The sequence below is a fragment of the Halorussus litoreus genome (assembly GCF_003382685.1).
Lineage (GTDB): Archaea > Halobacteriota > Halobacteria > Halobacteriales > Haladaptataceae > Halorussus > Halorussus litoreus.
The window spans coordinates 1-56,020 of the sequence record NZ_KZ859509.1; the positions used below are offsets into that span (position 1 = coordinate 1).

The 56,020-nt window shown below is 65.8% G+C and carries 55 protein-coding genes (1 of these 55 cut by a window edge); 29 read left to right on the forward strand and 26 right to left on the reverse strand.

Annotated elements, in window-relative coordinates; all coding sequences use genetic code 11:
* From mutL to DPQ64_RS04105, 3 genes are all read right to left on the reverse strand, one after another.
* Positions 1-1,154: DNA mismatch repair endonuclease MutL (gene mutL / locus DPQ64_RS04095; RefSeq protein WP_115863091.1), on the reverse strand; the 1,154-nt coding region annotated here is incomplete at its 3' end.
* Positions 1,155-1,274: 120 nt separating this feature from the next.
* Positions 1,275-2,285 carry an aldo/keto reductase gene (locus DPQ64_RS04100; RefSeq protein WP_115863092.1) on the reverse strand — a complete coding sequence of 337 codons (1,011 nt, stop codon included), beginning with the start codon at positions 2,283-2,285 and terminating at the stop codon, positions 1,275-1,277.
* Between the two features lie 179 nt (positions 2,286-2,464).
* Positions 2,465-2,701: a DUF7542 family protein gene (locus DPQ64_RS04105; protein WP_115863093.1), complete on the reverse strand. Its 237-nt coding sequence runs from the start codon at positions 2,699-2,701 to the stop codon at positions 2,465-2,467.
* Between the two features lie 180 nt (positions 2,702-2,881).
* Here DPQ64_RS04105 and DPQ64_RS04110 point away from each other — a divergent pair, with 180 nt between their 5' ends.
* Both DPQ64_RS04110 and DPQ64_RS18555 read left to right on the forward strand, forming a co-directional pair.
* On the forward strand, positions 2,882-3,502 hold the full coding sequence (locus DPQ64_RS04110; protein WP_115863094.1) for a pyridoxamine 5'-phosphate oxidase family protein: 621 nt from the start codon (positions 2,882-2,884) through the stop codon (positions 3,500-3,502).
* A gap of 70 nt (positions 3,503-3,572) precedes the next feature.
* Positions 3,573-3,782 carry a hypothetical protein gene (locus DPQ64_RS18555; protein WP_157971578.1) on the forward strand — a complete coding sequence of 70 codons (210 nt, stop codon included), beginning with the start codon at positions 3,573-3,575 and terminating at the stop codon, positions 3,780-3,782.
* 6 nt (positions 3,783-3,788) lie between these two features.
* Here the strand turns inward: DPQ64_RS18555 and mutS are convergent, their stop codons facing one another.
* The 3 genes from mutS to DPQ64_RS04125 form a co-directional block, all read right to left on the reverse strand.
* Complete coding sequence (mutS, locus tag DPQ64_RS04115; protein WP_115863095.1) at positions 3,789-6,611, reverse strand: DNA mismatch repair protein MutS; 2,823 nt, start codon at positions 6,609-6,611, stop codon at positions 3,789-3,791.
* 621 nt (positions 6,612-7,232) lie between these two features.
* Positions 7,233-8,000, reverse strand: a complete 768-nt coding sequence (locus DPQ64_RS04120) for a creatininase family protein (protein ID WP_115863096.1) — start codon at positions 7,998-8,000, stop codon at positions 7,233-7,235.
* Between the two features lie 85 nt (positions 8,001-8,085).
* Positions 8,086-8,430 carry a DUF7473 family protein gene (locus DPQ64_RS04125; protein ID WP_115863097.1) on the reverse strand — a complete coding sequence of 115 codons (345 nt, stop codon included), beginning with the start codon at positions 8,428-8,430 and terminating at the stop codon, positions 8,086-8,088.
* Positions 8,431-8,543: 113 nt separating this feature from the next.
* Here DPQ64_RS04125 and DPQ64_RS04130 point away from each other — a divergent pair, with 113 nt between their 5' ends.
* Entirely contained in the window at positions 8,544-9,428 is an 885-nt protein-coding gene (locus DPQ64_RS04130; protein ID WP_115863098.1) for a hypothetical protein, read from the forward strand.
* A 201-nt stretch (positions 9,429-9,629) separates the two neighbouring features.
* On the opposite strand, the gene DPQ64_RS04135 is transcribed toward DPQ64_RS04130, so the two are convergent.
* Positions 9,630-10,190 carry a TATA-box-binding protein gene (locus DPQ64_RS04135; protein ID WP_115797963.1) on the reverse strand — a complete coding sequence of 187 codons (561 nt, stop codon included), beginning with the start codon at positions 10,188-10,190 and terminating at the stop codon, positions 9,630-9,632.
* A 167-nt stretch (positions 10,191-10,357) separates the two neighbouring features.
* Here DPQ64_RS04135 and DPQ64_RS04140 point away from each other — a divergent pair, with 167 nt between their 5' ends.
* Both DPQ64_RS04140 and DPQ64_RS04145 read left to right on the forward strand, forming a co-directional pair.
* Positions 10,358-11,383, forward strand: a complete 1,026-nt coding sequence (locus tag DPQ64_RS04140; RefSeq protein WP_115863190.1) for a methyltransferase domain-containing protein — start codon at positions 10,358-10,360, stop codon at positions 11,381-11,383.
* Positions 11,384-11,468: 85 nt separating this feature from the next.
* Positions 11,469-12,035, forward strand: coding sequence for a hypothetical protein (locus DPQ64_RS04145; protein ID WP_115863099.1), 567 nt, complete (start codon positions 11,469-11,471; stop codon positions 12,033-12,035).
* 70 nt (positions 12,036-12,105) lie between these two features.
* Here the strand turns inward: DPQ64_RS04145 and DPQ64_RS04150 are convergent, their stop codons facing one another.
* Both DPQ64_RS04150 and DPQ64_RS04155 read right to left on the reverse strand, forming a co-directional pair.
* Entirely contained in the window at positions 12,106-13,125 is a 1,020-nt protein-coding gene (locus tag DPQ64_RS04150; RefSeq protein ID WP_115863100.1) for an AAA family ATPase, read from the reverse strand.
* Between the two features lie 253 nt (positions 13,126-13,378).
* Positions 13,379-15,370, reverse strand: a complete 1,992-nt coding sequence (locus tag DPQ64_RS04155; protein WP_157971579.1) for a DUF7282 domain-containing protein — start codon at positions 15,368-15,370, stop codon at positions 13,379-13,381.
* Positions 15,371-15,713: 343 nt separating this feature from the next.
* Here DPQ64_RS04155 and rnz point away from each other — a divergent pair, with 343 nt between their 5' ends.
* From rnz to DPQ64_RS04175, 4 genes are all read left to right on the forward strand, one after another.
* Positions 15,714-16,640: a ribonuclease Z gene (gene rnz, locus DPQ64_RS04160; protein ID WP_115863102.1), complete on the forward strand. Its 927-nt coding sequence runs from the start codon at positions 15,714-15,716 to the stop codon at positions 16,638-16,640.
* A gap of 501 nt (positions 16,641-17,141) precedes the next feature.
* The gene (locus DPQ64_RS04165; RefSeq protein ID WP_115863103.1) at positions 17,142-19,151 is read left to right on the forward strand and encodes a DUF460 domain-containing protein; all 2,010 of its coding nucleotides are present in this window, start codon (positions 17,142-17,144) and stop codon (positions 19,149-19,151) included.
* Between the two features lie 375 nt (positions 19,152-19,526).
* On the forward strand, positions 19,527-20,999 hold the full coding sequence (arcD, locus tag DPQ64_RS04170; protein WP_115863104.1) for an arginine/ornithine antiporter ArcD: 1,473 nt from the start codon (positions 19,527-19,529) through the stop codon (positions 20,997-20,999).
* 192 nt (positions 21,000-21,191) lie between these two features.
* Positions 21,192-22,187 carry a tyrosine--tRNA ligase gene (locus DPQ64_RS04175; RefSeq protein ID WP_115863105.1) on the forward strand — a complete coding sequence of 332 codons (996 nt, stop codon included), beginning with the start codon at positions 21,192-21,194 and terminating at the stop codon, positions 22,185-22,187.
* Between the two features lie 11 nt (positions 22,188-22,198).
* On the opposite strand, the gene DPQ64_RS04180 is transcribed toward DPQ64_RS04175, so the two are convergent.
* Positions 22,199-22,408 (reverse strand): DUF7470 family protein, encoded by a 210-nt coding sequence (locus DPQ64_RS04180; protein ID WP_115863106.1) that lies wholly within the window; start codon positions 22,406-22,408, stop codon positions 22,199-22,201.
* 171 nt (positions 22,409-22,579) lie between these two features.
* Here DPQ64_RS04180 and eif1A point away from each other — a divergent pair, with 171 nt between their 5' ends.
* The 4 genes from eif1A to thsA all read left to right on the forward strand — a co-directional run bounded on the left by eif1A (position 22,580) and on the right by thsA (position 27,291).
* Positions 22,580-22,870: a translation initiation factor eIF-1A gene (eif1A, locus tag DPQ64_RS04185; RefSeq protein ID WP_115863107.1), complete on the forward strand. Its 291-nt coding sequence runs from the start codon at positions 22,580-22,582 to the stop codon at positions 22,868-22,870.
* A gap of 491 nt (positions 22,871-23,361) precedes the next feature.
* Positions 23,362-24,258: a serine/threonine-protein kinase Rio1 gene (gene rio1, locus DPQ64_RS04190; RefSeq protein ID WP_115863108.1), complete on the forward strand. Its 897-nt coding sequence runs from the start codon at positions 23,362-23,364 to the stop codon at positions 24,256-24,258.
* Between the two features lie 68 nt (positions 24,259-24,326).
* A complete protein-coding gene (locus tag DPQ64_RS04195; RefSeq protein ID WP_115863109.1) occupies positions 24,327-24,875 on the forward strand; it encodes a KH domain-containing protein in 549 nt (182 codons plus the stop codon).
* A gap of 730 nt (positions 24,876-25,605) precedes the next feature.
* Complete coding sequence (thsA, locus tag DPQ64_RS04200) at positions 25,606-27,291, forward strand: thermosome subunit alpha (protein ID WP_115863110.1); 1,686 nt, start codon at positions 25,606-25,608, stop codon at positions 27,289-27,291.
* 373 nt (positions 27,292-27,664) lie between these two features.
* Here the strand turns inward: thsA and DPQ64_RS04205 are convergent, their stop codons facing one another.
* Both DPQ64_RS04205 and lrp read right to left on the reverse strand, forming a co-directional pair.
* On the reverse strand, positions 27,665-28,318 hold the full coding sequence (locus DPQ64_RS04205; RefSeq protein ID WP_115863111.1) for a helix-turn-helix domain-containing protein: 654 nt from the start codon (positions 28,316-28,318) through the stop codon (positions 27,665-27,667).
* A gap of 126 nt (positions 28,319-28,444) precedes the next feature.
* A complete protein-coding gene (lrp, locus tag DPQ64_RS04210) occupies positions 28,445-28,903 on the reverse strand; it encodes an HTH-type transcriptional regulator Lrp (RefSeq protein WP_115863112.1) in 459 nt (152 codons plus the stop codon).
* Between the two features lie 126 nt (positions 28,904-29,029).
* Here lrp and glnA point away from each other — a divergent pair, with 126 nt between their 5' ends.
* Entirely contained in the window at positions 29,030-30,400 is a 1,371-nt protein-coding gene (gene glnA, locus DPQ64_RS04215; RefSeq protein WP_115863113.1) for a type I glutamate--ammonia ligase, read from the forward strand.
* Positions 30,401-30,418: 18 nt separating this feature from the next.
* Here glnA and DPQ64_RS04220 read toward each other — a convergent pair whose 3' ends face one another.
* The 3 genes from DPQ64_RS04220 to DPQ64_RS04230 form a co-directional block, all read right to left on the reverse strand.
* The gene (locus DPQ64_RS04220) at positions 30,419-31,339 is read right to left on the reverse strand and encodes a phosphatase PAP2 family protein (RefSeq protein WP_115863114.1); all 921 of its coding nucleotides are present in this window, start codon (positions 31,337-31,339) and stop codon (positions 30,419-30,421) included.
* A gap of 78 nt (positions 31,340-31,417) precedes the next feature.
* Positions 31,418-32,656, reverse strand: a complete 1,239-nt coding sequence (locus DPQ64_RS04225; protein WP_232820481.1) for a YhjD/YihY/BrkB family envelope integrity protein — start codon at positions 32,654-32,656, stop codon at positions 31,418-31,420.
* A gap of 102 nt (positions 32,657-32,758) precedes the next feature.
* A complete protein-coding gene (locus tag DPQ64_RS04230; protein WP_115863116.1) occupies positions 32,759-33,874 on the reverse strand; it encodes a tRNA (guanine(26)-N(2))-dimethyltransferase in 1,116 nt (371 codons plus the stop codon).
* Positions 33,875-34,088: 214 nt separating this feature from the next.
* Here DPQ64_RS04230 and DPQ64_RS04235 point away from each other — a divergent pair, with 214 nt between their 5' ends.
* Complete coding sequence (locus tag DPQ64_RS04235; RefSeq protein WP_115863191.1) at positions 34,089-34,436, forward strand: hypothetical protein; 348 nt, start codon at positions 34,089-34,091, stop codon at positions 34,434-34,436.
* Between the two features lie 136 nt (positions 34,437-34,572).
* Here the strand turns inward: DPQ64_RS04235 and DPQ64_RS04240 are convergent, their stop codons facing one another.
* Positions 34,573-34,881: a hypothetical protein gene (locus DPQ64_RS04240; RefSeq protein ID WP_115863117.1), complete on the reverse strand. Its 309-nt coding sequence runs from the start codon at positions 34,879-34,881 to the stop codon at positions 34,573-34,575.
* A gap of 342 nt (positions 34,882-35,223) precedes the next feature.
* Positions 35,224-35,889, reverse strand: a complete 666-nt coding sequence (gene hisH / locus DPQ64_RS04245) for an imidazole glycerol phosphate synthase subunit HisH (protein WP_115863118.1) — start codon at positions 35,887-35,889, stop codon at positions 35,224-35,226.
* 287 nt (positions 35,890-36,176) lie between these two features.
* On the opposite strand from hisH, the gene phnD reads away from it, so the two are divergent.
* From phnD to DPQ64_RS04265, 4 genes are all read left to right on the forward strand, one after another.
* On the forward strand, positions 36,177-37,130 hold the full coding sequence (phnD, locus tag DPQ64_RS04250) for a phosphate/phosphite/phosphonate ABC transporter substrate-binding protein (protein ID WP_115863119.1): 954 nt from the start codon (positions 36,177-36,179) through the stop codon (positions 37,128-37,130).
* Positions 37,131-37,208: 78 nt separating this feature from the next.
* Positions 37,209-37,982: a phosphonate ABC transporter ATP-binding protein gene (phnC, locus tag DPQ64_RS04255; protein WP_115863120.1), complete on the forward strand. Its 774-nt coding sequence runs from the start codon at positions 37,209-37,211 to the stop codon at positions 37,980-37,982.
* Positions 37,983-38,972, forward strand: a complete 990-nt coding sequence (phnE, locus tag DPQ64_RS04260; RefSeq protein WP_115863121.1) for a phosphonate ABC transporter, permease protein PhnE — start codon at positions 37,983-37,985, stop codon at positions 38,970-38,972.
* A gap of 93 nt (positions 38,973-39,065) precedes the next feature.
* Entirely contained in the window at positions 39,066-39,383 is a 318-nt protein-coding gene (locus DPQ64_RS04265) for a DUF5789 family protein (protein WP_115863122.1), read from the forward strand.
* Between the two features lie 169 nt (positions 39,384-39,552).
* Here the strand turns inward: DPQ64_RS04265 and ddh are convergent, their stop codons facing one another.
* A complete protein-coding gene (gene ddh / locus DPQ64_RS04270; protein ID WP_115863123.1) occupies positions 39,553-40,485 on the reverse strand; it encodes a D-2-hydroxyacid dehydrogenase in 933 nt (310 codons plus the stop codon).
* 210 nt (positions 40,486-40,695) lie between these two features.
* Positions 40,696-41,208 carry a hypothetical protein gene (locus DPQ64_RS04275; protein ID WP_115863124.1) on the reverse strand — a complete coding sequence of 171 codons (513 nt, stop codon included), beginning with the start codon at positions 41,206-41,208 and terminating at the stop codon, positions 40,696-40,698.
* A 58-nt stretch (positions 41,209-41,266) separates the two neighbouring features.
* Between DPQ64_RS04275 and DPQ64_RS04280 the strand changes: the two genes are divergently transcribed.
* The gene (locus DPQ64_RS04280) at positions 41,267-41,572 is read left to right on the forward strand and encodes a hypothetical protein (protein ID WP_198662001.1); all 306 of its coding nucleotides are present in this window, start codon (positions 41,267-41,269) and stop codon (positions 41,570-41,572) included.
* 36 nt (positions 41,573-41,608) lie between these two features.
* Here DPQ64_RS04280 and DPQ64_RS04285 read toward each other — a convergent pair whose 3' ends face one another.
* The gene (locus tag DPQ64_RS04285; protein ID WP_115863125.1) at positions 41,609-41,959 is read right to left on the reverse strand and encodes a four-helix bundle copper-binding protein; all 351 of its coding nucleotides are present in this window, start codon (positions 41,957-41,959) and stop codon (positions 41,609-41,611) included.
* Between the two features lie 118 nt (positions 41,960-42,077).
* Between DPQ64_RS04285 and DPQ64_RS04290 the strand changes: the two genes are divergently transcribed.
* Positions 42,078-42,275 (forward strand): heavy-metal-associated domain-containing protein, encoded by a 198-nt coding sequence (locus DPQ64_RS04290; RefSeq protein ID WP_115863126.1) that lies wholly within the window; start codon positions 42,078-42,080, stop codon positions 42,273-42,275.
* A 57-nt stretch (positions 42,276-42,332) separates the two neighbouring features.
* On the opposite strand, the gene DPQ64_RS04295 is transcribed toward DPQ64_RS04290, so the two are convergent.
* Entirely contained in the window at positions 42,333-42,803 is a 471-nt protein-coding gene (locus DPQ64_RS04295; RefSeq protein WP_115863127.1) for a DUF5790 family protein, read from the reverse strand.
* A gap of 226 nt (positions 42,804-43,029) precedes the next feature.
* Here DPQ64_RS04295 and DPQ64_RS04300 point away from each other — a divergent pair, with 226 nt between their 5' ends.
* On the forward strand, positions 43,030-43,434 hold the full coding sequence (locus DPQ64_RS04300; RefSeq protein ID WP_115863128.1) for a CBS domain-containing protein: 405 nt from the start codon (positions 43,030-43,032) through the stop codon (positions 43,432-43,434).
* Between the two features lie 265 nt (positions 43,435-43,699).
* On the opposite strand, the gene DPQ64_RS04305 is transcribed toward DPQ64_RS04300, so the two are convergent.
* Complete coding sequence (locus DPQ64_RS04305; protein WP_115863129.1) at positions 43,700-44,152, reverse strand: dihydroneopterin aldolase family protein; 453 nt, start codon at positions 44,150-44,152, stop codon at positions 43,700-43,702.
* A gap of 105 nt (positions 44,153-44,257) precedes the next feature.
* On the opposite strand from DPQ64_RS04305, the gene DPQ64_RS04310 reads away from it, so the two are divergent.
* Complete coding sequence (locus DPQ64_RS04310) at positions 44,258-44,866, forward strand: translation initiation factor IF-2 subunit beta (RefSeq protein ID WP_115863130.1); 609 nt, start codon at positions 44,258-44,260, stop codon at positions 44,864-44,866.
* A gap of 69 nt (positions 44,867-44,935) precedes the next feature.
* On the opposite strand, the gene hisG is transcribed toward DPQ64_RS04310, so the two are convergent.
* Positions 44,936-45,802: an ATP phosphoribosyltransferase gene (gene hisG, locus DPQ64_RS04315; RefSeq protein ID WP_115863131.1), complete on the reverse strand. Its 867-nt coding sequence runs from the start codon at positions 45,800-45,802 to the stop codon at positions 44,936-44,938.
* 643 nt (positions 45,803-46,445) lie between these two features.
* Here hisG and DPQ64_RS04320 point away from each other — a divergent pair.
* From DPQ64_RS04320 to DPQ64_RS04335, 4 genes are all read left to right on the forward strand, one after another.
* Positions 46,446-47,606, forward strand: a complete 1,161-nt coding sequence (locus tag DPQ64_RS04320) for a M48 family metalloprotease (RefSeq protein ID WP_115863132.1) — start codon at positions 46,446-46,448, stop codon at positions 47,604-47,606.
* A gap of 85 nt (positions 47,607-47,691) precedes the next feature.
* Positions 47,692-48,990 carry an amidohydrolase gene (locus DPQ64_RS04325; RefSeq protein WP_115863133.1) on the forward strand — a complete coding sequence of 433 codons (1,299 nt, stop codon included), beginning with the start codon at positions 47,692-47,694 and terminating at the stop codon, positions 48,988-48,990.
* A gap of 190 nt (positions 48,991-49,180) precedes the next feature.
* On the forward strand, positions 49,181-50,059 hold the full coding sequence (locus DPQ64_RS04330; RefSeq protein WP_115863134.1) for a hypothetical protein: 879 nt from the start codon (positions 49,181-49,183) through the stop codon (positions 50,057-50,059).
* 618 nt (positions 50,060-50,677) lie between these two features.
* Positions 50,678-51,961, forward strand: a complete 1,284-nt coding sequence (locus tag DPQ64_RS04335; protein WP_115863135.1) for an adenosylhomocysteinase — start codon at positions 50,678-50,680, stop codon at positions 51,959-51,961.
* Positions 51,962-52,185: 224 nt separating this feature from the next.
* Here the strand turns inward: DPQ64_RS04335 and DPQ64_RS18560 are convergent, their stop codons facing one another.
* Positions 52,186-52,872, reverse strand: coding sequence for a DUF3800 domain-containing protein (locus tag DPQ64_RS18560; protein WP_157971580.1), 687 nt, complete (start codon positions 52,870-52,872; stop codon positions 52,186-52,188).
* Between the two features lie 138 nt (positions 52,873-53,010).
* Here DPQ64_RS18560 and DPQ64_RS04340 point away from each other — a divergent pair, with 138 nt between their 5' ends.
* Positions 53,011-53,964 carry an alpha/beta fold hydrolase gene (locus tag DPQ64_RS04340; RefSeq protein WP_115863136.1) on the forward strand — a complete coding sequence of 318 codons (954 nt, stop codon included), beginning with the start codon at positions 53,011-53,013 and terminating at the stop codon, positions 53,962-53,964.
* Here DPQ64_RS04340 and DPQ64_RS04345 read toward each other — a convergent pair whose 3' ends face one another.
* Positions 53,965-54,798: a formate/nitrite transporter family protein gene (locus DPQ64_RS04345; RefSeq protein ID WP_232820482.1), complete on the reverse strand. Its 834-nt coding sequence runs from the start codon at positions 54,796-54,798 to the stop codon at positions 53,965-53,967.
* Between the two features lie 147 nt (positions 54,799-54,945).
* Here DPQ64_RS04345 and hjc point away from each other — a divergent pair, with 147 nt between their 5' ends.
* The gene (hjc, locus tag DPQ64_RS04350) at positions 54,946-55,437 is read left to right on the forward strand and encodes a Holliday junction resolvase Hjc (protein ID WP_115863137.1); all 492 of its coding nucleotides are present in this window, start codon (positions 54,946-54,948) and stop codon (positions 55,435-55,437) included.
* 395 nt (positions 55,438-55,832) lie between these two features.
* Here the strand turns inward: hjc and DPQ64_RS04355 are convergent, their stop codons facing one another.
* A protein-coding gene (locus DPQ64_RS04355; RefSeq protein ID WP_115863138.1) for an SWIM zinc finger family protein crosses the window boundary here: on the reverse strand, positions 55,833-56,020 show its end. It continues 502 nt past the right edge of the window; only the last 188 of its 690 coding nucleotides appear in the window; its start codon lies beyond the right edge, outside the window — the gene reads right to left on this strand; the stop codon is at positions 55,833-55,835.

A 56,020-nucleotide genomic window follows, 5' to 3' on the forward strand; every position in this document is an offset into this window, starting at 1 on the left:
CCGCCGCCGAGCCCGCCGCTCGAAGCGTCCTGCTCCGAATCGTCCCGCTCGGGTTCGACCGTTGCCTCGTCGGGCGTGCTCTTTCCGCGGGGGGCCGACGACCGGACGAGGCCGTGGTCGAGCAACGCCGACGTCACCGCGCGCTCGACCGCGTCGCCGACCGCCGCCTCGTCGTCCCACCTGCATTCGAGCTTTCTGGGGTGGACGTTCACGTCGACCTCGCTCGGGGACACCTCCACGAACAGGACCGCGAACGGGTAGCGCTCGGTCGAGAGCTGGCCGCCGTACGCCGACAGCACCGCCTCGCGGACGACCGGCGAGCGCACGTACCGGCCGTTGACGTAGGTCGAGACGTACTCCCGGCTGCTCCGGGTCGTCTCGGGGTCGCTGACGTAACCCGAAACCGAGATGCTGCTGTCCGGCCCCTCTACCCCGTCCGTCCCCTCCACCTCGATCATCGAGGTGGCGACCTCGCGGCCGTACACCGACAGGAGCGCCGACCGGAGGTCGCCCCGTCCCGAGGTGGCGAACACCTCGCGGTCGTCGTGGGTCAGCGACACCGCCACGTCGGGGTTGGCGAGCGCGTACCGGGTGACGACCGTGCTGACGTGGGAGAACTCCGTGGTCTCGGTCTTGAGGTACTTCCGACGCGCGGGGGTGTTGTAGAACAGGTCCGCGACCTCGACCGTGGTGCCCTCGGGTCGCCCGGCAGGGCCGACCGACTCGACGTCGCCGCCGGCCATCCGGAGTTCGGTGGCTCGCCGGCTCGGGTCGCCGTGTTCGTCGCCGTCATCGCTCGCTCGCGGCTTCGTGGTGATGGTCACCCGCGAGACCGCGCCGATGGTGTACAGCGCCTCACCGCGGAAGCCGAGGGTGGCGACCCCGGATTCGAGGTCGTCGAGGTCGCCGAGCTTGCTCGTGGTGTGCTCGCGCACCGCGGCGCGCACGTCGGCCTCGCTCATCCCGACGCCGTCGTCGCTGACCGCGATGCGCTCGGTGCCGCCCGCCTCGACTGTCACGTCGATGCGGTCGGCGTCGGCGTCGAGGCTGTTCTCGACCAGTTCCTTCACGACCGAGGCTGGCCGTTCGACGACCTCCCCGGCCGCGATCTTCCGGACGGTGTCGTCGTCGAGTCGCGTGATTCGGTCGCTCACTCACGTTACCTCCGAAAGCGACTGGCGTCGCGCGTACATCGTCACTGTTCGTCACTGTCACAGCCACGAGTGAAAAGTGCCTCGTCGCGGACCGTCCCGGAGTCCGGCGTAGGGACCGGCTCAGAGTCCGGCGTACGGGCCGCCCTTCGCCTCGGTGAGTCGGTCGACCTGCTCGTCGGAGAGGTCGATCTCGGCCGCGGCGAGGTTCTCCTCCAGCTGGTCGAGGGTGCGCGCGCCGACGATGGGCGCGGTCACGCCCTCGCGGTGGGAGAGCCACGCGAGCGCGGTCTGGGCGGGCGAGGCGTCGACCTCGTCGGCCACTGCGTCGAGTTCGTCGTGGAGGTCGAAGTTCTCCTCGGTCAGGTAGTTCTCCTCCCAGCGGCTGGACTCGCTCGCGCGCGACTCGCCGGTCAGCCCGTCCTCGCGGTCGTACTTGCCGGTCAGGAAGCCCTGTCCGAGCGGGCTCCACGGGCAGACCGCGAGGTCCTCGCTGCGGGCCATCTCGAGGTAGTCGCCCTCGATCTCGCGGTCGACGAGGTTGTAGCGGGGCTGGAGCAGGGTGAACGGCTCCCAGCCCTCCGCGCGGGCGATCTCGTTCGCTTTCGCGACCTTCCACGCGTTGGGTCGCAGGGTCGACGCGCCGAGGTAGTGGATCTTGCCCTCCTCGACGAGGCGGTTGAGCGTCTTCATCATCTCGCGCGCGGAGGTCTGGTCGTCCCAGCGGTGGATGTACAGCACGTCGACGTAGTCGGTGCCGAGCCGCTCCAGAATCTCGTCGACGCGATGGCGGATGTTCTTCCGGTTGGTGCCCCCGCTGTTGGGGTCGCCCTCCCGGATCTGCCAGTATATCTTCGAGGCGACGGTGTAGCGCTCGCGGTCGCGCTCCGAGAGCCAGTCGCCGATCCACTCCTCGGCCTTGCCGCCGCCGTACACGTCCGCGGCGTCGATGTATCGCCCGCCGGCCGCCGCGTAGCCGTCGAGGAGGTCGTGGGCGCGGTCCTCGCCGATCTCGACGTTGCCCTGTTCGGTCTCCTTGCCGAACCGCCACGTGCCGAACTGGAATTCGCTCGTCTGCAGGCCCGTGCCGCCGAGCTGGACGAAGTCGAGGTCGAGTGCTTCGAGGTCGGTCATGACGGTCGAGAGTACGGACGACGGGCGGAAAAGGATTCACCATTCGGCAGAGACGGGGGGCATCGCGGGAGGCGCGAGGGGCGTTTCCGGATACGGGGCGAGTCAGCTGCGGATGCACAGTGGGTCGTTCCCGGGTGCGCAGTGAATCGTCGTTCTCAGGAGCGGATTCGCCCAGTCGGTCACAGGTCGTCCCGGAGGAGCGGCGAGTCCGGGTCCGTACACGCTGGTCGACCGCAGACACCCGCCTCGTCACCCGCGCGTTCGACTCCCGAGTCGAGGCGGCCGAGTTCCCACGTCGGTTCGTGACCCGTCTCGACGCGGTGGCTCTCGATGCGCGATCGGGCGGCCGCGAGCTTCTCGAACGTCTCCTCGAGGTCGCAGTCCGGACAGGTGACCGTCGCGTGCGTGTCCACCATCGTTCGTCGGCAGGACCTCCGGAGCCATATTTCCGTCGGGCCGACGGGGAGTTCGACCCGACGACCCGTCCTGGTGGAGCCATCGTCGGACCGCTCGCGCCCGGCACCTCCCAACGGGCACCGCTTGCAAACGTCCCCCCTATCCGAACAGTTAACCTCGCGTTCGTGCTGATGGTTCGCATGGACGACGACGCGCCGGAGAACGCCTCGGACTCGATTCGGTATCAGGGAAAGGCGGTCGACGACGACGAGGAGATCGTCGCGTTCCTCGACGCTCAGCGGTCGGGCGTCCTCGGGTTGGCGGACGACGGGCAGCCCCACCTCGTCACGCAGCTGTTCGTCTACGACGACGAGGACGGCGCGATATACCTCCACGGCGCGCAGGCGGGCCGCGCGTACGGCATCGTCGCGGACGGTGGTAGTGTGGACGGCGAGAGCGCTGGCGGTGACAATGATGACAGGGCCACAGTAGAGGCCTGCTTCACCACAAGCGAGATGGGCCGATTCATCCCCGCGGACGAACCCGTCAACTTCACCGTCGAGTACACCAGCGTCGTCGCCTATGGCGAGATCGGGCTGGTCGAGGACGCGGCGGCCAAGCGAGGCGTCCTCGAACGGTTCATGGCGAAGTTCGCGCCCCATTTGAGCGCGGGCCAGGACTACGAAGAGATGGCCGAGGAGTCCATCGACCGGACCGCGGTGTACCGACTCGACGTGGAGCGGTGGTCGGGCAAGCACGGCGAGAAAGCACCCGAGTACCCCGGCGCGTACGACCTCGACGAGGTTGCCGAGTCGGAGTGACGTGTAGCGGCGAGTGGGTCGCTTTCCCGGTTCGGACGGCGTACCGGCGACAATAGCCGACGAACTCACTATGACACAGAGGCAAGAAGGACTGCTGGTGGACGTATGGATTGGCTTTCACGTGCTGTTCGTCGCAGTGGTGTTCTCGGTTCTGCTGATGTTGTTCGACGTCTTCGCACCGTCGGACAGCATCGTCGTGGCTGGGCCGATAGGCGTCGCGGCGTTCGCGGTACTCGGTCGCTCGTCCGCCCGAGCGGTCCGGAAACTCACGTCGGCGTAGAATCGCTCACCGCTCGCTGTTCCCGTCGTCGTCATCCAGCCGTTCCTGCCACTCCTGCGCGCGATTCAGTAACTCCACCGGCGCGGTTTCGCCGACCGAGAGCTCCGTGAGTTCTTCGAGCACCGCCTCCGCATCCTCGCCGAATCTGTCCCGGAGTTCTTCCGCGTCGGGTTCACCGGACTCCCCGTCGCGCTCCGCAGTATCCTCCCTGTCCGTCCGCAGTTCGCCGCTCCCAACGTCGAAGACCACCTGTTTCGTGCCGCCGGAACTCCCGCCCTTGGTCTCGATGGCCTCGTCGGCCCGGAGCTTCCCGAGCACGTCGCGCGAGCGCTCGACGACCGGGTCCGGGACGCCCGCGAGGTCCGCAACGTGGATGCCGTACGAGCGGTCGGTCGGCCCGTCCTCGACGGTCCGGAGGAAGGTCACGTCGTCCGAGCGGGACTGCTCGGGTCGATGGGACTCCCCGTCGCTGGCTTCCGGTGGTTCGCCGTCGACCGCCACGTGGACGTTCTCCACGCGGTCGAGGTGGTCCGCGAGCGTCGTGAGTTCGTGGTAGTGGGTGGCAAAGAGAGTCGTGGCCCGAACCTCGTTGTGGAGGTACTCCGTCGCGGCCCACGCGATGGAGATGCCGTCGTACGTCGCGGTGCCCCGGCCCACCTCGTCTAAGATCACCAGCGACTCGTCGGTCGCCGAGTGGAGGATGTTGCTGAGTTCCTGCATCTCGACCATGAAGGTCGAGCGGCCCTGCGCGAGTTCGTCGAGCGCGCCGACTCGGGTGTAGATGCCGTCCACGAGGCCGATCTCGGCCGCATCGGCCGGGACGAAGCTCCCGATCTGGCCGAGCAGAGTTATCAGCGCGGCCTGTCGCATATACGTCGACTTGCCCGACATGTTCGGTCCGGTGACCACGAGGAACCGCCGGTCCGGGCTCGTCCGGAGGTCGTTGGGCACGAACTCGGTGGTCTGCTCCACCACGGGGTGGCGACCGGCCTCGATGCGGAGGTCGCCCGACTCCCGGAGGTCAGGGCGGACCCAGTCGTTCTCGACCGCGTGGACCGCGAGGCTGGCGAGCGCATCGACCGTCGCGAGCGCGCGGCCCACCGACTGGAGGAGGTCGGCCCGCTCGGCGACTCGCTCGCGGAGGGCCGCGAACAGGTCGTACTCCAGTTCGCCGCGCCGTTCCTCCAAGCGCATGATCTCGCGCTCGCGCTCGTCCAACTCGTCGGTGGTGTATCGCTCGGAGTTCTTCAGGCTCTTGAGCCGGTCGTAGCGGTCGGGCACCTTCTCCGTCTCGCTCTGGCCGACCTGGATGTAGTAGCCGTCGGTGCGGTTGCGGTCGACCTGCAGGTGGGTGATCCCCGTCTCGCGCTTCTCGCGGTCGGGCAGCGCGTCGAGCCACGACCGCACCTCCTCGTGGCGGTCGATGACCTCGTCGAGGTCGGCGTCGTAGCCGCGGGCGAACAGCCCGCCCTCGGTGACGGTCCCCGGCGGGTCGTCCGCGAGGCCGCCGAGCGACTCGCGGAGTCGCTCGGCGGCCTCGCGGTCGGGTCGGTCGAGAACGTCAGCGAGCGGTGAACTCGCGAGGGTGGGGTCCGAGGCCACGGCATCGGCGACCTCGGGGAGCAGAGCTAAGGTCTCCCGGACCCGCAGGAGGTCGCGGGCGTCCGCACTGCCGTGAGCGGCCTTGCTCGCCAACCGTTCGAGGTCGTACGCGCCGTCGAGAACGTCCCGGACCGTCTCGCGGGCGAGCGCCGCGTCCGCGAACGCCGCGACCGAGTCCGCGCGCTCGCGGAGGGTCGATAGGTCGCGCCGGGGGCGCTGGATCCACTCGCGCAGGCGGCGCTTGCCGGGACTCGTCGCGGTGTGGTCGATGGTCGAGAACAGCGACCCATCGCTGTCGCCCTGCATCGTCTCGGTGAGTTCGAGGTTGCGCTGGGTCGTGGCGTCGAGCCGCACGTGGTCGTCGCCCGCGAAGGTCTGGAGGCGCGTCATCGACGACGTGACGCCGGTGCCGGTCTCCTCGACGTACGAGAGCAGCGCACCAGCGGCCTGCACCTCGGGGTTCTCCCCTCGCTCACCGTCGAGGCCGAGGCTGTCCAGCGTCTCCGCGCCGAACTGGGCCGTCGTCTCGTGGGTCGCCCGGCCGGGCGCGAACGCCTCCGCGCGGTGGAGCGTCAGCGTGGCGTCGGTGCGCTCGCGGACCGCTTCGAGGAAGGCGTCGTCGTTGCGGATCTCCGGACCGGGCAGCACCTCGACGGGGTCGAACCGGTAGAGTTCCGTGAGCGCGCGGTCGGTGGCGACGTCGGCGGGGTCGATGGCGGCGTCGTCCCGGTCGGTGGCAGCATCGGCGCGGTCGTCGGCTCCACCCGCGTCCTCGCCGGTGGCGTCCGTGACGAGAAAGCGCCCGGTCGTCACGTCGGCGAACGCGAGGCCGTAGCGGTCCGGCGCGGCCCGGACCACCGCGACGAGATAGCGAGCGTCGGCGTCGCTGGTTTCGAGCAGCGTGCCGGGCGACACGACCTGCGTGATCTCGCGGGCGTGGCCGTCGTCGGTCTCGTGCTGGTCGGCGACCGCGACGCGGTAGCCGCGCTCGACCAGCCCCTTGAGGTGCGGGGTGAGCTTGTCCACAGGGACGCCGGCCATCGGGTAGCTGGAGCCGTGCGAGGACTTCTCCGAGACCTTGAGGTCGAGCAGGTCAGCGACCGTCTCGGCGTCCTCGCCGAAGAACTCGTAGAAGTCCCCGACCTGCATCACGAGGAAGTCGGCGTCTGTCTCGGCCTTCAGGTCGAAGAACTCGCCGACGATACCGCCCACGTCAGACTCGGGCAAGCGGGTCACCCCGGAGCGAGTCGGAGAGAATCATACTCGGGTTCACGCGCAGGTCGAACTAAAACGATGCGGGTTCTTCTTTCTCGTCACTTCGAGACTCGTCTGTTCGAGCAGTCGGGGAAATCGACGCCCCAGTCTCGGTGCCATCATTTAGCACCACCAGTCTCGGTTCCAATATTCAGTCTCGGTTCCAATCATTTGTGGTTAGCGCGCGCGAGCAACGCGCGCGAGGGACGAGAAGCGCAACGACCGGAGGGAGTGAGCATCGCAGGAGGCTGGGGAGGTGTGAGGCTCGCGGTCGCGGTTGCGGTTCTCATATGTCGAGGCAGTAGCTAGCTTCATCGAAACCAAATCGAAGACCGGAAGCTCAGTGAAGCTAGCTACTTCCGAGGCATAGGAGAGACCGCACCTCGTCCCCCAACCGCTTGCGTTGCTCGGTCTCCGTTTCACTCCGACCTGCGCTACTCAGCCCTCGCGCGTTTTGGCGCGACACGGAGGTCGCGCCAGCACGCGCCGGGCGGTTAGTCAGTCAAGCGGAGTCGAAGAAGATCAGCTAATCCAACCCGAACGAGAGTCAGCAAAACGAAATCGGACAGAAAGAGCAAATCAGTTCACGTTGCGTTACTTGTGCGGTGGTCGCGAAACGTCCCGACGCTCCACCGCCGCGAGCAGGTCCGCCAGCGACTCGGCGGCCAACTCCAGCAGTTCCTCGCCGAGCGCCGCGTCCCCGTCCGTGGGGTCGCCAACCACGCCGTTCTCCGTGAACTCCGCCGAGTCGAACGCCAGATTCGCGTAGCTGACCCACTCGCCCCAGCCCTCGCTCGCCCCCTCCCGCGCTTCCTCCACGCGGTCCTCGCGGACGAGGTCGGGCGCGACGTGGCGCAGCAGCGCGGTTTCGAGCGGGCCGCCGTGGCCCATCTCGTCGCTGTACTCGCCAACGGCCTCGAACCACGTGAACGGGACCGCGTAGGCCGCGTCTTCGCGGGTGATGGTACCCGCAACCTCCCGGAGCGCGCTCACGTTCCCGCCGTGACCGTTCACCAGCACCACGCGATCCCAGCCGTGGTGCGCGAGGCTGGCGACCGTCTCGCGGACGTAATCCCGGAACGTGTCCTCGCTCACCCACAGCGTCCCCGTGAACTGGCGGTGCTCGGCGGCCACGCCGACGGGAATCGGCGGCGCGACGACTACCGCTTGGTCGTCCGTCTCGCTCCCGTCCGACTCGCGCTCGTAGACCTCGGCACCCGCCTCCGCGACCGCCTCGGCGGTGATCGCGTCGGTCCCCAACGGTGCGTGCGGCCCGTGCTGTTCGGTGCTGCCCACTGGCAGAATCGCGAGGTCGGTCGCGGCCGCGTCGGCGTCGGTCCACGTGGCGTCCGAGAGGTGCATGTCCGGGGGAAGGGCGAGCGCGGACTTGTAGCCGGGGGGTTCAGACCGGGGTGCACTGCTGCTGACCGGAACTGCAAGACCCGCATCACGTCGGCGCGGTCGAGAGCAGCCGAACTAGATTGAAGATCGTGATGCCCACGAGCGCGGCCACGGTGTAGTGGGCCAGCGTCACGACGGCCGCGGTCCGGTACCGGAGCCGGTACACAGCCCGGATGGCGAAGAAGTCCGCACTGGCGGTCACGGCGATGACGACCGCCGGGCCGTACGCCTGCAGCGCGAAGGAGATGACCGCCGGGACGAGCCCGACCGCGAACGCCCGCACGATTGGCACGTCGCCGAGGACGTACCGCGCGGCGATGTGCATGGTGACGCCGTAGAACAGCACCGCCAACAGGAACGTGCCGACGAGCGCGACGACGGGGACTGCCATGTTCTGTCCGTGATTCGGAAGGGAAGGGGCAAGGAAGTAGCGATTCGTCGCGCGAGCAGTATAGACTATTTTGGGAATAGTATTACGGGACGACGAACAAATTGGAGCGAGCGATGACCGGCAATCCCGTCTACTACTATCATCCCGACGACGACCAGTTCTCGTTGGACTTCGTGAATCCAGACAGGGAGAAAATCGACGACCGACTCGACTCCTACGAGAAGGCGACCGAGACGCGGGTTCGGTCGTACGACCTCGACGAAACGGTATACGGAATCTACGCGAAGACGAACGATGTAGACGACGCTGGCGAGATCGAGTACGGGTTCGACGCTGCGTTCGCCAAAATGACGCCGGACACACGAGTCATCGTCCGAAACTTCCTCGGCATATTTCGGACTATCAGGGACGGGCAGTCGGAGACTGAAGCGGATTCGCTCGATGCGTACAAGGAGATCGACATCGAGCGAGTGCCGGACGCGCTCGATAGAGTCCACTGGTCTGGAACAGCGTCGCAGGTTGGCGCACAGCTAGCGTCGAATCTCGTGCTCTGTCACGCCCTTCCGAACGCGAATCACCGTACTGCACTCAGTATGTACGAGAGCTACGTGAATGCGGTGACCGGCCCCACCTACGAACTCCCGTCTCTCGTGACCGACGACGAGACGTGGCATGCGTGGGTAGACGACTTCGTCGTCGACCCCAAAAGATTGCTGACGGTTCGTCGTAACGTCGGACTCTTCGGTCATCTCTCGCAGTTCGGTTGCGACGTTGTCCGCCGAAAGGGCGACGTAGACGTTCCACTCGCAGAGTTCGAGCTAGATCTGTATCCGCACGAGGCACTGTCGAAGTACGCTCGGATTCACGAGCAGCGAACGTCGGCGTTCGTGGAGAGATTACGTTCCAGAACTAACGACGAACGACTGACCGGAACGTCCGGCATCGATAGAGGGGAGTTCGCCGACGCTATCAGACGCGAAATTCAGTCCCGGAGGTGAGCCATCGAGCGTGCGATCTTCTCGGCCGTCTCGCTACGGCCGAGATTGTACTTCTCGTCTATCCCTTCGAGGGCTTCATCGAGAGTCATCCTTCCCGTACCGATTTCTTACGGGATAGAGAGCATAAATCTGTTGCCGAGGACAGTTGTGGACTCTCCTCTTGCCGAAAAACGGGTAAATTCAGCCTTCTGTTCGCCCGCGCTACTCCAGCAGGCCGAGCTCTTCGAGCCGCGAGACGATCTTGTCGACCGCCTGCTCGGCGTCCTCGGGCTTCTTCCCGCCGGTGATGACCAGCTTGCCCGAGCCGAACAGCAGCGCGACGACTTCGGGTTCGTCGAGCCGGTAGACCAGTCCGGGGAACTGCTCGGGCTCGTACTCGATGTTCTCCAGTCCGAGACCGATGGCGATGGCGTTGAGGTTGAGGTTCCGACCGAGGTCCGCCGAGGTGACGATGTTCTGGACGACGATCTCGGGGTCCTCGTTCACGTCGATCTGGAGCTCGCGGAGCTTGTCGAAGACGATTTCGAGGCTCTCGTGAACGTCGGCCGTGCTCTTCGCGCCGGTACAGACGATCTTGCCCGACCGGAAGATGAGTGCCGCGGACTTGGGGTTCTGCGTTCGGTAGACGAGACCGGGGAACTGCTCGGGGTCGTAGTCGGCCCCCTCCAGGTCCATGGCGACGCTCTGGAGGTCGAGTTCCTGTCCGATTCCGGTGGAGGCGACCACGTTTTCAATGTTGATGGTCTCCTTTGGGTCGGTCATGTGCGACTTAAATGTCGTATTTAAGGTTTATAAAGGTTGGTACTCGGGGCTGACAGGTGGCTGGTGGGTTTATAATGACTGACGCGCCGGGTGCGGCGCGGTGCGGGCCCGCCAGCGCCTCCCGGCGAGACGAAATCCCCAAGGTCGCCCACCGCCTCCGAGAAGTCGTGTACGCGCTCGAACTCGCCGGCGAGGACGACCGGTTCGCTGCCGCCGAAGCCGCGAGCGCCGCGACCGGCGTCGAAGTCGTCGCGCCGGGGCTCGCCACCGCGTCGGCGGTCACCGACCGCGTCCGAAATCTGGCCTACACCCGCCGCGCTAGCGAACTGGTCGGGCGCACGGACGCCAGCGTCGAGTCGGCACGCGCGCTGCTCGACGCCGTAAAAATCGACCGCGAGGGGTTCAGGAACGACGAGGAGGCGACCGTCGCCGTCCGCGCCCGCGACGTGCGCGACACCGCCGGAATCGACACGCAGCGCGCCGAGCGCGAACTCGGGCAGGTGCTCGTCGACAGGGGATTCGCGGTGGACCTCGACGATCCCGACCACGAACTCCGGGCGATCTTCGCCGACGACGCGTGCCTGCTCGGCTGGCTCGAAGTCGAGAGCGTCCGCGACTACGGCACCCGGAGGCCCACGGATCGACCGTTCTTCCAGCCCGGCGGGATGGACCCCCTGCTCGCCCGCGCGCTGGTGAACCTCGCGGGGGGTCGGCCCGGCGCGACGCTGCTCGACCCGATGTGCGGGACAGGCGGCGTCCTCATCGAGGCGGGGCTCGTTGGCGCGACCGCCTACGGCGCGGACGCCCAGCGAAAGATGGCTCGCGGCGCGGCGGAGAATCTGGCGCAGTATCTCGACTCGGACTCCCGGGCCTTGGGCGAGTGGACCACCCTACAGGGCGACGCCACCCACCTGCCGTTCCCCGACGACTCGGTCGACGCGGTCGTATTCGACGCGCCGTACGGCCGCCAGTCGAAGATCGCCAACCTCGACCTCGACGACCTCGTCGCGGGCGCGCTCGCGGAGGCTCGCCGGGTCGCGGACCGGACGGTCGTGGTCGGCGACCGCTCGTGGGCGAGCGAGGCTCGCGAGCAGGGCTGGACGGTCGAGGGCGAGTTCGAGCGCCGGGTTCACCGGTCGCTCGATCGGCATATCGTCGTGCTCGATGGCGTCGACGATCCCGGACTTCGGTGACGTACCCGTTCGCACGACTGCTCGATTTATATTCGTCGCGGAAACAGCGAAACATTGGAGTCGTCGACAGTTGAACGATTGACCCATGAGTCGAGGCGATTCTGCACGGACGTACTACGAGAGCGCCAGACGCGAGTTGATCCAGCGAATCCGTCTCAGGGACAACGTTCTGCTCTTCTATCTGGGCGGCGTCGGGACGATCGCGGGCGTTGCCCTAGGCAGTAGTGGAGCAGGAAAAGAAATCATGCTCGTCCTCCCGTTTCTCGCGCTGGGCGTCGCAACGATAGTCTCCCAGCACAACGCCCTCATCGGCTCGTTGGGCCACTTCTGCGTCCACGAGATAGAGCCGTTTCTCCAAAACCTTCACGAACCAGAGGACGCTCCGCAGTGGGACAGTTCGGTGGCGCTCGAGGAGTACAAAGAGCAGGCCATCAGGCTCCGGAGCTTGGGGCACACGGTGATGATTTTGGCACCCGCTCTGGCGGGCCTCGCGATAAACTATCAGCACGTAGTTGGGTCGGCACTTCTGCTCGGGCTCCTCTGGTGGGTCGGCTTCCTCTGCGTGACACTCGCGACGTTGATCATCTATCGGTCGTACTCGTGGAGAGACGAACTCTACGATGGCATGTTCGACGGCGAAACAGAATCGTAGGAACTTTCGAGTTTCCGGAGGACAAGCTACCAACTGTTAGCAGGGCTCCGCCCGTGCCTCAGTCGAAATCCTACGCCTCGCCCTTCGCTCCGAGTTCCGCGAGCAGGTGCGCGACGTGAACCCGGTCGTTGGCCCCCTCCGCGAGGTCCGCGTCGACCTCGCCCGCGAGCCGGGTCACCTCGGCCAACTCCTCGCCGGTGTATCGGCCGGCGTGCGCCACGTCGAGAATCTCCCGCAGCACCTCCTCGCCGCTGAACCCCTCGTCGACGAGCAGGTCGTCGAGCGTCTTGCGGGCGTCCTGGAACTGTCCGGCCTCGGCGTCGTCCAGCATCGCCTCGACGGTGCTCTGTGCGCCCACGTCGCCCAGCACCTCGTAGGCGGCGTTCATCGTGACCTCGCCCTCCTGCTCGGCGGTGGTCTGCGCGCCGAGGATGGCCTTCCGGAGGTCGCCGTTGGCGTAGCCCGCGACGTATTCGAGGCCGTTCTCGTCGTATGCGACCCCCTCGGCCTCGACGATGCGTTCGAGCACCGTCACGATCTCCTCGACGGTCGGCGCGCGCACGGCGACCGGGAAACAGCGGGACTTGATCGGCGGGATGAGCTTCGTGGGCTGGCGCGTGGTGATGACGAACTGGGTCGCCTCGTGGTGGCGCTCCATCACCCGCCGGAGCGCCTGCTGGAAGTCCTCGCGGATGGCCTCGGCGTTGTCCAGCACCACGGTCTTGTAGCTGCCCGCGACCGGCGAGTAGCTCGCCGACTCCTTGAGCACGTGGTTGATGAGGTCGGCCTTCGAGGAGTTGCGCTTGCGCTTGCTGTCGATGAACGACGCGAAGCGCGGATCGTTGGCGATCTCCTTCTTGGTCATGCCGAAGAAGTCCGCGACGTTGATCTCCACGAGGTCGTTGTCCGGGTCCTCGTGGGCCGCGCGGGCCAGCGCACGCACGGCCGCGGTCTTGCCCGCGCCGGACGGGCCGTACAGCACGAGGTTGATCGGGTCGTCGACGGCCTTCTGGAGGTAGTCGCGGACCTCCGGCTGCGGGAGGTCGGCCAGCTCGGGCGCGTAGCGTTCGGTCCACAGCGGCGCGTCCATCACGTCAGTGTAGGTCCCCGCCGGGTAAGAATCGGTCGGTCCGGTCCAGTGGCTAGTCGGTCGGTCCGGTCCGGTGGCTAGTCGGATTGGCGCGCGAGGCTAGTTCGGCCGAACTGGCGCACGAAAAACGGGCGCGGGCGGCAGCGGTGACTACCGCTGCCGCCCGCGCCCGAGTCGGTACCGCGCCGGTTCCGTCATCGGTCGCGGTCGTCGACGGGTTTGTTGGGTCGTCGTCGGACCGCTACAGCCTATCTCAGGCTTCCGTGGTCGTCGTCACGGTGTCCGTGTCGTCACCGGTGTCGTCGGTGTCGTCCGCAGCGGTGGTCGTGGTGTCGTCCGCAGCGTCCTCCAGCACGATCACTGCGAGGTCGCCGAACTCCTGGGTGTACACCCCGTGGATGTACTCGCCCGCTTCCAGCCCGGTGGTGTCGACTTCGAAGGTCACGTTGGTCTGTTCGCCCGCGTCGAGCGTAACGTCCTGTTGCTCGACGACGTTCCCCTCAAGTCGGAACGCGACCGTCTGGGTGGCCGTCGTGTCGCTGGGGTTCGAGATGGTCGCCGACACCTCGATGGTGTCGCCGATCATCGCGGACTCGGGAGCGGTCAGTCCCGAGACTTCAAAGGACTCGGCGTCCTCGGGTTCGTCCTCGGTCGTGGTCGTTTCCTCGGTGGTCGTCGTGGCAGGCTCCTCCTCAGTCGTCGTGGTCGTCTCTTCTTCAGTCGTCGTGGTTTCTTCCTCGGTGGTCGTCTCTTCTTCAGTCGTCGTGGTTTCCTCCTCGGTGGTCGTCTCTTCTTCAGTCGTCGTGGTTTCTTCCTCTGTCGTGGTCGTTTCCTCCTCGGTCGTGGTTTCCTCCTCGGTCGTCGTGGTCTCTTCCTCGGTCGTCGTGGTCTCTTCCTCGGTCGTCGTAGTGGTGTCGGGCTCCTCCTCGGTCGTCGTGGTCGTCATCGGCGGCTGCGGGAGGTCGACGTCGCTCGGAGCCATGACGACCAGCGTGACGTTCTCGACGTTCACGTTCTGGATAACGTACCGGACCGTCGGGACGTCCTGCGAGAGTTGCTCCTCCATGTCCTGCTCGATCTCCTCGGGACTCTGGGTGGTCGTGTACATCAGGTCGTCCTGACTGATCTCGCCCTGCTGCTGGAGCTCGGAGAGGTTGATCGTGACGCGCTCGTCGCTGAGCGAGCCGTCCGGCGGGAAGAGCTCGCTGCCGTTGACGTACACCGTCTCGTCGGGCGTCTCCTCGTCGCCGACGACGAAGGACCACCGGTCGACGTTCATCTGCTCGATCTTGAAGACTAACTGCTCCATCCCGTCGTCGGGTTCGACGTCTTCTTCGGTGGTCGTTTCAGTTTCGTCCAGACCGTCGTCGGCCTCGGTCGTGGTGGTCGTGTCACCGAGGTCGTCTTCTTCGGTCGTGGTGACGGTCTCGACGCCGTCATCCTCCTCGGTGGTGGTCGTCTCGTCGGCTTCGGTCGTAGTCGTCTCCTCTTCGGTCGTGGTCGTCTCGTCGGCTTCGGTGGTAGTCGTCTCCTCGGTCGTGGTCGTCTCGTCGGCTTCGGTCGTGGTCGTCTCCTGCTCGACCGTCACCTCGGCGTCGTCCACGACGACCGAGTCGCCCTCGGTTATCGGACCGTCGAGTTCCCCGCTCGAGAGGACGAAGTCGTACACGCGGTTCTCGTTGGTGTCCGAGTGGAGCATCGCGACGATGGTCTGACTCTCGTCGAGCGGCCGGGCGAGCGAGATTTCCACGTCCTCGTGGGTCCCGGCTTCGAGGTACACCGAGCTACCGAGCACGGTCGAGAGCGGTGCCTCCTCCCAGTCCGCCGAGTGGATTGCGATGAAGCCACCCTCGGGCACCGTCGCCGAGTCGATGACGAGGTTCGCGCCGTCGCTCTCCTGCTCGTCGATGGAGACGCTCGCCTCGTCGCCGGTCGCCTCTTCGTCGGCGGCTTCGGTCTCCATCGTGGTTTCGTCGTCGGCAGCATCCTCGTCGGTAGCATTGTCGTCGGCGGCATCATACTCGTCTGTCCCGTCCTCGTCCGTCACTCCGTCTTCCTCGGTCGTCGTCTCGTCGACCGGTTCCGCTGTCGTCGTCGGTTCCTCTGTTGTCGTCGTGTCCTGTACGCCGACCGCGTTCGTGCCGCCGTCCGTCGCCGTCACCGCGAACGAGACGGCCGCACCGCTGGACAGCACCAGCACGACCGCCATGAAGACGGCACTAATCGTCTTTTTATCTCGTGTCATGTGTAACCCCCATTCTGCACCCAGTCCGACGACGAGTCCGCGAATAAACCGGCGCGACTGTTCACGCGTGTAACAGCTAGATACCACGTGTAACAGTTGAGGTACGCCGGATTAGCCCGGGGCTATCCCGCGATTCCGGAGCGGTTGTCCGGGTCGCCCGGACCTGCCGCGTCGGCTACAACCACTCGTTTCCGGCAGGTAATCCTGCTTACTCGGCCCGGGAGCCCGAAGTCCGCCCGGAATCTGGAAGTCGACTCGGAATCTCGCAGTTGGCCCGGAATCTGCGAGGCTGCCGGGGATTTCGAAGCCGCTTTCACCCTCGCCCACGGAGGTTCCGAGGAGGATGTCGATGCGCGTGACCTTTCTCGGAACCGGTGGCTCAGTGCCGACGACGGAACGCAACCCGAGTTCGGTGCTGGTCAACCGGGACGGGGACCGGCTGCTGTTCGACGTCGGGGAGGGGACCCAGCGCCAGATGATGCGCTTCGGTACCGGGTTCACCATCTCGGACGTGTTCGTCAGTCACCTCCACGGCGACCACGTGCTCGGCCTGCCGGGGCTGCTCCAGACGATGGACTTCAACGACCGCGAGGCCGCCCTCTCGCTCTACGTGCCCGCCGGAGCCGAGTCGGACATCGAAGAACTGGTCCACGCCGCCGACACCCATCCGTCCTTCCCGGTTCACGTCTACGGAGTCTGTCCGGGAGAGGCCGCGATCGTGCGCGACGAGTACGAGGTCCGCGCGGTTCGGACCGACCACGACGCGAACGCGGTCGGGTACGCGCTGGTCGAGGACGACCGCAAGGGCCGGTTCGACCGCGAGCGCGCCGAGGAGCTCGGGGTCCCCGTGGGGCCGAAGTTCTCGCGCCTCCACGAGGGCAAGCCGGTGGAGCTGGACGACGGAACGGTCGTTCGCCCCGAGCAGGTCGTCGGCGACGCCCGACCGGGCCGGACGCTGGTGTACACCGGCGACACGCGCCCGACAGAGACCGTCGAGGCCGCAGCCGAGGACGCCGACCTCCTGATCCACGACGCGACGTTCGCCGACGACTGGACCGACCGGGCGACCGAAACCGCTCACTCGACGGCTCGACAGGCCGGGGAGCTCGCGGCCCGGGCGGACGCCGAACGGCTCGCGCTCACCCACATCTCCTCGCGGTACGGCGGGGACGTGTCCGACCACCTCGCGGAGGCCCGAGAGGCGTTCGACGGCGAGGTGTTCGTCCCCGACGACGGCGAGACTGTCGACGTGCCGTATCCCGAAGCGTAAGGTGGCGTCTCGGCACGTTCGTTCTCCACCGACGGCGTCTCTGCCATCTTTGTTCCCCCACCGGTTACTGCCAATTATTACCGTGAGAAGGGCGAGAGCGGGAACGGGAACAACGGGAATGGCAACGGCCCCGACAGCCTCGCGCCCATCACGCAGGTGTCTGCTACTCCCGCCGCGGCCTGACGCCGAAACCGATTCTCGGCAGCTAACTCGCGTTCTTTTTTCGTGGTGGACGACGCGAGTTCGCTACCGCAATCGGTGCTCGACAATCCACGTCACGAGTTGATTTTTATTATTCTGACTGGCGCGCGAGCAGCGCGCGCGAGGTCGCGCCCGCACGCCCCGGAGTAGAAATATCACCCCAGCGCACGCTGAGGCGGAAAGTAATCGAAAACGAACCGACGAATGCGACCATTCCAGAGAAACAGAGAACACGAAAACCCAGACCCCGACCCCGATTTCCACGCCGGATTTATATCTACCCGAGCCATATTCCAGTCCGTGAACGCCCGTACGAGTGCGCTCGACACGCTCGTCTTCGGCGTGGACGTGCAGAGCGGTGACGTCCGCGGCGACGCACCTTCCTACGCGGTCGTCGCCTTCGACGGCGAGAACTTCGACCGCGACGTGGTCTCCCATCGAAAGCTCCGCCGGCTCGTCGACCGCGAGGAGCCCGCGCTGCTGGCGACCGACAACGCGTACGAACTCGCAGCCGACAAGGACGCGCTGGTCGGCTTCCTGCGCGAATTGCCCGACGAGACGCGACTCGTGCAGGTCACCGGGGCCGAGCGCCCCGAACCCCTCTCGCGGGTCGCCTCGCGCCACGGCGTCCCGTACGGCAAGAAGCCGATGAAGGAGGCCGAGGCCGCCGCTCGGCTCGCGGCCGGCAACGTCGGCTACGAGGTCTCCGCTTTCACCAACACCACGGAGGTCAAGGTCTCGCGCGGTCGCTCGACCGGCAAGGGCGGCTGGAGCGAGGACCGATTCACCCGTCGGATCCACGGCGCGGTGCGCAAGCGCTCCCGCGAGGTCGAAAGCGAACTCGACGGCGCGAACCTCGACTACGAGAAGGACGCGACCGAGAAGTACGGCGGGCTCTCGAACGCCGTCTTCGAGGTCGAGGCTCGCCCGGAGGACATCCCCGTCTCGAACGAGCGCTCGGGCGACGTGCGGATCGAGGTCGAGCGCGAGCGCCGGGACGGCATCGAGTTCGAACCGCTCGCGAAGCGCAGGGACCACGTCCTCGTCGGCATCGACCCCGGGACGACCACCGCCGTCGCGGTGACCGACCTCGACGGGACCGTGCTGGACGTGCTCTCGACCCGGACAGCCGACACCGCCGAGGTCATCGAGTGGATCATCGAGCGCGGGCGGCCGATCCTGGTGGCCGCCGACGTGGAGCCGATGCCCGAGACCGTCGAGAAGATCCGCCGGAGCTTCGATGCCGCAGGGTGGATCCCCGACAGCGACCTCCCCATCGACGAGAAACAGCACCGGACCCGCGAGCACGACTACGACAACGATCACGAGCGCGACGCGATGGCGGCCGCACTCCACGCGTTCGACGACCACGAGGACCAGTTCGACCGCATCGCCGAGAAGGTGCCACCGAGCGCCGACCTCGGGGCGGTCACCGCGCGCGTGGTCGCGGGGGAGGACAGCGTCGAGACCGCGCTGGCGGCCCTCTCCGACGACGAGGACGAGGACGACGAGGAGACCGAACACGCGCCCCGTGAACTCACCGCCGAGGAGAAGCGCATCAAACAACTCGAATCGCAGGTCGAGCGCCTCGAAGCCCACGTCGAGGAGCTCAACGACACCATCGAGAGCAAGGAGGGCCGCATCGGCCAGCTGAAGGGCGACCTCGAAGCCGCCCGGAGCGAGGAGCGCAAGGAGGTCCGCGAGCGCCGGGAGGTCAGCCGACTGGAGCGCGAGAACGACAGATTAGAGCGCCAACTCGACCAGCGCGACGAGCGAATCGAGGAGCTGGAGGGCAAGCTCGCCCGGCTCAAGGAACTCTGGAAGCTCGACCACTCGAACTTCAGTGACGTCGCCGAGAAGAAGGCCGGGCTCGTCCCGGTCAAGCCCGTCGAGAAGTTCACCAAGGGAGCCATCGAGTCGGCCCACGACCGGTTCGGCCTCGCCACCGACGACGTGGTCTACCTCCGGGACGCCTCGGGCGCGGGACGCTCAACCGCCGACCGGCTCGCCGCGGTGGACCCGAAGGTCGTGCTCGTCGGCAAGGGCGGGCTCTCGGACGTGGCCGACCGCGTGCTGTTCGAAGAGGAGATTCCGGTCGGTCCCGCCGACGACGTGACGATCCAGGAGGTCGACGAGCTGGCGGTCACGCGCGAGCGCGAGGTCGAAGCCGTGATCGAGGACTGGGAGGCTCGGGCGGAACAGCGCCGGAAGGAACAGAAGGCCGAGGAGCTCGACCGGCTCATCAGCGAGCACCGCGCCGACCGGACGTACGACTCGGGGTCGTCGGAAGCGAGCGGACAGAGCCCGTGAAGACGTGAGATTTCGTGAAGGCGCGAATTCGGTACGTTCGAGCGGCGTACTCGACTATTCGTAATCGGGTGCAGAAAGCCGGGGGCAGCCATCTGACTCACAGGCATTTTGAGAACGAAGGTGTTGTCACATATATCCTAATGAAAACAAGAGAAAGTAAGGCTTATCTAGAACCTTAATTATCGATTTGAGTGTGAGGGCCGATCATATGACGAATCCCCGCGGTCAGATGGAACGCGCCGTGAGGTGGTCGCGCTCACGGAACCGACCGCTACTCAACTCACTCCGTAGCCTTTCGGTCTCGGGCCGAGAATGCTCGGAAGTGGGTCGGTTCTATCGAGACGTTCGTTCCTCACGCCGCGTGGAGGTCGCACGATGTCGATGAGCTTCGAACCGCGGCTATACGACGAAATCGACCCCGAGAAACAGCCGTCGTTGGTCGAGGCGTTACTTCCAGTCGTCGGAATGATACTCTTCCTCTCGGTCGGTATCGTGATACTCGACCTCGACCCACAGATGCCGCTGTTCTGGGGCATCGTCTTCTCGGGGTTGATGGGACGATACTACTTCGGCTATACGTGGGACGAACTCTACGAGGGAATCAGTCGGAGCATCCTCATGGGTCTACAGGCGGTTTTCATCCTGTTCGTGATCTACATGTTGATCGCTTCGTGGGTTAGTGCCGGAACCATTCCCACCATCATGTACTACGGACTGGAGTTTCTCACCCCGACGATATTCCTCCCGTTTGCGGCCGTCCTCGGGGCCGTCGTCGCGTTCGCGGTCGGGTCGTCTTGGACGACTGCAGGGACGCTGGGCGTCGCCATGGTCGGTATCGGTTCCGGCCTCGGTATCCCCGACCCGATGACAGTCGGTGCGGTGCTGTCCGGTGCCTACACCGGCGACAAGAACTCACCGCTGTCAGACACGACGAACTTGGCCGCCGCCGTCACCAACACCAAACTTATCGACCACGTCAAGGCGATGCGAACTGGAACGTTCATCTCGTTCGGTATCTCGGTCATCTTCTTCGTCTTCCTTGGACTCGAAGCCGGTGGGACGATACCGGCGGAGCGAATCGCCGAGATTCAGAGCGGAATCACGAGCGTCTACAACGTCACGCCGCTCACGCTGGTTCCGCTCGTCGCCACGTTCGCGCTGGCACTCTACAGGTACCCCGCACTCCCGTCTCTCGGCGCGGGAATTTTCGCGGCCGTCGGAGTCAGTACGGTCATCCAGGGAACCGGGTTCGCTACCGCGTGGGAACACGTACACTACGGAACGAGTCCAGAGACGGGCGTCGAGCTCACGAACAAACTGCTCGCAAGCGGCGGTCTTTCGGAGTCCATCTCGACGATATCGATAGTCGTTGCCGCCCTCACGCTCGGCGGAATACTCGAATCCACCGGGATACTCGCGGCCATCGCACACTACATCGGCGAGGCAGTCAGTAGCGTGGCGGGACTCACGGCCGGTACCGCGGTCAGTACGTTCACGATGAACGTCCTCGCCGCCGAACAGTACATGGCCATCGTCGTGCCGGGCATGACGCTCCGGAATCTCTACGACGAGTACGACTTGGAGAGCCGGAACCTCTCGCGGGCCGTCGAAGCCTCCGGAACCACGACATCGGCGCTGGTGCCGTGGAACTCCGGCGGCGTCTATATGGCGACCGCGTTCGGGGTGCCGGTACTGTCCTACGCACCGTACTACTTCTTCGGGTTTCTCTCGCCGCTCATCCTCATATTCATGGGCGTGACCGGGTGGAACATGTACTACCAGGACGAGGGCGACTCCGAGGGCGAATCGGAAGCCGAGACGGCCGCCTCGGCTTCGACCACCGATTGACTACTCGTCGTCGTTTTTTCGGTTGTTCACCGACACGCGATTACCGCATCGCTAGCGAACTGAGTGGCTCCGCCTCGCCTAAATTCTCCGAATCCGTTCCCGGATAACTAGTGTGTGAGACGCCGACGCGCACGTCCGAACCACTGACACGGTCCCGGAACGCTAAAGCCGCGCGCGGGACACGTCCCGCACATGGATGCCTACGAGTTGATCACGCGGAACGCGGAGGAAGTCGTCACCGACGAGGAGGTGCAAGCCCTCGCCGAAGACCCCGAGGGCAAGCGCGTCTACGTCGGCTACGAGCCCTCGGGCGTGCTCCACATCGGCCACATGCTCACGGCGAACAAGCTCATCGACCTCCAGGACGCGGGCATGGAGGTCGTCGTCCTGCTCGCGGACGTGCACGCCTACCTCAACGACAAGGGCACCTTCGAGGAGATCGAGGAGACCGCCGAGAAGATGCGCACGCAGTTCCTCGCGTACGGGCTCGACGAGGACCAGACCGAGTTCGTCTACGGCTCGGAGTACCAGCTCGACGACGACTACGCGCTCGACCTCCACAAGCTGGAGTTGGACACCACGCTCAACCGCGCCCAGCGCGCGATGGCCGAGATTCAGGGCGGCGAGACGGCGAAGGTCAGCCACGTTGTCTATCCACTGATGCAGGCGCTCGACATCGAGTATCTCGACCTCGATCTGGCGGTCGGCGGGCTGGACCAGCGGAAGGTCCACATGCTGATGCGCGAGGAACTGCCCGAGATCGGCTACGACGCCCGCCCGGTGCTCCACACGCCTATCCTCGCCGACCTCGGCACGGGCGAGGGCAAGATGTCCAGCAGTACGGGCGTCACCATCTCCATGGAGGACTCGACCGAGGACATCGAGGAGAAGGTCAACTCGGCGTTCTGCCCGCCGACCCGCGACCCCGAACCCGACGAGGAGGGCAACGAGCGCGAGAACCCCGTGCTGGAGATCTTCCAGTACCACGTCTTTCCGCGATTCGAGACGGTCGTGGTCGAGCGCCCCGACGAGTACGGCGGGAATCTGGAGTACGACGACTACGAATCGCTCGCGACCGACCTCGAGAGCGGGGAACTCCACCCCGCAGACGCCAAGGGGGCGCTGGCGTCGTCCCTCGACGAACTCGTCGCACCGGGCCGGGAGAAACTGCGGGAGCTGGAAGAGTAGCGATTCCGCTGTTATTCGAAGCCGCCGCCACCGCCCATCATCCCGCCCATGCCGAAGCTCGACAGGAGGCCCGAGACGAGTCCCCACGCCGTCAGCACGAACCCGGCCACGACGAGTCCGATGCCGGCCGCGACGATGGGGTCTCTCCACGCGACGACGCCGATGCCCGCGAGCAGGACGAGCACCCCTGCGATGCCCTTCGCTCCGAGTTTGCCGATCATACGACGGGTTGGGTTCGGACGGGACTTAAACACCCGCACTCCGAGTCGGCTAATCTGGGCGATGTGGAAACGAAGCGCAGAGAGGGCTGCTCCGGGTCGGAATCCGGGAAGGAGGACGTGGAAAGCGCGGACGACGGCACGTTTAAAGTCCCGGGTGACCAACCGGAAACTATGAGTGACAACGACGGCGGACGGCGGAAGAACCTCCGCATGCCCGACGACGACGAGGTGTTCGCCACCGTCACTGATATGCTCGGCGCGAATCGCGTGAAAGTACGCTGTGCGGACGGCACGGAGCGCACCGCACGCATCCCCGGCAAGATGCAAAAGCGCATCTGGATCCGCGAGGACGACGTCGTCCTCGTCGAGCCGTGGGACTGGCAGGACGAGAAGGGCGACATCAAGTGGCGCTACGACAAGCAGGAGGCCGACCAGTTGCGCGAGGAAGGGCATATTCAATAAAGACGACCTTTTACTGCGCTCGGGAGCGTCTGAGCCACCGGCTCAGACGCTCCCCTCGCTGGTAAAAGCTCGACCAAAAACACCGTCAGAGCGAAGCTCTGACGAGCCCTCGTTCGCGTCGCTCACGAGGACACGGCGCTCCTCCCACCACTCGCTTCGCTCGCTCTGGGCGTCCCTTGGTCCGCTCGCTCACGTTCGTTCGCTCGCGGTACAACCGCTGGGACGAAACGTGGAAGGTCTCACCGAGCGCGTCAGAAAAAACGAGTCACCACCGGGTTCTTCCCGGCATTTGTTCCACTGGCGCGAATTCGTCGGTTGCTCCGCCGGCGCGAACTCATCGGCTGTTGCGTTCGCGGTCGGAGTCGCGCTCGTGAGCGCGACTCCGACCGCGGGCGCGAGTGTGCCACCGGCCGCAGGTGCAAGTGCGACACGCGGGCGCGAGTGAACCCGAAGCCCACCCTTTTATCGCTGGCCGCGTTAGGGCCGGCTAGATGACCGAGGAGTACGACCTGCTCGAACCCGACAACGTGGAGGGCGTCGGCGACGAGTGGGAGGAGATCGACGTCTCCGATACGGCGGCCGACCAGGTCCAGCGCCAACGCGACCGGGAGTTCAACGAGTTCCGCGAGCGGCTCAAGAACACCGAGCAGTTCAAGGTCGAGCAGTCGGTGTTCGACGACGCCACGCTGGCGGCGCTGTACAAGCTGGTCCAAGACGGCTACGTGGAGGCGTTCGGCGGCCCCATCTCCTCGGGCAAGGAAGCGAACGTGTATCTAGCGCTGGGGGGCGAGGCGTCCCGCGGCGACGGGTCGAGTGGCGATCAGAGCCACGACGAGGTCGCGGTGAAGGTGTACCGAATCAACGCCTCGGACTTCCGTGACATGCGCGAGTACCTCGTCGGTGACCCCCGATTCGAGGAGCTGTCCGGCGACAAGAAGCGCGTCGTCCTCGCGTGGACGCGAAAGGAGTTCGCCAACCTCAAGCGCGCCCAGAAGGCCGGGGTCCGGGTCCCCGACCCCATCGCGGTCGAGCGCAACGTGCTCGTCATGGAGTTTCTCGGCACCGACGGCGACCGCGCGCCCACGCTCGACGACGCTCACCTCGAAAATCCCGAGACGGCGTTCGAGGTGGTTCGGGAGTACATGCGCCGGCTCTACGACGTCGGGCTGGTCCACGGCGACCTGAGCGAGTACAACATCGTGGTCCACGACGGCGAGCTCTGCATCATCGACCTCGGACAGGCCGTGACCGTCCACCACCCCAACAGCGGCGAGTTCCTCACGCGGGACTGCGCCAACGTGGCCGCCTTTTTCAACCGGCAAGGGATGGACGTGCGCGGCGACGAACTGGAGGAGTGGATTCGCGAGCACGCCGACCCGGACAAGTAAGGTGTGAGTTTCGGCCCCGTTCGTCCCCGGACGAAGAGTTAAAACACTCGGAGCGAGTAGATTCGGCCATGCAACACGTGAAGATTCCGCAGGACCGGATCGGCGTTCTCATCGGTGAAGGTGGTGAGACGATGCGCGAGATCGAGAGTCGCGCGGAGGTCCGACTCGACATCGACTCCGAGAACGGGAAGGTCGAGGTCGAGCAGACCGGCGACCCCGTTCGCGGTCTGAAGGGCCCCGAGATCGTGAAGGCCATCGGTCGCGGCTTCGCCCCCGACGAGGCCCTCAGCCTGCTCGACGACGACATGATGATGTTCGACCTCATCGACGTCGACGCCGCCGCCCGGAACAAGAACGACCTCGAACGGCAGAAGGGCCGGCTCATCGGCGAGAACGGCCGGACGCGCGAGTTGATGGAGGAGCTCACCGGCGCGAGCGTGGTCATCTACGGCACCACGATGGGCGTCATCGGCACCCCCAAGCAGGTCGACGTGGTCCGGAGCGCCGCCGAGATGATCCTCGACGGCGCGCCCCACGGCTCGGTGTACTCGTTCCTCGAACGCAAGCGCAACGAGATGAAGCGCGAGGGGATGGAGTTCCACCAGTTCCCCGGGTAGACGGTTCGTTTCCGCGTTCGGTTCGGACTGTCGAACTGTTTTCTCGGCAGGCGGCCCGACTTTCCACAGAAATCTCCCTTCAACCTCGTCAGGCGCAGCGAATCCGTTTGACTTCGACAGGCAACTGTTCGCGTCCCGTTAGTCGGTCTCCCGCCCTTGTTTCCTCGCTAAACTGGCGAACGCGACGAAAAAGAGGATGATCGAGGTGTAGAACGTCGATTCCATCACCGATTGGAGAATCGGAGAGGTCGAAACGCCAAATACCGTTCGCGGTACCAGCGATCCCAACAGGACAACTAAAACGCAGACACCAATCGAGATGCTTCCAACGTTCAACCACGTCCGCCAATGAGACACGTTCTCGGGTATCCAACTCGTCGTCATTAGAGGGGGCCGTCGGCTAATTGACAGCAATAGTGCTTCATTCTTTGGGTGGAGCCGCCGGATACATATCACACCGCTCGGGGACCGTCTTCAGAAACAGGAGTCGTCCGAAACGCGCCGGTCCTTTGATCTTTGGTTCACTGCTGGTTCGCTTGAAGCCGGCTCCAGAAGCCCGTAAATTCGCTCGATGGCCCCCGTGCGCCAGCTTCCGAATCCCCTTATAAAACCCGCCGTGACAATTGTTTACATGGTGCCTTTCCGGCCCCCTGTCGGCGGTTCGTCCGGGCTCGACAGCAACCTTTATATAGAATGCCAATCAATCTATCAGGTACCTATGTCACAACGTATGGGCAACCAGCCGATGATCGTACTCTCCGAGGACAGCCAGCGCACCCAGGGCAAAGACGCCCAGTCGATGAACATCACCGCCGGGACCGCGGTCGCGGAAGCCGTCCGCACCACGCTCGGCCCGAAAGGGATGGACAAGATGCTCGTCGACTCCACGGGGCAGGTCGTCGTCACGAACGACGGCGTCACCATCCTCAAGGAGATGGACATCGAGCACCCGGCGGCCAACATGGTCGTCGAGGTCTCCGAGACCCAGGAGAACGAGGTCGGCGACGGCACGACCACCGCGGTCGTCGTCGCCGGTGAACTCCTCGAGAAGGCCGAGGACCTCCTCGAACAGGACATCCACGCCACCACCCTCGCGCAGGGATACCGGCAGGCCGCCGAGGAAGCCAAGGACATCCTCGAGGAGAAGGCCATCGACGTGAGCGCCGACGACACCGAGACCCTCGAGAAGATCGCCTCCACCGCGATGACCGGCAAGGGCGCGGAGAACTCCAAGGACTACCTCGCCGAACTCGTCGTGCGCGCGGTCCAGTCCGTCGCCGACGACGAGGGTATCGACACGGACAACGTCAAGGTCGAGACCGTCGTCGGCGGTTCCATCGACCAGTCCGAACTCGTCGAGGGCGTCATCGTGGACAAGGAGCGCGTCCACGAGAACATGCCCTACTTCGTCGAGGACGCAAACATCGCCCTGCTCGACAGCGCGCTCGAAATCCAGGAGACCGAGATCGACGCGGAAGTCAACGTCACCGACCCCGACCAGCTCCAGCAGTTCCTCGACCAGGAAGAGGAACAGCTCCGTGAGATGGTCGACCAGCTCGAAGCTGTCGGCACCGACGTCGTCTTCGTGGACGGCGGCATCGACGACATGGCCCAGCACTTCCTCGCGGAAGCGGGCATCATCGCGGTCCGCCGCGCGAAGTCCGACGACATGAGCAAGCTCGTCCGCTCGACCGGCGCGAGCCTCGTCAGCAACGTCGACGACATCGAGGAGTCCGACCTCGGCTTCGCCGGGTCGGTCGCCCAGAAGGACGTCGGCGGCGACCAGCGCATCTTCGTCGAGGACGTCGAGGAGGCCAAGTCCGTCAGCCTCATCCTCCGCGGCGGCACCGAGCACGTCGTCGACGAGGTCGAGCGCGCCATCGAGGACAGCCTCGGCGTCGTGCGCGTCACGCTGGAGGACGGCAAGGTCGTCCCCGGCGGCGGCGCGCCCGAGACCGAGCTCGCGCTCGAACTCCGCAACTACGCCGACTCCGTGGGCGGCCGCGAGCAGCTCGCGGTCGAGGCGTTCGCCGACACCCTCGAGGTCATCCCGCGCACCCTCGCCGAGAACGCGGGTCTGGACCCCATCGACAGCCTCGTCGACCTCCGCAGCCAGCACGACAGCGGTAACTTCGGTTCGGGCCTCGACGCCTACACCGGAGACATCGTCGACATGGAGGCCGACGGCGTGGTCGAGCCGCTCCGAGTGAAGACCCAGGCCATCGAGTCCGCGACCGAGGCGGCCGTCATGCTGCTCCGCATCGACGACGTCATCGCCGCAGGCGACCTGAAGGGCGGTCAGGTCGACGGCGACGACGGCGGCGACCCCGGCGCAGGCGGCCCCGGCGGTGCCGGTGGCATGGGCGGCGGCATGGGCGGCATGGGCGGTATGGGCGGCATGGGCGGCGCGATGTAGGCAGGCAGTTTGGAGCGCGAGCGACCGCCGGTCGCTCGCGCTCCAAACGCACCACCCAATTCGCGTCACCTGCGAACCCGCACCGCTCGATCACCGGCCGCTCGCGAAGCTGTCAGCTGATCACACGATCGCCGGCTGACCTCGCGATTGCCGGGTGACACACGATTATCGGCAGACCAAGCGACTATCGACCGACCGCGCGACTGCGCGCCCGAACCGGTTCGGGCGCGCAGTCGCGCGGTCTACTCGCAGTCGAAGTTCGAATCGCAGTCGCAGTTCGCCTCGAAACGCTGCTGTCGTTCCGACGACGGCTTTTCTTTCGTGCCTCTATTCGCTAGGCGTCTGCCCGTTCGTACAGTTCCGGAGACGAGATTCAAAAGTCGCTGAGCAGCGTGTTCGAGACGAGGTCCGAGACGCCGCGGCGGAGCCGCTCGGAGGCCGACTGGCCGCTGATATCGAGCTTTTCGCCGAGTTCGTTCAGCGAGATCTGTCGGGGGACCTCGAAGTAGCCCGTCCGCTCGGCGGTGACCAGCGCGCGGCGCTGTTCCGAACTCAGGCCGAACTCGTCGACCATCTCCGAGTCGCCCGGCGTGTACAGCCGCTGGAGTCGGAAGTCCACGTCGTTGTCGCTGCAGTACTCGCGCATCTCGACGACCGAGTCCCTGTCGGGGAATCGGACCCGGCGCTGCCAGCCGTCGGCCGTGCCGGTTCCCGCCATCGGGGCCGCGCCGAGTCGCTGGTACACCGGGTAGACGCCCACGATGTCTTCGTTGTCGATCCGCGCACGGTAGAGCCGCTTGCCGTCGAGTTTCTCGATGCAGGTCGCCGACTCGACCGTCCGGTCGCGGTCGAGCCCCGACTCCAGCGCCTCGAAGTCGCCGCCGAACGCCCAGAATGTCACCACGGGCGCACCCACTCCGGCCGCGATCTGGGACTCGAGTTCGAGGGTCACGTCGGGCGCGCCGTCGAGCGCGGTCGTCAGCGCCAGGTCCGACGACTGGATGGCGAACTCGGCGATGAGGCTCATTGGAGTGAACTTCTCTCGGTTCTTTGAAAATCTATCGGTGGCAGTCAAATACATTATGGAAACGGTGGGAAATCAGCCGGCGTTCCCACATCGACTTTCGAGCGCAGACCGACCTTCGACCCCGAGTCAGTCCTTGACGTCGAGGTCGAACTGCTCGTGCTCGCTGGCGGCGTTCAACACGACGCTGGTGTTGCTCTCCTTCACGTCTGGGTCGTTGAGCAGGGTCTTGATGCCACGGTTCATCCCGTCGGTGTCGGCGAACTTGCCGACCGCGATGATGTCGTAGTCGCCCGTGACCTCGTAGACGCTGATCATCTGGTCGTGGCTCCGCAGGCTCTCGGTCACGTCGGGCAGCGCGTCGCCCTCGACCTTGAGCTGGACGATGGCGGTCACGTCGTACCCGAGCGCGCCGTAGTCCACTCGCGGCGTGTAGCCGTCGATGACGCCGTCGCCTTCGAGGTCCTGGAGGTGATTCGAAACGGTCGTGACCGAGACGTCGAGGTCCTCGGCGAGACTCCGAAGGCTGGCCCGGCCGTCGCCCAACAGCGCGTTCACCAACTTCGCGTCGAGATTTTCGTACGTCATTACGCTCACCAACGGCCCCCGCCCTTTAGAATTTTACGAATATCCAATTCTACCGTGGGAAAGGCAGAATTGTAGGAACCGGTAACGTTTTAGTAGTAGATGTAGTGGTTCGAATCGCCTACAAAGATGACGGATGGACAAATTGCAGCCGAACCCGAGTCAGGGCTGACAGACGCCGAGCAGGACGTACTCGACGCGATCGACGAGGAGAACGTGGACTTCGTGCGCCTCCAGTTCACGGACATCACCGGAACGGTGAAGAACGTGAGCGTCCCCGCCTCGCAGGTCGAGAAGGCGTTCGAGGAAGGAATCTGGTTCGACGGCTCCTCCATCGAGGGGTTCGTCCGGATCCAGGAGAGCGACATGCGGCTCGAACCCGACCCCGAGACGTTCACCGTCCTGCCGTGGCGGTCGGACGGCGAGACCGCGAGCGCGCGGCTCATCTGCGACGTGGTAAACACCGACGGCACGCCGTTCGAGGGCGGCCCCCGGCAGGTACTCAAGAGCGTGCTCGCCGAGGCCGAGGAGATGGGCTACGAGGTTTCCATCGGCCCCGAGCCCGAGTTCTTCCTGTTCGAGAAGGACGAGCAGGGCAAAGCGACGACCGTCCCCCACGACTCGGGCGGTTACTTCGACCTCGCGCCCAAGGACCTCGCGTCCGACGTGCGCCGCGAGATCATCTTCACGCTGGAGCAGATGGGCTTCGAGATCGAGGCCAGCCACCACGAGGTCGCCGACGGGCAGCACGAGATCAACTTCAAGTACGACGACGCGCTCACCGCGGCCGACAACATCGCCACGTTCCGCGCGGTGGTGCGGGCGGTCGCCGAGCAGAACGACATCCACGCCACGTTCATGCCCAAGCCCATCGGCGAGATCAACGGCTCTGGCATGCACAGCCACATCAGCCTGTTCGACGAGGACGGCAACGCCTTCGCCGACGAGGACGACGAGTACAACCTGAGCGAGACCGCCTACAAGTTCATGGGCGGCGTGCTCGATCACGCCCAGGCGTTCACCGCGGTCACGAACCCGACCGTCAACTCCTACAAGCGGCTGGTGCCGGGCTACGAGGCTCCGGTGTACATCGCGTGGAGCGACGTGAACCGCTCGGCGCTCATCCGCGTGCCCGACGCCGCAGGCGCGAGTTCCCGGTTCGAGATCCGGAGCCCCGACCCGTCGTGCAACCCCTACCTCGCGCTGGCCGCGGTCATCAAGGCCGGCCTCGACGGCATCGAGAACGACGCCGACCCCGGCGAGCCGGTCGCCGAGGACATCTACGAGTTCGGCGAAGAGGAACGCGACGAGTACGGCATCACGACCCTGCCCGGCAGCCTCGGACAGGCGGTCGACGCGCTCGAAGCGGACGAGGTCATCACCGACGCGCTCGGCGAGCACGTCACCGAGAAGTTCGCGCAGGCCAAGCGCGCGGACTTCGCGGACTACAAGGCCCACGTCTCCTCGTGGGAGGAAGAGAAGTACCTCGAAAAGTTCTGAGGTAGCGACCCGCGCGATCTATCTTCTCGCGTTCGACGCTTCTCGCGTTCTCACGCGCTCGACAGCGAGCGGCAGCGCCAGAATCCCCGCGGGCACCGCCAGATTCAGCGCGAACGTCGCGGACAGCCCCACTCCGAGCGCGTTGCCCGCGTAGCCGACGACCCCGAGCGCGACCAGTCCCGCGACCGCGACGGGCGGGCCGACCGACGCGGGCGGCCCGACCGACGAGTCCGACGCCGTCCTGATCCACAGCCACGCCGCACCTGCGCCGAGGCTTCCGGCCAGCGCCGCGACCGCGTCCGGCGTGAGGCCGTTCGTGGCGACCGCCACGAGCGCGAGTCCGATTGCGACTGCGAACCCGCGTCCCGCTCGCCAGTCGGCGAGCCGAAGGAGCGCCCCGAGATAGACCAGTCCCACTCCGATCCCGACCACTACGTCGACGGCGTAGTGGACGCCGATGGCGACTCGCGAGATGGCGACGACCGCGACGACGAGGGCCGCGATAACTCCGGGAACAATTCCCGTAGCGAAGCCCGGAACGACCTCCGAGGTTCGCACTCGCGCTGGCGGTCGACCGCGGGCGCGGTCGACCGCCAGCGCGAGCGCGAGGACGCCCCACGTCGCGGGCGCGGCGATGGCGTGCCCGCTCGGGAAGCCGTATCCCGAGGCGTCGCCGAGGTGGAGGTCGGCCGGCGGGCGCGGCAGTGCGAACAGTCCCTTCAGCGCGAAGGAGAGCGCCGTCGCCCCGAGCGCGGTCGCGAGCGCGAACGCGCCGCGTTCGCGCTCGCGACCGCTGTCGGCCGACCAGTGGTACAGCGCGACCGCGCCGAGGAGGACGCCGGCGTCACCGAGGTACGTTAGCAGGCCGAACAGCTCGCGCACTGCTGGCGGGAGAAGTCGTTCGACCGCGACCGCGATCCCCAGTCCCCGTCCCGCCATCGGTTCGGAGTACGGCTGGCGGGCCGTGTACCTTTCGGTCGCGACGACTGGCGGTTGCTGATGGGTTTCGATGCGGCGTTACGACCGGAGGTTGCCCAGACGGTCGCTGATGCGGGCCGGCAGGCTCAGCACGCCGACGCCGAAGCCGAGCATCACCATCAGGACGTAGAGGCCGAGCGTCGACAGCCATAGCACGACCATCGCGAAGATGGCCCACCAGTTCTCGAGCCAGTAGAAGGCCCCGAGGGTCATCACGGTGCCGTACAGCAACACGAGGTACGGGCCCCAGCCTCTGGCGTGGCTGCGGCGCATCCGCTTGCGGACGTACGCCTTCAGCTCCGATTCGACCTCGGGCTTGTCGACGGTCCGGTCCTCGATGTCATCTTCGAACGATTCAACTTCGGCTCGCAACTCCCGCAGCTCGTCGCGGAGCTCCACGATGTCGGGAGCGGATTCGTCGTCGGTCATGTAGCGTGAGAGCAGGTCCTGTTTGCGTTCGACGCGCGATTGCAGTTGTTCTTTCGTCCGCTCGGCGTAGCTGCCGCGGTTGGCGAGGACGACGTTCACGACCGCCCCGAGAAGCAGGAGGATACTCGCGAAGTACAGCCACGTCACCAGCAACAGCGCGGTGCCGAGGAACTGGGACGGCCCGGTCGAACTCGCCTCGGCGTAGACCCGGAACACCACCTGCAGGACCGTCCAGCCTACCGTCGCCAGCACCGCGCCGGGGAGCGCCTCCCGGAGCGACACGTCGGCGTCCGGGAAGACGACGTACAGCGGGAGGAACACCGGGACCAGCGCGACGATCTGAACGATCGTGGTCACGACGCCGACGAACGGGAACTCCGGGAACAGCGCGGTCACCGCACCGGTCGCGACGACGACCACGACGCCCACACCGATGGCGACCAGCACGAGCACCGCGTCCTTGAGCTGGTCGACGATGCCGGACGTCGGACCACTCGCGTACACGTTCGAGAACGCCTCGTCCATCCCGCGAAACACCTTGAGCGCGCTCCACACCAGCAGGACCAGCCCGATGGCGGTCACGCTGCCCCGGCCAGACGGGTCGAGGATGAACTGGCGCAGTTGCTCCTCGCCGGTCGCGGTCAGCAGCCCGGACGCCTGACTCACGACCGTCGTCGCGAACTGCTCGCCGGCGACGAACGACGCGACCACGAACGCCAATACCAGCATCGGTATCAGCGAGACGAACGCGTAGTAGGCGATGCTCGCCGCGAGGAAGGTGATCTCCTGCTGGCGGGCCTCCTCGAACACGGAGCGGCCGGCGCTCACGGCGGAACCGAGACTGGGCACGCGACTCATTTCGCCAACGAGCTACAAATATTCATTGGCGTTAGGTCGGGGCGTTTCACCCCAGCAGCCCGAAGTTACGACTCGCGTGTCGCCTCGCGTATCTCAGCGACTGGATTCACCTGTCGCCTCGCGTATCTCGGCGACAGTCGCGTCGGTCTTGAACGTGGTCCCGCCGTAGTGGGTGCGCGAGGCCTCGAACCCGGCCTCGCGGAGCGCGTCGAGGAACTCGTCCATCCCCGAAGCCGCCCGGGTCCACTCCTTGCAGAGCCGGTGCTGGTCGTAGTGGGTCGGCTCGTGGAGTTCGGCTTCGAGCGTCTCCAGCAGCCGCTCGGCCCGAGTGACGGTGCCCATCGAGTCGTCGAGTTCCTCGCGGACCGCGGCCACGAACTCTGCCTCGTGGGCCGGCCCGAGCCAGAGCGGCCCCGCGACGAGCACGCGCTCGCTGCCACACTCCGGGCAGACGTCGAGCGGGTCGGCGATCAGGCCCGCGTCGTGCTCGCGGTAGAGACACGACTCGCAGTGGGAGACGTGGCCCAACTGCTCGACGGCGGCGTTGGCGTCGGTCGCGCTGTGGTCGAGTTCGAGGTAGGTCCGGACGTAGTGATTCGTCGCGTGCGTGAACACCGGCCTCACGCCGACGTCGTAGCGCGCCGCGGTCCGTGCCAGCGCGCCCAGCAAAATTCGAACACCCATCTCGGCGTGGTAGTCGGTGTTTCGCGGGACCGCGCTGTACTTCCGGACGCCGCTGTGGAAGTGTGCGCCACAGAGCGGCGCGGTGTCGGTCGCGGTGATGCAGACCAGATTGCGCGCGTTGGCGAACGCCGCGTCCGCGAAGGGGATCGGCGTCCCGAACGGGTCGATGTCGACCACGTCGAACAGCGACTCGTGGAGGACCGCGTTCGCGTCGCGATGGACCACCTCGCCGTCGAGGTCGTTTCCCGCGAGATTCCGCCGGCAGAGTTCGACCGCCAACTCGTCGACGTCCGCGAGCGTCGCGTCCCAACCCTCAGCGGCCGCGCGCACGCCTCGGACGCCGCTGGCGGCCGTCGCGTCGAGGTACGTCTTCGCGCGTGGCTCGCGGTCGCGGTACGCCCGGAGCGTCGCCACGGTGAGGTCGCGGTTGAGCTCCTGCACCGGGTTGAAGAACACCTCGTCGCCGACGCCCTCGCCCTCCTGTTCGGGGACCTCGACCTCGACCCCGCCTTCGGTGACGCGCATACCGCTACTCGTCGCTCCCCGGCGAAAAGCGACTCGGAAACGCTCGACCGGTTCGAGCCTCGGCAGGACCCCGCCCTCGCCGAGGTGACCTCGTCGGACGAGGCGTGACACCGGAACCTGTTTACACCCGCCGTCCAAACCTCTGGCCCGTGTTCCCGGCGGACGCCACCGGTTCGGCTCGCGCACGCACCCCGGCTCTCGTGAGGTGGCCCCGATGAACGAGGTCGAGGAGTGGCAGGCCCGCCTCGACGAAGCGGGCGAACTCACGCCCGCGGTTACCGACCGCATCCTGTCGGTCCACGACGACCGGGGAGCTCGCGCCATCGAGGCGGTCTCGGAGAGCCGGGTCAAGGAGTACCGGGACTTCACGGTGGTCGTGGGCCACGACGACGAGTACGTCGTCGAAGGGCGAGGCTGTGGCTGTCGGGACAGCGAGTACAACCTCGACCCCGAGGACCCGACCGAGCTCTGCTGGCACGTCATCGCGGTTGCCATCGCGCGCCGGGTGGACGCGGTGGACGACCACGACATGTGGTACTCCGACGTGCGGGACTTTCTCTAGGCGTAACGGGGCGTTCGATTCGTCCGCGTCGGAAGCGGCACAGAACGGTACAGGAGCCGGACGTGTCAGCGGGGAAACCGGCGGTGGCGGCGCTACGCCGTGCTACGAAAGAAAACAGTTACTCCAGAAAGTTCCGTTACCGCGTGATCGGACCGGTGATGGGAGACTGCGTGATCGGGGAGTTCGTGATCGGCTTGTCCGCAGTGATGGGGCCAGTGATCGGCGAATTCGTGATGGGGACGTCCTGCGTGATCGGCGCGTCGGCGGTTATCGGACCAGTAATCGGCGAGTTCGTGATGGGTACGTCCTGCGTGATGGGTACATCCTGCGTGATCGGCGCGTCGTTCGTGATAGGACCGGTGATGGGGGCTGCGGCCGCACCGCCGGTGAAAGCGATACCGACTACGAGGAATCCGAGTAAGATTCCGAGTATTCTCGTGTTCATATCAATCGCGGCGTAATGCCGATTACCATTAGAACGTCTTCGTTCTAAAAGTTTTCCAAGTACAGGTTGGTTTTTGGTGGGAATCTAAACGATTGCCCCATAATTAAGATAAAATACAAAAACACCGCTGTGGGCAAACGGGGCGGTTCCGCGAACGATAGGTAGACGCCATCAGAATCTCGTTCACGTGTGAATCACCACCAACAGAGATACGTCCAACTCATCATCAAATAGAACACATGTGTTCAATATTATACTATTTAAGTATTCTCGGTGATGTTTCTGCGGACTCGTCGGGGGCCCCGAGAGAAGTCGGACCCAACTACGGGTCCCGGCGGCCGCTCACTCCGCACAGATGTCGACGAAGTTCCGGAGGATACGGAGTCCCGTCTCGCCGCTCTTCTCGGGGTGGAACTGCGTTCCGAACACGGTTCCCGTCTCGTCGGCGACGACGGCCGGGAACTCCCGGCCGTACTCTGCGGTGGCGACGACCGCGTCCTCGTCGTCCGGAACCGCGTAGTACGAGTGGACGAAGTAGGCGTACTCGCCGTCCACGCCGTCCACGAGCGGGTGGTCGCGCTCGACCGTCAACTGGTTCCAACCCATGTGAGGTACCTTCTGGCCGTCGTCGAACCGGACGTTGGTTCCGGGGACGAGTTCCAGCCCTCTGACCTCGCCCTGCCCGGCCCGGTCGGCCTCCTCGCTGGTCGAGAGCAGCATCTGCATGCCGAGACAGATGCCGAACACGGGCGTTCCGCGCTCGGCGACCTCCAGCAGCGCCTCGCGGTACGGGCCGGCGTTCTCGACGCCCTCGCGGAACGCGCCGACGCCGGGCAGTACCACGCCGTCGGCCGACTCGAACGTCCCCGGGTCGTCGCTGATCTCGACCTCCGCGCCTGCGCGCTCCAGTCCGCGAGTGACGCTCCGAAGGTTTCCGAGCCCGTAGTCTACCACGACGACCGACGCGGCAACTTCCCGCCCGCGTTCCCGTGTCCGCTGTTCGCTCATGGTCGAACGTGGGACCCCTCGGGGCAAGTCGCTTTCCCTCGGGGCAACGCCGGGCGCTACGCAGCGAGGACCCGACCGGCGCGACGATCGCGCTCAAATCGCCGGACCGCCCGGCTTCAACTCCCGGCGGTGACCGACCTCACTCGTCGGCCCGTCGCCCACCGTTCCGGCCGGCCGCACCCCGCCGTCCGCAGCCCTATACACGACTATATCTCCATCGGGAGACGCATAGATGGCGAATAGGAAGATTTTTTAATAAACTGTCTTATTGTTAGGACGATTTGGTCATGGCTAACCGACGCACGTTCCTCAAATCGGCAGGCGCGGCAGGTGCGGTAGGATTGAGCGGACTCGCGGGTTGTATTGGAGACATCGGTGGTGACCAGGCGTACGGCAACGGCACCGTCACGTTCCTCATGTCGCCGACCGAGGAGCAGGAGACGATGCGGGCTCAGTACCAGCCGGTCGAAGAGCGGCTGAACGACCACATCGACGACGCGGACGCGGAGGTCCAATTCGCGGCCGACTACAGCGCGACGCTCGAGTCGCTGGACAGCGGAACAGCCGAAGTGGCCGAGACCGGGCCGTTCGCCGCGGCGCTCGGCGCGGACACCGGCAAGGCAGAGATCATCCTCCAGCGGCAGGCGTACGGCGGCTGGACCTACGGGAGCTATCTCATCACGACGCCGGACTCGGACATCGAGTCGGTCGAGGACCTCGAGGGCAAGACCATCGCGTTCGCGGACGCGCTGTCGGCCAGCGGCTCGCTGTACCCGCTGTCGCTGCTCGCCGACGCCGGCCTCTCGGTGCCGGACTCGCCGGGCAACGACCGCGGAGCCGACTTCTCGGCGACCTGGTCGACCCACGAGCAGGCGCTCGAAGCCCTGATGAACGACCAGGCCGACGCGGCGGGCGTCGGCGCGTTCATCACCACGAACGACGACAACGAGTTCCGCGACGATCTCAAGGAGGTCGCCAGCCGTGACGGCATCCCTCGCGCCCCCATCCTGGTCTCGCCCGACCTCTCGGACGACGAGAAGGAGCAGATTATCACGGCGTTCACCGAGGCCCCCGACGAGATTTACTACGGCGAGGACGGCGAGGCGGACACCGACGACGACCTCTGGTTCGACGGCGTCCGCGAGCGGGGCGAGGACACCTACCAGCCGGTCATCGACGCCGCCAACAACCTCGGCTACGGCGAAGACATCTTCCAGAACAGCACGACGACCGAACAGTAACGCGGGGCGACAACACGGACGAACCGTATCGCGCCGACTTCGGCGCGTTTAACAAGCCACATATTTGCACTTTCAGTAATGGCAACAGTCACGGCAGGAAACATCAGCAAAGTGTATGGCGGACACACCGTCGCTCTCGACGACGTCTCGTTCGAGATTCCCGACGGCGAGTTCGTGGTCTTGCTGGGCCCGTCCGGAGCGGGCAAGTCGACGCTACTCCGACTGCTCAACGGCCTAGAACGACCGACCGAAGGAAGCATCAACATCGGCGAGGAGGTCGTGTCCGGGACGCGCAGCGACGTGGCGATGGTGTTCCAGCGCCACAACCTCGTCGAAAGCATGAGCGCCTACCGGAACGCGCTCACCGGCGCGCTCGCCCGGACGGGTACCCTCGACAGCGCGCTCACCCACTACGACGAGTCGGACAAGCGGACCGCGCTGGAGGCGCTCGACACCGTCGGCTTGCTCGCGGAAGCCGACCAGCGTGCCAGTTCGATGAGCGGCGGTCAGCAACAGCGGGTCGGCATCGCGCGGGCGCTGACCCAGAACCCGCAGTTGCTGATCGCCGACGAACCGGTCGCCAGCCTCGACCCCAAGGCAGCACAGGACGTGATGGGCTACCTCAAGCAGGCCGCCGACGAGCGAGACCTGACGACCATCACGAGTCTCCACCAGGTGAACATCGCCCGCGAGTACGGCGACCGGTTCATCGGGCTCCGCGACGGGAACGTCGTGTTCGACGGTAGCCGCGACGACCTCACCATGGACATCGTCGACGACATCTACTACGGCGACGCGGAATCGACCGGGGACGCCGGCATGAACGACGTGGTCGCGGGGAGTGAGTCATAGATGGTGGACATCGACGAGGTTAAGTCGGGGATCGAACGCCGCCAGCGCGTCCGCCGGATCGCCACGACCGTCGGCGTACTCGTCGTCCTCGCGCTGACCGGTGCGGGCGCGACCTACCTCGGGTTCACGGTCGCGGAGGTCATCCGGCAGTTCGGTACGTGGACGGACTTCCTGGCCGCTTTCCTCTCCCCGGACTTCGCGGACCTCACGCTCTACTCCCAGGACAACGGCCTCACGGGTCTCGACGCGTTCGTCGGGAGCCTCGCCAACCCCTCGACGTTCCTCGAGAGCGCCGGACTGGACTGGAGCGGAACGCTGCTGGTCGGGTCGGCCATCGCCACCATCATCATCGGGTTCACCGGCACGGTCATCGGCTTTCCGCTCGCGCTGACGTTCGGCATCCTCGGCTCCGAGCGCGTGACACCGTTCCCGTTCAACTTCATCTTCCGGGGGATCATGAGCAGCATCCGTGCCATTCCGGCGCTCATCTGGATCCTGATCTACGTGCCGCTGGTCGGCATCAGCCCGCAGGGCGCGATGCTGGCGGTGGCGACCGACACCATCGGCAATCTCGGGCGACTGTTCACCGACGAGCTCGAGGAGATCGAAGACGGACCAATCGAGGCCGTCGAGTCGACCGGTGCCAGGCGCCCGCAGGTCGTCTTCTTCGGGATGCTGAGCCAGGTGTCGAACGGGTTCATCGCGTGGACGCTGTACGTGCTGGAGATCAACACCCGGATCGCCATCAGTCTCGGCGTCGTGGGTGCCGGCGGCATCGGTCAGTACATCGAACTCGCGGTCCGCGGGTTCCGCTACGGCGAGGCCGCCGCGGGCATCTTCGTGGTCATCGCCATCGTGCTCAGCGTGGAGATGCTCTCCTCGCGTATCCGCGCCCGACTCCGGCCCGGCGAGCACGAGAGCAAGGGACTACTGGACTCACTCCGCGACCTCGCTGACCGCGGCAAGTGGTTCGGCGCGTCGAACCAGTAGCCGGAGTCGCCGTCTTTCTCACCCGCGTCGCGTCGTCGAACGACCGTCGCGGGGCCACACGTCTTATTCGGACTCGTGCCGTACTCCCGCTCCATGAGCGAATCAGGGGACGACGACCGCGAGATGGGGCTCGAACTCGGGGACATCACGGACGAAATCGAAAACGAGGAGTATCCGATCAGCGCCGAGGAGCTGATGGACAAGTACGGCGACCACGAGATCGGCCTGCCGGACGGCGAGGAGCGCCTCGACGAGGTGCTGGCGACCGGTGGCGACGAGCAGTTCGAGTCGGCCGACGAAGTCGAGCAGGCCATCCTGAATCGCGTCGGCGGGGAGGCCGTCGGGCGACAGGGGTACACCGACCGCGGGGCCGGCGCGGTCGAAGGTGAGGAGGACGCCGAGTCGTTCTGAGCGGCGGGGTTGAGGAGCGGTCTTCTGTTACTCGTCCTCGAAGAGATTCCGCACTCGTCGGTCGCGTTCCCATGGCAGCTGTCTGTACGTACATCGCACCCACAGCAGAATAAGCGCTGGTCGGCTGACCCAGCCGCGGACTGCGCCGAAAGAGTGGAAGAACTCTACCTCAGACGACCCGATTCGTCAACGCCTCGCCCTCCCCGATCCGGCCGACGTTCTCCTCGACCAGCCCCGCGATGTGCCGGAAGTAGTCGCGCTCGGCCGCGGCGCGGTGGGGCGTCACGAGCACCTCCTCGAAGTCCCAGAGCGGCGAATCGGCGGGGAGGGGCTCCTCCTCGAACACGTCGAGGCCCGCGCCCGCGATCTCGCCCTCGCGGAGCGCCGCGATCAGTTCGTCCTCCACGACGACCGGGCCGCGCGCGACGTTGACGAGGCGGGCGTCCTCGCGCATCGCCTCGAACTCGGCGCGGCCGACGAGTCCTTCCGTCTCGTCGGTCAGCGGGACCGCGAGCGCGACGAACGTGGCGTCACCGATGGCCTCGTGGAGGTCGTCGGGCGTGTACACTTCCTCGGTGTGGGGCGTCGGCTCGCCCGACCGTCGGACGCCCACCACCTCCATCCCGAGGGCGTCGGCCCGCTCGGCGATGCCGCGGCCGAGAGTGCCCAGTCCGACGATGCAGAGCCGCTCGCCGTCGAGCGTGAACGGTTCGTCCCACGCGGGGTAGCCCCACTCGTTGTCCTCCTGCCGGCGGACGTAGGTGTGGAGGCGGCGCGCGAACGACAGCAGCAGGCCGACAGCGAACTCGCCGACGCTGGTGTCGTGGATGCCGGTGGAGTTGGTCAGCGCGATACCGCGCTCCTCGAACGCGTCGAGCGGGAACCGGTCGTATCCGGCCTGAATCGAGTGGACCCAGTCGAGCCCAGACTCCAGCAGCGCGTCGGTGTGCGCAAACGTGACCGCCGCGTTGCACGTTTCGAGGTCGCCGTCGCTTCCGACGATGACGACTTCCGGGCCGAGGTCGGCCAGTTCGTCCCGGAGCTCCTCGGGCGGAAAAACGGCGCTCACCGAGTCGTGGATACCGATGCGTCGAACTTGCATGCGTCCGTCTGCGCAGGCTCGCTGGTTGAATCTTCGGGTGCAGGTGTTCGGACCGCGGAGAACGCTCGATTACGGAACGGTGGCTCGGTGGAAACGCCTCGTCACAAGGGGCTCGGAGGGGGTAACTTTCATCATCGCCACCGGGGGACCCTTCGCGCTCGTTCAGCAAAAGGTGTACGCATTCGGGGACGAACAAGACAGGGGTCGAGATTACGGGTCCGTCGGCTCGTCGATCCAGTTGTAGCACCGGAACTCCTCGGCGTCGCCGTCCTCGCCCGTCAGCATCTCTATCGGAACGAATCCCGTCCCACCGCGAGCGCCCACCTTCTCGCCGTCGGGGTCGCTCGCGACGAACATCGCCTTCGCGCGCATCTCGACCGTGAACTCGAACTCGCCGACGCCCGACTCGTCGGGGTCGAACTCCATCCGCACGCCCTCGGGTGCGACCCCGAGCGTGACGTAGCCGTCCGGCGACTCGACCGCGACGTCGTGGCTGCCGAGGCCACCTGCGAGGTCTTCGACCCACTCGCGCAACTCCTCGCGGTCGAGGTCGGCGTCGAGTTCAAAGCTCCCGTCGTCGGCGATCTCGCCTTCCCCGAAAACGAACTCCGGGTACTGGAGGCCCTCCGGCGCGATCGCGGGGTCGTCCGAATCCGCGCCGTTCTGGCCATCGGCCGCCTCGTCTTCGTCCGCCCCGCTCGCGTCTTCTCGCCCGTCGCTCATGTTTCCACGCGCTCGCTTCGACCGCATTATCCTTACGAGAGCGCGACGAAGGGCGAGTGTGACCGATTCGGACGATTCATCGGGCGACCCTGAAGCCATTCCGGAACTCGTCGCAGACCTCCACGGCCACCTCGAAGCGACCGCCGAGCTGCCGGTCGAAGCGCGGGCGAGCCAGTGGCTCGGCGAGGCCGAAGCGGTCGCGAGGGACGCGACGGGGCCGGGCGTCCCGCGCGAAGCCGTCGAGAAGCGCGTCGGTCAGGTCCGGATGCTCCTCTCGAACGTCGACGGGACGGGCAGCGAGGCGGCCGACGAACACGTCGAGGCAGCGCGCGAGCTGGTCGACGAAATCGAGTCGCGGCTCTGAGAACGGAGCCGCGGTTCCGAGAACCGGCTCGCAGCGCTACGCGGCCTGCTGCATCATCTGGCGACACGACTCCGCGCAGTCTTCGAGTACGTCGGCACAGACCTGACAGTGCTCGTGGTCGTGACGCGAGCACTCCTCGGCGCACTCCTCGCAGGCCCCCGCGCAGGCCTCCGCGAGCTGGGCGCTGTAGTTCGAGTTGCGCGCCATGAACCGGGCGTGCTCGGTGGTGAGGTCGGCCACGTCGCGACAGAGCCGGATGCACCGGGACATGTCCATCTCCTCGTCGAGGCACTCGTCGGCGCACCACTCGCAGGCCTGCATCGCGTCGAGGCAGTTGTCCATGCACTCTTCGGCGGTGTCGCTCAGTTCGAGTTCTTGAAGCGCCATGCCAGAGGGACCACGATAGCTCCGCGTAAGCCGATTGTGGCCGGTCTCGCCTCTTCTGCAATCGTAGGGTTGATTCGAAGGGGAAAGTCCGAATACGCTCGCGCCCCAACCGTTCCACATGGCACGAACCATCACCGTGGAGGGGATGAGCTGTGGCGGCTGTGAGGAGAACGTCGAGAACGCGCTCCGGGACCTGCCGGGCGTCAGCGACGCCGAGGCGGACAACGAAACCGGAAACGTGACCGTCGAGGGCGACGCCACCGACGAGGAGATCTCCACGGCGGTCGAGGACGCGGGCTACACGCCGAAGGTCTGATAGGCCAGAGACTGACCGTTCGAAGGCCGACCGAATCGCTGGTTCTCACCGCGTTGCTCACTCGGCGGCTTCGGCTTCCTCGGCATCGGCATCGTCGGACTCGGCGTCGGCATCGCCGCTGTCCACTTCTGTCTCGTCCGCGCCGAGGTCCTCCAGCGCGTTCTTGAGTGCGGGGACCGTGCTGGTGAGGTCGCCGACCTGCTCCTCGGCCGCGGCCACGTCGGCGATGGTCTCCTCGACGCGCTCGATGTCGGCTTCGAGGTCCGCGGCGTCCTCGAAGGCGTCGGCTCGCTCGCCCATTGTGTACCACTTCTTGGCGTCCCGGAGGGCGTCCTCGGCGTCGCCCACGTCGAGGGCCGACCGGAGCGCGTTGAGCGCACCGAGGGTGTTGTCGGCGTCGACCTCCCAGACGTCGTCTGCGTCGGGCAGCGCCGTCGTCGCCTCGTCGAGGCTGGCCTCCACGTCCTCGCGCACCTCACTGGCGGCCTCGCCGAACAGCTCGTCCTCGTCGAGCGTGGTCTGGCTCATGCCTCGACCTTCGACGCGATTCCTTTTAAACCCACGCCCGAAACCGAAAGTGAAACCCCGTCACTCGGCCGAGACGGGTCGTCGCGAATCGAAAGCGAAGGCATTGTATCGGGGTGAGACGCCGACAAGCCATGGATCCGAATCGAGCCGAAAATCGGAGACGCCAACGCGAGGGAAAGCTCGCTCGAAGTAAATGCTTATTCCATAGGGGATGGAAGGAACCGGTATGGAGGACATTTTCGTCGGACGGCTCATGTCGTCCCCGGTCGAAACAGTCTCACCCGACACCCCGGCGCACGTCGCCGCCGAGACGATGCTCGACGAGGGCATCGGTTCGGTCATCGTGGCCGACGACGACGGCCACCTCGAAGGGATCCTGACGGCGACGGACTTCGTCCACGTCGCGGCCGAGCAGCGCTGGGCGGCCGACGCCACGGTCGAGACGTACATGACGACCGACGTGACGACGACCACCGCCAACGAGGACCTGCGCGACGTCTCGGACACGATGATCCAGCAGGGGTTGCACCACATGCCGGTCGTCGACCCCGAGGGCAAGGTCATCGGCATCATCACCACCACGGACATCACGGCCTACGTCTCGACGGTGCAGACCCCGAGCCCGGCGTGATCTGAGAGTACGGGTTCTGAGGTACGGCTGTCGTGTTCTCCGCCGGCTCGCGCTGGCTTTCTCTTTCGATAAAGCAGACATAGGTTTGACTGACTCCCCCGGCGCGCGCGAGCAACGCGCGCGAGGGAACTGAGCGCAGGCTCGCCAAGACGCCAGCGCGCGCCGGCCAAGAGTAGAACCCAGCGCACGCCGGGCGGAAGGAAAACCAGCGCACACGACGTCCGAGAAGGCGCCAGCGAAAACCCGACAACAACCCCGTTTCGCGTCACTCCTCGACAGACTCCACGCGCATCAGCGGATACCCATCCTCCATCTCCATCCGGGTGACGACCTCCACGCCCTCCTGTTCGACGACGATTTCGACCTCCATGAAGCGTCCTGTGAGTTCCGTATACCCACCGGAGGACGCTTCCTCGCCTTCGGCGAGACTGCCTCCTCCGATCTCCCCCTCGCTGTCGCTCGCGGGAACGTGATCGATCTCCGCGGCCAGTTTCTCGGTCAGAATTTCGACAGTCACGGCCTCGCAGAACGGCTGGTTCTCGATGGCCTTTTCCATCGCGGTTTCGAGGCTCGCCGCACTGTCAGGACTGACCGGCGTGCCCGCGAACTGGTGGTAGAGCGCGCCGAACTTGATGCCCGCCTCGAAACAGGCCGCGTCGCGGTCGGTGGGCGGCGCGCCCTCGTCGGTCGGCGAGTCGTCGGGGTCAGTGGAATCCATACCCGGGACGACGCGCGCCGAGCGATTAAAGCGGCGTGGTCCAGCCTCGGTTCGTGGTTCGGTTCATCACGGAATACCTTTGAGTGTTGCCCGCCTTCCACCTGCATGGACTACGGATCGAACCTCGACCGAGCGATGGACGAGACCCCCGACTTCGAGGGTCAGGACGAGCGGTTCAGCTACCCCAACGCGGACGCCCAGAAGGACGGTGCGTTCACGCGACTCACGAATCTCGACGACATCGCGGACGCCCTCGACCGCGACCCCGAGCACGTCCACAGCGCGCTCCAGCGCGAACTCGGCACGAACGGGAAGTTCGAGGACGGCCGCGCCCGGTACAACGGCACCTTCTCCGGATCGGACTTCGACGCCGCGCTCGACAGCTACGTCGAGGAGTTCGTGCTCTGCTCGGAGTGCGGGCTGCCCGACACCCGCCTCGTGCGCGAGAACCGTAATCTGATGCTCCGGTGTGACGCCTGCGGGGCGTTCCGCCCGGTCACCAAGCGCTCGACCCAGACCCAGAATCAGAACCGCGACGCCGTCGAGGAGGGCGCGACCTACGAGGTCAAGATCACCGGAACGGGCCGCAAGGGCGACGGCGTGGCCGAGAAGGGCAAGTACACCATCTTCGTCCCCGGCGCACAGGAAGGCGACGTGGTGCAGATTTACATCAAGAACATCAGCGGAAATCTCGCGTTCGCGCGACTCGCCTGAGTCGGCGTCTCTCCTGTAGTTCTCTCGATTTCGCGTCCGATTCTCCCGATTCTCCCCATCCTCTCCTGCCTACTCGACCAGTCGCTCGATCTCCGTGACGAGGATGCCGCTCGCGCCGACCGACTGCAGCTCGTTTATCGTCTCGAACACGTCGCGCTCGTCGACGACCGCGTGGACCGCGACCATTCCCTCTTTCTCGCCGTTCGCGCCGCCCTCGACGTTCATCACGGTCGGGCCGCCGAGTCCCGGAATCACGTCCCGGACCTCGTCGAGGCGTTCCTCGGGCGCGTTCATCATCAGGTAACGCTTGCCGTCGGCCGACAGCACCGACCGGAGCGCCATCACGATCTGCTCGACCTTCGGCTCGTCGACCACGTCCTCGCGGGCGAACAGGTGGACCGAACTCGACAGCACCTCGTCCACGATCGCGAGTCGGTTGACCTTCAGGGTCGTCCCCGTGCTGGTGATGTCGATGATGGCGTCGGCCATCTCGACGTGCGGGGTCAGCTCGGTCGCGCCGCTGACCTCCACGACGTCGACCTCGACGTCCTGCTCCGCGAAGTACCGCTCGGCGATGTGAGGGAATTCGGTCGCGACGGTCTTGCCCGCCACGTCCGCGACGCTCCGGATGTCGCCGTCCTCCGGTGCCGCGAGCACGAGGCGACACTGGCCGAACTCGAGGTCGAGCAGGTCCACGACGTTCCCGGGGTCGGCCTCCCGATGCTGGTCGAGACCGGTGATGCCCACGTCGGCCGCGCCGTCGCTGACGTACTCGGGGATGTCGGCGGCGCGAGCGAACAGCAGCGTGACCTCGGGGTCGACCGTGTCGGCGTACAGTTTTCGGTCCGCGCCATCCACGGCGTGCAGGCCCGCGCGTTCGAGCAGTTCCATCGACGGGTCGTGGAGTCGGCCTTTGTTCGGGACGGCGATCCTCATGTGTTGGGTCGAGGTTCGCGTTCCCGGGGGAACTACCTTTCGTCACACAGCAAGGCTCGCCGATAATCAGTTCAGTTTCGGTTTTTGGAGGTGTTCTTCGCAGTCATCGACTTCTGACTGGGAGTCGGGAGCTGTGCGAGTAGTTAGGGGTCCATCCGGGAACCGGGAAGAACCGGGAAGCAGTTAGCTACTGCTTGCGCCTCGGAGAGACCGCGACCGCACAACACCGCGACCGCGAGCCTCACGCCTCCCCAGCCGCCTCACTTCCTCACTGCGTTCGGTCGTTCGTCCCTCGCACGCTAGGGCACGACGCGCGAACGCGTCGCGGCCAAACGCACGCCGGACGGTTACTTCACCGAGCGCAATCGGTGGTTCGTCCAAAGGTTCAAGTACGAAAGCGGGACGAAACCGGCCCGTGACCTGAATCCGGCCGGAGCGCCCCAGCGGTCGCGCGGTGCGCAGCGCTCCGGGTGTGCATCGCTTCGCGACGCGAGACGTCGAGCGGCGACGCCGCGAGACGCGAACGCCAGCGCGCCGCCTGTCAGCCCTCAGTTCGCCAGTCGGTCGTCTGTCCCGCGAAGGCGTCCCGTTCGCGCTGGACCGAAGGACAATCGATTTGGTCCCGGCGCGAACACGCCGCGACATGGCCCTCCCAGCCGTCGCTGACCCGGTCGCCGTCCCGGACCCGGCGATAGCGGTCGGCGTCGTCGCCATCCTCTCGTTCGCCGCCGTCCGGCTGTACGCGTGGCGCGCCGCGAAGGAATCCCCGAAGACCGCGATGCGACGACTCCGCATCGCAGTCGGAGTCGGGACGGTCCTGACGGGGCTGGTCGCGCTGTTCGCCGCGGTCGGAACGGACGCGCTCGACCTGACCGAGGCCGCGCTCCGGGCCGCGAGCCCTACGCTTGCCGAATCGCCAGTTGGCGCGGTGTTGACGTGGGTTCCGACCATCCTCGGCGTCACGGTCGCAATCGAGGCGAGCTACCTCGGCGCGTTCCCCTACGTCCGCGAGATTCGGGACCTCGACGTGTCGGCCGCGTCGGCCGCGTGGAGCGTGGCGAAGATCGTCGGCCTCTTCTTCGCGCTGATGATCGCCGTCATCGGCACGATGAACCTGCTCCCGGCGAGCGCGTTCGCGTCGACGCTCTCGGTACTCGCGTTCCTATTCCTCGTCGCAGCCGTCGTTCTCGGCGTCCAGCCGTGGATCCTCGCGCTTCTGAACGACGTTCGGGAGCCGACCGACGCCGAGCGCGAGCGCATCGTCGGACTCTGCGAGACGGCGGACGTCTCGGCCCACGAGATTCGAGTCCTCGACCTCGACTCGAACAGCGTCCCGACCGCCATCCTCGCGGGCCTGCCGGGCCGCCGCCGTCTGCTGGTCACAACCGACTTGCTCGCGGACCTCGACGACGAAAAAGCGACAGCCGTACTCGCCAGCAAGACCGGCCGCGCGAAACGCTACTACCGGGAGGCCAAGCTGGGCGTCCTCTTCGCCGTCGCGGCACCCGTCCTCGGGCTGGCCGCTGGTGATCTCCAGCGGCTCACGGGACTGGCCCCCGGCACGCTGGCCCTCGGCATCGTCGCGCTCGCGGTCGTTCTCCTGTGGCTCGGCAGGCGACTCGTCTACGCCGCGGACGACTACGCGGTCGGGCGGGTCGGCGCGGAGACGTTCGTGGAGACGCTCGAAACGCTGGCCGACGACCAGCAGGTCTCCTACGAGTCGGGTCGGCTGCTGAGCCTCCTGCTGATGCGGCCCTCGCTCGGCGACAGGCTCGACCGGCTTTGGGATCGGCTCGACGAGTGACGAGGACGCCTGTCGGCGGTCGAACTCGCACTTCGCACCGGTCGAACCCGATGGATTGACACGCCGGGCGCGAGAAGGCCGACGCATGACTACCCTGCGAATCGCTGGCGGCGAGGTGCTCCGACCGGACGCGTCCGTCGAGTCGGCCGACGTGCTGGTCGACGCAGACGAGGGCGAGATCCTCGCGGTCGACGACCCCGAGAACGTGCCCGAGGGCGACCACCGCCTCGACGCCGACGGCGGACTGGTGATGCCCGGGCTGGTGAACGCCCACACTCACGTCGCGATGACGCTCTTGCGAGGCTACGCCGACGACAAGGAACTCGACGCGTGGCTCCGGGAGGACATCTGGCCGGTCGAAGGCGAGTTGACCCCGGAGGACGTACGCGCCGGGACCGAGCTCGGCCTCGTGGAGATGATCAAGTCCGGGACCACCGCGTTCGCGGACATGTACTTCCACGTTGGCGAAGTCGCCGACGCCGTGGCCGAGTCGGGGCTGCGCGCCCGACTCGGCCACGGCGTCGTCACGGTCGGCAAGGACGAGGAGGCCGCGCGCGAGGACCTCGAAACCGGCCTGGAAGTCGCCCGGGAGTACGACGGCGCGGCAGACGGCCGCATCGAAACGGCGTTCATGCCCCACAGCCTCACGACGGTCGGCGAGGAGTACCTCAGCGAATACGTCTCGAAGGCGCGCGAGCAAGGGACGCCGATTCACTACCACGCCAACGAGACGACCGACGAGGTCGATCCTATCGTCGACGACGCGGGCCAGCGCCCGCTGGAATACGCCCGCGAGCTCGACATGACCACCGAGGCCGACTTCGTGGCCCACGGCGTCCACGTCGACGAGACCGAAATCGACCTGCTCGCCGAGTCCGGCACAGCTGTAATCCACTGCCCGGCATCGAACATGAAGCTCGCCAGCGGGATGGCTCCGGTCGAGGAACTCCTCGACGCGGGCGTGACGGTCGGCCTCGGCACCGACGGCGCAGCCTCGAACAACGATCTGGACCTGTTCGACGAGATGCGCGACGCCGCGATGATAGGCAAACTCGCCGCGGACGACGCCAGCGCGGTCCCGGCGGAGGCCGCGGTCCGGATGGCGACCGCGGGGAGCGCCGACGCGCTCGGGTTCCGGAGCGGCCGAATCGAACCGGGCGCGAACGCCGACCTCGCGGTCGTGGACCTCGACGCCGCTCACCTGACGCCCCACCACGATCTGGTGAGCCACCTCGCTTACGCGGCCCGCGGGTCGGACGTGCGCCACACCGTCTGCGACGGCGCGGTGCTGATGCGCGACCGCGAGGTACTGACGCTCGACGAAGAGGCTGTCCGGGAACGCGCCGAGGAGCGGGCCGCGGCCGCGGTCGAGCGCACGGAGTGACCCGTCGTTCTCCTCGCTAACCTGCCAGTTCGGTTGCGGAAACGCGCCGTTGAAGATACCGCTTGAACGGTGAGAACTATTTTTGAACAGTTTAACGGATTCTCGTCGCCTCTCACGCAAAGGATGAACGCTGCGAACGAGATGTACGGCAATCGGGGTTTAATCGGTCATTTCCCATAGGACCGAGTGCATGACATCGAAGAAATCGCTGCTCGCCGTGGCACTCGCGGGACTGCTCGTCCTGTCGAGCCTCGCGGCCGCGGACGTCGCACCGAGCGCAGCCATGGACGCAACTGGCAACGATCTGACGGTCGGCGTCGAGAACGTCGGCAACGACGGCGCGACGGTGACGGTGACGCAGAACGACACCGCGGTCGAGAACGCCTCGGTGACCGTGGCAACGACCGACGACGAATCGTACGCGGGCACGGGCGAGTACGAGACCGGCGAGAACGGGACCGTCTCGCTCCCGGAACCGGAAGAGAACGTGAGCGTGGACGTTACGGCCGCGAAGGACAACGCCACCGGCTCCACGACCGCGACGATCACCGCCGCCGGTGACGGATCCGACGACGGCGACGACCCGGACGAGTCCGACGACGAGTCGTTCGGACAGATCGTCTCGTCGTACGTCCACGAGATGCTGAACGCGAGCGACGACGGCGGCCCCATCGGACAGGTCGTCTCGGAGTTCGTGACCGAGAACAACCCCGGTAACGCCGACGAGAACCGCCCGGACCACGCGGGCCAACCCGACGACGCCGGCCCCGACGAGGGTGACGACGCGGAGAACGAAACCGACGAGAACGAGACCGAGGAGGACGGCGAGCGCGGCCCGCCCGACCACGCGGGTAACGACGACAAGCACGACGACCACAAGCAGAAGAACGACCAAGAGGACGGCGACGAGACGGACGACGAGGAGACCGACGATGAAGAGACCGAGCAGAGCGACGAAGAGGACGAAACCGAGGACGATTCGGACGACGAAGAAGATGACGAGGAGGACGACGATGACGACGGATCGCAGGGTCCGCCGGACCACGCTGGCAACGGTAACGGCAACTGAGTAGTTTCGATCCGCTGATATTCGCTGTTCTTCTGTTTTTCGTAGGAGTCAGCTTCGTTCGTCTCTTCTGATTCTCGAAATCCAGTATGTTGAGCATACTTGACTTTTGAAATCCGGCGCGCGCGCGAGCAACGCGCGCGAGGGACGACCGAGCGCAGCGAGGGAGGAGGTTGGGGAGGTGTGAGGTTGCGGCGACTCCTATGTACCGGCAGAAGCTAGCTTCGTGATTCTTTGATTGACTGGTCGGGCTGAGCTAGCTACTGCCTCGACATATGGGAACCGCACAGCACCGCACCGCGACAGCCTCGTCCTCCCCAGCCGCCTGCGTTGCTCGGCCTCCGTTTCACTCCGGCCTACGCTACTCGACCCTCGCGCGATTTGGCGCGACACGAGGCACCGGCAGACAACCCGCGTCTGCCGAGCAGTCGGTCGCTCCGCTCCCGACAACCGCGCCAGCACGCGCCGGGTGGAATGCCACACCGAGCGTGACGAGCGGAAATCAGTCTCGCGCGACCTGAGGACGTGATCATAAGAAGCGACGAACGAAGTCCAACCTGCTATCCCGCATTTCAGTCCGCCTTCGGTAGCGTTTTGAGCGCGGTGGCCCTCAGTTCGTGTATGACGGACTACCCGACGATCAGCGAGCGGGTCGACGACCTCGCTACTGCTCGCACTGAGGGCCACCGGAAGATGGACTGGGCGCGCGAACACATGCCGATCCTGACCGCGCTGCAGGCCGAGTTCGAGGCCGAGCAGCCGCTGGCCGACCAGCGCATCGGGATGGCGATGCACGTCGAGGCCAAGACCGCCGTGCTGGTCGAGACCCTCGCCGACGGCGGCGCGGAGGTCGCCATCACCGGCTGCAACCCGCTGTCGACCCACGACGACGTGAGCGCTGCGCTCGACGAGCACCCGAACATCACCTCCTACGCCGAGCACGGCGTCGACGACGAGGCGTACTACGGAGCCATCGAGGCGGTCATCGCCCACGAGCCGACGATCACGGTCGACGACGGGATGGACCTCGTGGCGGCCATCCACGAGGACTACCCCGAACTCATCGACTCTATCGTCGGCGGGGCCGAGGAGACCACCACGGGCGTCCACCGACTGCGCGCGATGGACGAGGACGGCGAGCTGAAGTACCCCGTCTTCGCCGTGAACGACACGCCGATGAAGCGGCTGTTCGACAACGTCCACGGCACGGGCGAGTCCTCGCTGGCCAACATCGCGATGACCACGAACCTCTCGTGGGCGGGCAAGGACGTGGTCGTCGCGGGCTACGGCGACTGCGGCCGCGGCGTCGCAAAGAAGGCCTCGGGCCAGAACGCGAACGTCGTCGTTACCGAGGTCGAGCCCCGCCGCGCGCTGGAGGCGCACATGGAGGGCTACGACGTGATGCCGATGAACGAGGCCGCGGAGATCGGCGACGTGTTCCTCACGACCACGGGCAACCGCGACGTCATCACTCGGGAGGACTTCGAGAAGATGGACGACGGCGTCCTGCTCGCGAACGCGGGTCACTTCGACGTGGAGGTCAACCTCGACCAGCTCTCGGAGCTGGCGGTCGACCAGCGCGAGGCCCGCGATGGCGTCCGGGAGTACGAGATGGCGGACGGCCGCAGGCTCAACGTCCTCGCTGAGGGCCGGCTCGTGAATCTGGCCTCGCCCATCGCGCTGGGCCACCCGGTCGAGGTGATGGACCAGAGCTTCGGCGTGCAGGCCGCCGCAGTCCGCGAGTTGGTCGAGAACGGGAAGGCGTACGACGCCGGAGTCCACGACGTGCCCGACGGACTGGACCGCGAAATCGCCGAGATCAAGCTCGACGCCGAGGGCGTCGAGTACGACGAGCTGACGCCCGAGCAGGCCGAATACATGGACAGCTGGCAGCACGGGACGTGAATGCGGACTTATTCGTGTAGGTAGTATCTCCACCCGACTTTGCGTGGTTATCTACGCAAACTTTATGCAACATCGCATACTATCTGTACATGTCCGGTGGCAAGGAAGACGATGATCCCTCAGTGAAGGGGTATGAGACTTCCAGAGCCACCCGCTTGACGGTTCGGAAGACGATGATCCCTCAGTGAAGGGGTATGAGACTTCCAATGCCGTTGAGTGGCGTTTTACAAAAGACGATTATCAATAAAGGTCGCGGCGTCTTCACACGAGGAGTCTTTCGTGTAACTCCGCCACGAATACGCGACTAAATCTGCAATTTGGATGCCCGGAGTTCGACTGCTGTCTCTTGTTTCCACGTTGATTTCTGTTCCTTGTAGCTCTGCGAGTAAATCACAAACCTCGTTTGCAGGTGTTCGCCAGACATCAGCATCTGGAACAAGATGAATCTCGTTTATTTGGTCTAAGTCAACGAGATCACCATCTGTGAGGGGACTTAGAATTCTGGCCAGAGATAGTCGCTGAAGAACGTGGGGAACATCTGCCTCGGCCATATAATCAGCTAAAACCTGTTTCCCTAACTCTGGGTTGAAGCTATGATGAGAACATTGAAATGGAGTATCCTGCCTCCACGGATACGGTGGGTCGGCGATTGTTCCGTCTTTGTATGTAGCTCCCTCGAAAGTCTTGAGAAAGGACCCGAGGCGGTCTTTTGGTAACTGACTTCCTTTTAGTTCGTCTACATGGCCAATATCACGTATGTCCGAGATATGTCTTGACAGTTCTTCACGAGCGTTATCGAAGATATACTGGGGAGAATTATTCGACAGACACCAACAACCGGCAACCGTGTAGTATTCTCCTCGGGCGTGCTGACCACTCTCATCTACGAAAATATAGAGGTCCTCAGCCATGCTATATTCAATATCCGACTGTTAACGTTTATAGCTATTAATGACTACGAAGTTCCTCCCACACTCCACCGTTCGTCGAGATCTGATGCTGAGAAAGTAGGTGATCGTTTTTCCTGTTCGGTAACAAAGTCACGTCCTATGCCCCTCGACCACGCCGCCGACCCGAGCCCCGAGGCCGAACGCTTCCTCGACGCGGTCGCGGACCTCTGTGACCACTACGACCTTTCAGCCGAGTCCCAGTACGCCGACCTACCCGACCCCACAGATAAAGTCCACTATCTCACAGCGGGCGAAGGACCGCCGCTCCTGCTGCTCCACGGCCTGAGCACCACCAGCGCGTCGTGGATCCCGATATTCGATGCGCTGACCGACCAGTTCACCGTGTACGCGCCCGACCGGCCGGGCAGGGGGCTCTCGACCGCGGTGGACTACCGCGAGACGGGGTTCCGAGAGTTCGGCGTCTCGTACGTGGCCGAGTTGCTCGACGCGCTCGGCGTCGAGGAGGCCGCGGTGATGGGCAACTCGCTCGGCGGGTTCCAGACGCTCGCGCTGACCCTCGACCACTCCGAGCGCGTGACTCGGCAGTGTCTCATCGGTGCGCCCGCAGGCCTGACAACCGACCTGCCGATCTTTTTCCGAATACTCGATCTGCCCGTGCTCGGTGACTGGCTGTTCGACTACGTCGAGGAGGAGTCGGTCGAGGACGCCCGGCGGGCGTACCGCCAGATGAACGTCGAGGACGACTCGGCGATCCCCGACGCCTACCTCCGGCCGGGCGTGGTCGGCGAGCGCCTGCCCGGCCAGCGCGAGAGCCTGCGGTCGCTGATGGAGACGCTCGGCTCGATGTGGGGACTGAACTCGCAGTTCGACCTGTCGGCTGCGCTTCCGGCGGTCGAGACGCCCACGCGGTTCGTCTGGGGCACCGAGGACTACTTCTGGCCGCCCTCGGTGGGTCGGCCGATGGCGAGTGCGATGGCGAACGCCGACTTCGTGACCCTCCACGACCACGGCCACACCCCGTGGCTCGAACCCGGCGACGAGGCGACCGAGGCGGCCGTGGAGTTTCTGGCGGGCGAGGTGGGTCCCGGATAGTCAGTCTCCCGACTCCTCGCCGCGGACGACGTGGCCGTACTTGAGCAGGGCGACGAAGACGCTGCCGCCGATGGCGTTGCCGACCGTGGCGAGCGCGAGGAACCCAGCGTAATCGGCGAGCGTGATGGCGGGTGAGACGAGCGCTCCTGCGAGCACCTCGACGTTGCCCGCGATGCAGTGGGGCAGGTGCGCGAGGCCGATGCCGGTGGTGACGAGCCAGACGACCGCGATGCGCGAGATACTCTCCTGAGCGGCGGTGAGGAGCCACGAGAGCAGCCCCATCAGCCAGCCAGCGACGACGGCCCCGGCCAGCACGAGCCCCGGCCCGTTCTCCGTGAGATGCAGTGCGATCTCGGTGAACGCCGAGGGTTCCACGATGCCGTAAGCCGGGGCGAACCAGACCATCCCGGCCGCGAAGACGACACCCCCGAGGACGTTCCCGGCGTAGACGAGCCCCCAGAGCCGGGCGAGTTGGCCGACCGTCGCGCGGCCGTCGATCACCGGCAGGCTGGCCCGTGCCGTGTGTTCGGTGAACAGCTCGGACCGGCCGCCGATGACGAAGATAAAGCCGACCGCGTAGGCGTTGGCGACGACGATGCGGGTCAGCGGGTCGCCCCACGCGCCGCCGACGACGGTGTAGAGAATCGCCATGAACAGCGGGCCGAACCCGATGTCGAGTCCGGCCGAGATGCCTGAGAGGAAGAGGCCGTCGGCCGAGCGTTCGAGTTCCTCCAGCCCCTCCTGGATCTCCTGTGCGAGTATCTCCTTTTTGGGGAGCTGTCCTCCGGCCACCGGTTCGGTCCGGATGCGGCGGTCGAGTTCTTCTTTCGGCACCGTTGGAGCTAGTCGGAGCAAACGCGGAAAAGCCGTCTGGCCGCCAGCAGCGTGTCCCGGACGACCGATTTCGGGGTTCTGATTCGGAAGTTCCACTTCCACCGCGCTTGCGAGGGACTTAACACGGAGAAGGCGGACGTTCTCGGTATGTCCAACGCGAAGGGCGACCGGCGGGAGCGCGAACTCGTCAACCGGCTCGACGAGGCCGGGTTCGCGGTCATGCGCGCGCCCGCCAGCGGGAGCGCGACCGAGCGCGAGCTCCCGGACGTGCTCGCGGGCGACGGGGGGAGCTTCTACGCCATCGAGGCCAAGTCGAGCTCGGGCGACCCCATCTATCTGACGGGCGAGGAGGTCGAGGCGCTGGTGTACTTCGGCCGGAACTTCGGCGCGAAGCCCAAGATCGGGGTGCGGTTCGACCGCGAGGACTGGTACTTCTTCCACCCGGCCGACGTCCACCAGACCGACGGCGGCAACTACCGCGTCAAGGTCGAGACGGCGCTCGAGGAGGGCGAACCCCTCGACGAGTTGAGGGAGGCCGACGACGAGGGCGAGGAATCCGACCACGACATCCGGGACGTGCTTCGGGCCGTCGAGCAGGGCGTGCTGTCGACCGACGAGGCCGCGTCGATACTCGAGTAAGTTTCACCGTCCGGAAACTATCCCTATCTGGCAACGATCTCCATCTGCCAACTACCCCCGTCTGGCAGCTACCGAAAGGATTCCTTCGAACTCGCAGACGTATAGCGAAAGACATATCCACCAATATGACTATTTCGACTATGTCGGTGATGTAGTCGGGGGGGGAATCCCGGTCGTCCTGCCGTCTGCGACGCGCCAGCGCTACGTCATCGACGCGAACGCGACCGAGTCAGGTTCCGAGCGGCGACGCGGCGGACGCTTCAGGACGACGGAGGGCCGACCCATCCGCCGCTTTTTCGAGCATTTCCGAGAATACGTGGCTCGCAGTGACACCGCCCGGCAGTCTTCAGTTGTCAGTTGAAAATTGGCAGTCGTCAGTCGCCAGTCTCCAGTCCTCAGTGCTGGACGGCCTCGAAGTCCGACAGCGCCGACTGATCGCCGCGCGTCTCGAACTCCTCGCGGCGGGCGAGTCGCCCGCGCGGGAACGAGTACCGCCGAAGGTGGTGGGGCTTCAGGTCGTCGGGACCGAGCCCCCCAGGGACGGGGTACATCGCCTCGACCACCACGTCGTCGGCGCGGTACC

Bases quoted from the DNA above. Each gene is read 5' to 3' on its own strand.
- DPQ64_RS04100 (WP_115863092.1), bottom strand. From the start codon at position 2,285: ATGACCGACCTCGAAGCACTCGACCTCGACTTCGTCCAGCTCGGCGGC.
- DPQ64_RS04105 (WP_115863093.1), bottom strand. From the start codon at position 2,701: ATGGTGGACACGCACGCGACGGTCACCTGTCCGGACTGCGACCTCGAG.
- DPQ64_RS04110 (WP_115863094.1), top strand. From the start codon at position 2,882: ATGGACGACGACGCGCCGGAGAACGCCTCGGACTCGATTCGGTATCAG.
- DPQ64_RS18555 (WP_157971578.1), top strand. From the start codon at position 3,573: ATGACACAGAGGCAAGAAGGACTGCTGGTGGACGTATGGATTGGCTTT.
- DPQ64_RS04120 (WP_115863096.1), bottom strand. From the start codon at position 8,000: ATGCACCTCTCGGACGCCACGTGGACCGACGCCGACGCGGCCGCGACC.
- DPQ64_RS04125 (WP_115863097.1), bottom strand. From the start codon at position 8,430: ATGGCAGTCCCCGTCGTCGCGCTCGTCGGCACGTTCCTGTTGGCGGTG.
- DPQ64_RS04130 (WP_115863098.1), top strand. From the start codon at position 8,544: ATGACCGGCAATCCCGTCTACTACTATCATCCCGACGACGACCAGTTC.
- DPQ64_RS04135 (WP_115797963.1), bottom strand. From the start codon at position 10,190: ATGACCGACCCAAAGGAGACCATCAACATTGAAAACGTGGTCGCCTCC.
- DPQ64_RS04145 (WP_115863099.1), top strand. From the start codon at position 11,469: ATGAGTCGAGGCGATTCTGCACGGACGTACTACGAGAGCGCCAGACGC.
- DPQ64_RS04150 (WP_115863100.1), bottom strand. From the start codon at position 13,125: ATGGACGCGCCGCTGTGGACCGAACGCTACGCGCCCGAGCTGGCCGAC.
- DPQ64_RS04155 (WP_157971579.1), bottom strand. From the start codon at position 15,370: ATGACACGAGATAAAAAGACGATTAGTGCCGTCTTCATGGCGGTCGTG.
- rnz (WP_115863102.1), top strand. From the start codon at position 15,714: ATGTCGATGCGCGTGACCTTTCTCGGAACCGGTGGCTCAGTGCCGACG.
- arcD (WP_115863104.1), top strand. From the start codon at position 19,527: ATGTCGATGAGCTTCGAACCGCGGCTATACGACGAAATCGACCCCGAG.
- DPQ64_RS04175 (WP_115863105.1), top strand. From the start codon at position 21,192: ATGGATGCCTACGAGTTGATCACGCGGAACGCGGAGGAAGTCGTCACC.
- DPQ64_RS04180 (WP_115863106.1), bottom strand. From the start codon at position 22,408: ATGATCGGCAAACTCGGAGCGAAGGGCATCGCAGGGGTGCTCGTCCTG.
- eif1A (WP_115863107.1), top strand. From the start codon at position 22,580: ATGAGTGACAACGACGGCGGACGGCGGAAGAACCTCCGCATGCCCGAC.
- rio1 (WP_115863108.1), top strand. From the start codon at position 23,362: ATGACCGAGGAGTACGACCTGCTCGAACCCGACAACGTGGAGGGCGTC.
- DPQ64_RS04195 (WP_115863109.1), top strand. From the start codon at position 24,327: ATGCAACACGTGAAGATTCCGCAGGACCGGATCGGCGTTCTCATCGGT.
- thsA (WP_115863110.1), top strand. From the start codon at position 25,606: ATGGGCAACCAGCCGATGATCGTACTCTCCGAGGACAGCCAGCGCACC.
- DPQ64_RS04205 (WP_115863111.1), bottom strand. From the start codon at position 28,318: ATGAGCCTCATCGCCGAGTTCGCCATCCAGTCGTCGGACCTGGCGCTG.
- lrp (WP_115863112.1), bottom strand. From the start codon at position 28,903: ATGACGTACGAAAATCTCGACGCGAAGTTGGTGAACGCGCTGTTGGGC.
- glnA (WP_115863113.1), top strand. From the start codon at position 29,030: ATGACGGATGGACAAATTGCAGCCGAACCCGAGTCAGGGCTGACAGAC.
- DPQ64_RS04220 (WP_115863114.1), bottom strand. From the start codon at position 31,339: ATGGCGGGACGGGGACTGGGGATCGCGGTCGCGGTCGAACGACTTCTC.
- DPQ64_RS04230 (WP_115863116.1), bottom strand. From the start codon at position 33,874: ATGCGCGTCACCGAAGGCGGGGTCGAGGTCGAGGTCCCCGAACAGGAG.
- DPQ64_RS04235 (WP_115863191.1), top strand. From the start codon at position 34,089: ATGAACGAGGTCGAGGAGTGGCAGGCCCGCCTCGACGAAGCGGGCGAA.
- DPQ64_RS04240 (WP_115863117.1), bottom strand. From the start codon at position 34,881: ATGAACACGAGAATACTCGGAATCTTACTCGGATTCCTCGTAGTCGGT.
- hisH (WP_115863118.1), bottom strand. From the start codon at position 35,889: ATGAGCGAACAGCGGACACGGGAACGCGGGCGGGAAGTTGCCGCGTCG.
- phnD (WP_115863119.1), top strand. From the start codon at position 36,177: ATGGCTAACCGACGCACGTTCCTCAAATCGGCAGGCGCGGCAGGTGCG.
- phnC (WP_115863120.1), top strand. From the start codon at position 37,209: ATGGCAACAGTCACGGCAGGAAACATCAGCAAAGTGTATGGCGGACAC.
- phnE (WP_115863121.1), top strand. From the start codon at position 37,983: ATGGTGGACATCGACGAGGTTAAGTCGGGGATCGAACGCCGCCAGCGC.
- DPQ64_RS04265 (WP_115863122.1), top strand. From the start codon at position 39,066: ATGAGCGAATCAGGGGACGACGACCGCGAGATGGGGCTCGAACTCGGG.
- ddh (WP_115863123.1), bottom strand. From the start codon at position 40,485: ATGCAAGTTCGACGCATCGGTATCCACGACTCGGTGAGCGCCGTTTTT.
- DPQ64_RS04275 (WP_115863124.1), bottom strand. From the start codon at position 41,208: ATGAGCGACGGGCGAGAAGACGCGAGCGGGGCGGACGAAGACGAGGCG.
- DPQ64_RS04285 (WP_115863125.1), bottom strand. From the start codon at position 41,959: ATGGCGCTTCAAGAACTCGAACTGAGCGACACCGCCGAAGAGTGCATG.
- DPQ64_RS04290 (WP_115863126.1), top strand. From the start codon at position 42,078: ATGGCACGAACCATCACCGTGGAGGGGATGAGCTGTGGCGGCTGTGAG.
- DPQ64_RS04295 (WP_115863127.1), bottom strand. From the start codon at position 42,803: ATGAGCCAGACCACGCTCGACGAGGACGAGCTGTTCGGCGAGGCCGCC.
- DPQ64_RS04300 (WP_115863128.1), top strand. From the start codon at position 43,030: ATGGAGGACATTTTCGTCGGACGGCTCATGTCGTCCCCGGTCGAAACA.
- DPQ64_RS04305 (WP_115863129.1), bottom strand. From the start codon at position 44,152: ATGGATTCCACTGACCCCGACGACTCGCCGACCGACGAGGGCGCGCCG.
- DPQ64_RS04310 (WP_115863130.1), top strand. From the start codon at position 44,258: ATGGACTACGGATCGAACCTCGACCGAGCGATGGACGAGACCCCCGAC.
- hisG (WP_115863131.1), bottom strand. From the start codon at position 45,802: ATGAGGATCGCCGTCCCGAACAAAGGCCGACTCCACGACCCGTCGATG.
- DPQ64_RS04320 (WP_115863132.1), top strand. From the start codon at position 46,446: ATGGCCCTCCCAGCCGTCGCTGACCCGGTCGCCGTCCCGGACCCGGCG.
- DPQ64_RS04325 (WP_115863133.1), top strand. From the start codon at position 47,692: ATGACTACCCTGCGAATCGCTGGCGGCGAGGTGCTCCGACCGGACGCG.
- DPQ64_RS04330 (WP_115863134.1), top strand. From the start codon at position 49,181: ATGACATCGAAGAAATCGCTGCTCGCCGTGGCACTCGCGGGACTGCTC.
- DPQ64_RS04335 (WP_115863135.1), top strand. From the start codon at position 50,678: ATGACGGACTACCCGACGATCAGCGAGCGGGTCGACGACCTCGCTACT.
- DPQ64_RS18560 (WP_157971580.1), bottom strand. From the start codon at position 52,872: ATGGCTGAGGACCTCTATATTTTCGTAGATGAGAGTGGTCAGCACGCC.
- DPQ64_RS04340 (WP_115863136.1), top strand. From the start codon at position 53,011: ATGCCCCTCGACCACGCCGCCGACCCGAGCCCCGAGGCCGAACGCTTC.
- hjc (WP_115863137.1), top strand. From the start codon at position 54,946: ATGTCCAACGCGAAGGGCGACCGGCGGGAGCGCGAACTCGTCAACCGG.